Source organism: Halorubrum sp. Hd13 (assembly GCF_002252755.1).
Classification (GTDB): Archaea; Halobacteriota; Halobacteria; order Halobacteriales; family Haloferacaceae; genus Halorubrum.
In genome coordinates this window covers 1-57671 of record NZ_NHOY01000069.1, presented here as the reverse complement: position 1 = coordinate 57671, position 57671 = coordinate 1, and the positions used below count along the sequence as shown (strand labels likewise).

The following is a 57671-nucleotide window of genomic DNA, read 5'->3' as shown; positions in this document are numbered from 1 at the left end:
CCTGTATTCAGCATCATCTCAACGACCCACCATCGACTGAATATTTCGACGGAGCCGAAGCGATTACTCGCTATTCCACGATCTCGTCGATCAGTTCGCGCGCGCTCCGCCGGACCGCCTCGTCGCTCTCGATCGACGGCTCCCAGCCGAGGTCGACGAGCCGTTCGATGGAGAGGCGCATCTTCGGCACGTCCCCGGTCCAGCCGCGGTCCCCGCCGGTGTACGCGTAGTCGGGGTCGACGCCGAGCTCGTCGGCGACGATGTCGGCGATGTCGGTGACCGAGGTGGTCGTCCGGGTGCCGAGGTTGTAGACGTTTAGGTCCTCGTCGGCGCGCTCGACGACGTACTGGATGGCGTCGACGCACTCCGAGACGTGCATGTACGACTTCTCCTGCCGGCCGTCGCCGAGGATCTCCAGACTCGTAGGGTCGTCGTCGAGCTTCTGGATGAAGTCGGGGATCACGTTGCCGCGCTGGTGCGGGCCGACGATGTTCGCGAAGCGGAACACCCACGACTGCACCCCGTACGAGTGGGCGTGCGTGGAGATCAGCGCCTCGTCGGCGAGCTTCGAGGAGCCGTAGATGGAGATCGGTTCGAGGGGACCGTGATCTTCGGGCGTCGGGCGGGGCGCCTCGCCGTACACCGTCGAGGAGGAGGTGAACGCGAGCCGGTCGACGTCGACCTCGTGCATGCGTTCGAGGACGTTGTACGTCATCGCCGTGTTGTCCTCGAACAGCTCCCGATCGTCGTCGTAGTTCGTGTCGGTGTACGCGGCGAAGTGGAAGACGGTATCGAGGTCGCCGGTGACCGCCTCGGCGACGTCACCCGGCTCGGTCAGATCGGCCTCGACGAAGTCGGCGCCGTCGGGGACCCGGTCGCGGTCGCCCTTCGAGAGGTCGTCGGCGACGCGGACGGTCGCGCCGCGGTCGAGGAGCCGGGCCGCGAGGTGGCTTCCGACGAGCCCCGCGCCGCCCGTGACCAGCACGGTCGAGTCATCGAGCATACACGCGAGTCGACGCGGGCCGGTAAGTACGCGTCGGTCGATCCGCGTCGCTCCCGCGATCCCGCTCTCCGTCCGCGCTCAGAGCCCCTCTCTGCCGCCCTCCTGCGCGAGGATGACGACCATCGAGAGCCCGGAGATGACGAGCAGGATGAGCGTTGGGACGACCGCGTACTGGTACAGGGCGTCCTCCTGCGCGCGCCAGATCTGCGTGACGATCGTCTCGAACCCGGAGGGACGGAGAATGAGCGTCACGGGCAGCTCCTTCATCGTCGTGAGGAAGACGAGGGCGGCGCCGGCGACGATCCCGGACCGCGTGAGCGGGAACGTCACGCGGCGGAACGCCCCCATCGAGGACTCGCCGAGGGTCCGGCCGGCCTCGACGAGCGTGGGGTCGACCCCGAGGATCGCGGTCCGCGTCGAGCCGACCACCTGCGGCAGGAAGCGGACGACGTACGCGAACACGAGCAGCGGGAGGGTCTGGTAGATCCACGGGACGTACCCGGAGCCGAAGTAGACCAGCGCGAGCGCTAACACGATCCCGGGCACGGCGAACCCCACGTACGTGGCCCGCTCGAACAGCGTCGCGAGCGGCGAGTCGTGGTTCGCGGCGAAGTACGCGACGGGGATCGCCGCCAGCGCGGCGGCGACCGCGGCGGCGGCGGCGACCGAGACGCTGTTGACGACCTGGATCGGCTCGAACGCCATCGAGGGGCGCCGGCCGGCCTCCGAGCGCACGAGCCACAACAGGAGGATCCAGAGCGGGACGAGGAGCGCGACCCCGGCCACCGACGCGGGCAACAGCGTCGCCGGCCACCGCCACCGGCCGAGGCTCACCGGTCGGTCGGTGGTGCCCGCGTCGTCGCCGTGGGCGTCCCGGTCCGACCGGACCAGCCACTCCAACGCGAGCACGACGAGCACGACCCCGAGCAGTTGGAGGGAGAGCAGCGCGGCGTAGTCCCGGCCGAACGCGTTGTACTCGACGTATATCTGCCGGGTGAACACCGGCAGCCGCATGATAGAGGGCGTGCCGAAGTCGGAGACCGCGTACAGCGCCGCCAGCAGCGACCCGGCGGCGATCGCCGGCCGGATCACGGGGAGCGTCACCCGGCGGAACGCCCCGATCCGACCGTGGTTCAGCGTGCGGGCCGCCTCGATCAGCGTCGTGTCGAACGAGAGGAGAGCCGCTCGCGTCGTCAGGTAGACGTACGGGTACGTGTACAGGGTGATGACGAGGATCGTCCCCGAGAGCCCGTATATCTCCGGGACGCGCTCGACCCCCAGCGGCGCGAGCACGTCGTGGAACTCGCCTCGGGGGCCGAACGCGGAGACGAACGCGAACGCGCCGACGTAGCTCGGCACGACGAGCGGGAGCGCGGCGGCGACCGACCAGAACCGACGGAAGGGGAGGTCGGTGCGAGCGGTGAGATACGCCAGCGGGACCCCCAACAGGATCGAGAACGCCGTGACGCCGCCCATTAGCAGCAGGCTGTTGAGCAGCACCTCGGCGGTCCCGGCGCTGAACAGGAGGTCCATCGCCCGCGCTCGCTCGACGGTGACGGCCTCGATCACCAGCCACGCGAGCGGGAACATCATCGTCGCGGCGATCGCCGCGGACAGGAGGGTCAGTCCCGGCGGGAGGCGGCCGTCGCCGTCGGTCAGGAAATCGCGGATCCGGCGTGTCAGGCTCATGGTCCGGGAGACGGGGTGCGTTATCGGAGGGACGTGGCACCGACCGTTAGCAGTTCCGGTTCGGTCGTCGATCGGGTCCGACGGATATAATAGTTTAGGGAGGCCTAAACCGAATATGGAACTGACGCGTCGCGACGCGGTGGCCGCGCTGGCCGCCGTCGGCGCGACCGGGGGGGTCGCCCTCGCGGCCCGGCGGACGAGCGACGGTCCCGGAGCCGGGGGGGACGCGGCCGACGGCGGCGAGGGGGGCGACAGCCTCCCCGACGAGGCCGTCGTCCGGGCGTCGATGACCGCGGTCGCGACGGTCCTCTATCCGAGCGAGATCGACGGCGTCGAGGCGTTCGTCGGTGGCTTCCTCGACGGGCGCCTCGACGGGTCGACCCACGCGGAGGGGGTTCGAGCCGCGGTCGGCGAACTCGACGCGGCCGCCCGCTCGTGGCACGGCGCGCCGGTCGCGGATCTCACCGAGCGCGACCGCGACAGGCTCCTCCGAGAGGTCGGCGCCGACACGGCGGCGGAGGACCCGGACGGGACGCTCGCGGAGCGGGTGCGCTACTACGTCGTCAACGAACTGCTCTTGGGGCTGTACGCCTCGCCGACGGGCGGGGAGTTGGTCGGACTGGAGAACCCGCAGGGACACCCCGGCGGGACCGAGAGCTACCGGCGGGGACCGCGATGAGCGCGGGCGACGCCCGAGGGGGAGGGACCGATCGCGAGGCGGTCCGCGACATCGACCGATCCCCCGTCGCGAACGCGGACGTCTGCGTCGTCGGCGCCGGTCCCGCGGGCGCGCTCGTCGCCGACCGGCTGGCCGCGGACCGCGAGATCGTGGTCCTCGACGCGGGGCCCCGATTCGACCCCGCCGACCGACTCGCGCGGCAGGAGCGGGCGATCCGCCCGAGTTACGACCGGCCCGACGTGTGGGGCGGCGGCGGCGAGCGCGACGCCTACAGCAACGCCGGCGAGCGGTTCTACCCGTTGAACCACGCCCGCGTCAAGGGGGTCGGCGGGTCGACGCTCCACTGGCAGGGGATGGTGATGCGGCTCCACGAGGACGACTTCGCCTCCGAGACGGCGCGCGGCGTCGGCGCGGACTGGCCGATCGACTACGCCGACCTCCGGCCGTACTACGCCGAGGCCGAGCGCGAGCTGGGCGTCGCCGGCGCCTCGGACAACCCCTACGCGCCGCCGCGCGAGGAGCCGCACCCGATGCCGGCGTTCGAGCCCTCCTACAGCGACTCGCTGTTCGCGGAGGCGTGCGAGGAGCTGGGGATCGACATGCACTCGGTGCCGAACGCGCGCAACTCGGAGCCGTACGACGACCGCTCCGCCTGCGTCGGCTACGGCACCTGCCAGCCCGTCTGCCCGGCGGGCGCGAAGTACGACGCGACCGTCCACGCCGAGCGCGCGGAGGAGCGGGGCGCGACCGTGATCGACCGCGCGCCCGTCCAGCGGCTGGAGCACGACGCCGACCGCGTCACGGCCGCGGTGTACGCGACGCCAGACGGCGAGGAGCACAGGCAGGCGGCCGACGCGTTCGTCGTCGCCTGCGGCGGCGTGGAGACGCCGCGGCTCCTCCTCCTCTCGGAGTCCGACGACTACCCCGACGGCCTGGCGAACTCCAGCGGGACGGTCGGGAAGTTCTTCATGGACCACCTGTTCGCGGGCGTCGGCGGCACCCTCGACGAGCCGACGCGCCAGAACCACGTCGGGTTCTACACCAGCGCCTGCGACCAGTTCTACGACGAGGCCGACGCGCAGACCGCCCCGTTCAAGCTGGAGTTCTTCAACTACGCCGGGCCCTCGCCCGTCGAGATGGCGCTGACCGGCGACGACTGGGGGGACGCCCTCTTAGAGCGGCTCCGCGACGGCTACGGCACTCACGTGGCGATGGGCGGACTCGTCGAGCAGCTCCCCCGGTCGGACAGCTACGTGACGCTCGATTCCGACCGCACCGACGGTCACGGCAACCCGGTCCCGGAGATCCACTGGCGCGTCGGCGACCGGGCGCTCCGGACCGTCGAGCGCGCCAACGAGATCCAGCGGTCGGTCCTCGAGGAGCTGGGCGCGGAGATCGAGTGGGTCGCCGGCCCCGACGCGACCGGCCCCGCCTACCATCACATGGGCACGACCCGCATGAGCGACGACCCCGAGGCGGGCGTCGTCGACGCCGACTGCCGAACCCACGACCTGGACAACTGCTGGATCGCGTCCAGCTCGGTGTTCCCCACGGGCGGCGCGATGAACCCCACGCTCACGATCGCCGCGCTGGCGCTGCGCGTCGCCGACGACGTCGAGCGCCGGTTCTGACTCTGTTTTAGGCAAACCTAAAAGCTCAAGTGGGTGGGGCGACCCGTACGAGGTAATGAGCGGATCACTCAGCGCGAACGGGTCGGCCGCCGAGGTCGACGAGACGGGGGACGATGCGGCGACAGACGGCGATGCGACCCCCGACGGCGACGCGGCGACCGCCGACGGCGACGCGACCTCCAACGGCGACACGGCGACCGCCGCCGACGACGCCGAGCACTACACCTTCGACGACGTCAGCGTCGTGATGGGGACGTACAACGAAGAGGAGGCGATCGCGACGGTCCTCGACGACATCGACGAGGTCACCGGCGGACGCGCCGAGGTCGTCTGCGTCGACGGCTCCTCGGACCGGACCCCGGAGATCGCCCGCGAGCACGGCGCGACGGTGATCGAGCAGGAGCCGCAGGGATACGGCGTCGCCGTCCGCGAGGCGATCCTCGCGCCCGACCGTCCGGTCGTCGTCACGACCGACTGCGACGACACCTACCCGATGGAGGCGCTCCCGGAGTTCCTCGAGGCGATCAACGACGGCGCCGACGTCGTCAGCGGCGACCGGCTCTACCACGGCGCGAAGGCGATGCCGGCGTTCAATCGCCTCGGCAACCACGCGTTCGCGCTCCTCGCGTCGGTCCTGATGGGCGAGCGCGTCCGCGACACCACCACCGGGATGCGCGCGTACCGCCGCGACGTCGTCGAGGGCATCGAGTGGACCGAGAACACCGGCCTCTCCGCCGAGCTCCTCATCCGCCCGCTGATGCGCGGCCGCGACGTGCGCGAGCGCCCGATCGACTACGCCGAGCGCCTCGGCGAGACGAAGCTCGACCCGATCGAGGGCGGCGCCGCCATCGCCAAGTCGATCGTGACGGTGTGCGTCGAAGAGCGGCTGCGGCGGCTCTGAGGCCGCGCAGAGCGTCGCGGACGCCGGACGGCGGTCCGGACGGACGCTGTGGGCACAGCGGACCGCCGCCGGCGGCGTTTTCGAAACCGCGAGCGACGGCCACGAATTATAAGCGGTCAGCTCACGTTGCCTCGCTCGCTTCGGCGTCCGTCTCGAAGGCAACCCACTCGGCGTGGGCGTCCGGGTCGTCGGGCAGATACGTCTCCTCCGATCCGCACGCGACCGCGAGCCGGCAGACGGAGCGCTCCGGGGGCCAGATCGCCTCGACCGTCCCCTCGTCCGTCGCCCGGACCGTCGCCTCCTGCCGGTAGGTGAACGTCGAGCCCGCGGGGTCGACGAGCGTCACCGTCACGATCACCTCGTCGCCCGCGGGGTCGATCGGGGCGGTCGCGTTCGGCGCGCCGGCCAACCGCGCGCCGGCGGGCGTCAGCGACCAGTCGACCGTCAGCGAGCCGTCGGGATCGCGCACGCCGTACTCGGCGTCCCCGTCGCCGCGCGCGGTCTCCAGTCGAACGACCGCGCGCTGGACGCGGTCGGGCACGCCGACGGTCGTCTCCGCGCCGACCCGCGACCCCTCCCGGACGTCGAGCGGTTCGAGCTTCGGGGTGACGTGCCGGGTCGGGTCCGGCGTCCACTCGCCCCGGTACGCGTAGCGGTGGAACTCGCGGTCGGGGTACGCGTCGATCACCGCGAAGTCCTCGACCGGGTCGCGGTCGAGCGCGTACACGACCGGCCCGTCCAGCCCGGGCTCGTTCCGGAGCGCCTGAAACGGGTGGCCGAGCCACTCGCCGTACGGCGTGGGGACGAACACGAGGTCGTCGTCGAACTCGGCCGTCTCGATCGGCGCGTAGGCCGTCTCGTACTTCTCGGCGTGCGACGCGTGCCGGTCGAGCGGCGCCTCGGCCGCGGCCGCCGCGCCGAGCGCCCCGCCGAGGACCGCGATGACGGCGAGCGCGGCGACGACCGCCCGCGCGGTTCCCGGCGTGACGCGGGACGCGAGCCGCGCGCGGAGCCGGGAGAGCCCCCGCCCGCCGGCGACGACGGCGACGCCGGCGAAGAGCGACAGCGGGACGAGGAGGTCGAAGTGGTAGAACGGCCCGAAGCCGGCGACCAGCCCGTCCGTCGGATCCGAGAGCGTCGCGAGGAGGTTGTTCGTCCCCCAGAAGAAGAGGTTGCCGACGACGACGGAGCCGGCGACGCCGGCGACCAAGACTCCGGCGGTGCGCTCGAATCGAGCGTCGCCACCGGACCCGAGCGCGCCCCGCCCCGACAGCCACCCGCGCGCCGCCAGTCCGCCGCCGGCGAGCGCGAGCAGCGTCCCGAGCGGCCCGGCGACGACCCACCGCGTGGCGAGGTACCACAGCGCATATCCGTTCGATCGAAGCGCCAGTTCGGGCGTGTACTCCTCGCTGTGGCCGAGGATCCGGCGCTCGCCGAATCCGGGGCCGTCCATCGGCGCGAACGCCTCGTAGGGGAAGGTCAGCGGGGAGCCGGTCATCCGGAGGTTGTACGCGAGGGTGACCCCGACGAACAGCGTCCCGAACAGGGCGGTGAGGCCGTGGCGACGGACCGTGCCGGGGAGCCGGAGCGACGGACTCCCGACGTCCCGGACCGCGACGACCTCTCGGGTCGCGACGACCGCCCTGACCGCGGCGACGGTCCGGACGAGCGCGTGCAGGATGAACGGCGCCGCGAACAGCACCGCCGTGTACGGCCGGGCGAAGAAGGCGAGCCCGATCGCGACGCCCGCGAGCCCCGCGAGCGGGAGCGACCGGTCGCGGACGCTCCGGAGATACGCGACCGCGAACAGGAGGTTCAGGAACGTCGTCGGCGCGTACGGGAGGAACACCGAGGAGGTGACGAGCGCCAGCGGCGAGGCGACGAAGCAGACGGCGGCGGCAAGACCCACCCGCCGCTCGAATATCGTCGACCCGAGCAGGTACACGAGCGCCGCGTTACCGGCGGCGACCGCCGCGAGCGTCACCCGCGGCTCGCCGAACAGCGCCATCGAGACGGCGTACATCGCGGCGGGGACGGGGTTGTACTTCGGGTAGAGCCGCCCGCCGTCCTCGATGAAGAACCACGGCTGGACGGCGTCGGCCAGCGCGCCGGCGTGGATCTCGAGCTGGCCGGAGAGCAGCAGCGCGGCCTGCGTGAGGTACACCGCCTCGTCGTGGTTGACGGAGTGGTAGCGGAACAGCGTCGCGGCGACGAGGAAGGTGACCGCCCCCGTCGCGGCGGTGAGGAGGGCGGCCGCCAGCGTCAGGCGGTCCGCCTCGGCCAGCCGGACGCGGGCGCCGCTCGCGAGGCGGCGGGCGAGCCGGCGGGGACGGCGGAGGGCCGGAGGAGAGGCCACGGGCGGCGGCGCGGACCTACACCTCGACGCCGGCCTCGCGCATGAGGTCGATCGTCGGTTCGAGGTCGGACAGCTGCGTCAGGTCGATGTCGGGGACGTCGAGCTCGTCGATCGAGGGGAGGTCCCCGATCGGCTCCACGTCGGGGATGAGGGGGTACTCGAACGTCGTCCGGGCGAAGTAGTCCTGCGCCTCGGCCGACAGCAGGTGGCGGACGAAGTTCTGGGCGAGGGTCGCGTCGCTCGCCGTGTCGATGACCGCGGCGCCGGCGACGTTGAACACCGCGCCGGCGTCGCCGCTCGTGAACGCGGTGCCGATCGACGCGTCGGGGTTGCCGTCGAGGACGCGCTGAATGTAGTAGTGGTTCGTGAACGCCGCGTCGATCTCGCCGTCGGCGATCGCCTGACAGGCGGCGAACTCGTCGGGGTAGCTGCTGATGCCTGACTCGACGACAGACTCCAGCCAGTCGAGCGTCGCCTCCTCGCCCTCGATGAGCCGCATCGCGGTGACGAAGGCCTGACAGGAGCCGTACGAGGGCGCCCAGCCGAGGGTGCCGGCGAACTCCTCCGGGTAGGCCATGACGTCGTCGGGGAGGTCCCCCTCGGAGAACTCCTCGGTGTTGTACGGAACGGTGCGGGCGCGACCGGACGTGCCGATCCACTGCTCGGTGCGGAACTCCGATCGGATCATATCGGTGATCTCCGAGGGAAGCGCCTGCGTGCGTCCCTCGTCGGCCAGCGCGCCGAGCGACCCGGCGTTCACCGAGTAGAACACGTCGGCCGGCGACCCGTCGCCCTCGTTGGCGATCTGGTTGACGAGGTCGGTGGAGCCGCCGTACCTGACGGTCAGGTCGAAGCCGTCGTACTGGTCGTCGATGTACTCGACGAGCTCGCCGACGAGGAACTCCCCGCGGCCGGAGTAGACCGTGAGCTCGCCCTCCAGGTCGGGCATCTCGGCGATGGGGGTGCCGCCGGGGGCCCCGCGCCCCGCGCGGCCGGAGCCGATCTGTCCGATCGACCCCTCGGCGTCGCCGTCGCCGTCACCGTCGCCGTCGTCGCCGCCCATGCAACCCGCGATCCCGGCCGCGCCGAGGGCGCCCGTCGCCGCGAGGAACCGCCGGCGGTCCACGTCGTCTGAGAAGTGCTGAGTCATGTGTTTTAGGCTAACCTAAATCGACTTAGTGGTGTCGGTTCAGTCGTCCGCGACCGCCGGCGCCCGGCGGATCGCGTCGAGGCAGTCGAGCCAATCGCGCATGTGTTCGCCGACGTGGGTGAAGAACGCACCGTTCCGGTACTCCTCGAACTCGCCGTCGGCCAGTCGGTCGGCCATCGCGGCGTACACGGCGGCGTAGTCGCCGGCGTCCGCCCCCGCGTCGTCGATGAGCTCCCAGAGGTGCTCGTTCAGCTCCAGCCCGGCGACCTCGTTGTGGAGGTCGTCGAACGTCGAGCGGGCGGCTTTGTTGTGCTCGCAGAGGGGCCGGCCGTTGTAGATCCGCTTGCCGAGCACGTCGCAGGCGCGCTTGAGGAACACGCCGCTCCAGATGTCGTCGAAGCGGCCCACGTCCCACTCGTTGTCGTCCATCGGGAGCTGGTAGAACGCGGGGATCACCTCGCGGCGGAACGCAAGGTTCATCGAGCAGACGGTGAGGTAGTTGCCGCGCGCGGCGACGAAGTCCCCGCCGAAGTCGTCGGCGGTCGTCCGGGTCTGCGCCTGGCCCTCCAAGTCGCCGTCCATCAGGATCCGGACCGCGTCGAGGTCGGGGACGTTCGTCCACAGTCCCTGCGAGGCGACGACCTCGCCCGCCTCGATCTCGGCCGTGCCCGTTTCGACCGTCTCGTCCATCGCCGAGTACGGGTAGCCGCGGGGGTAGAGCCCGTGCTCGTCGGCGTTCTGATAGAGGACGTTCACCCAGCTCTCGTCGGAGCCGACGGACTCGATCGAACCCTCGAACGCGAGGTTCTCCATGTGGCGCCCGAAGTAGTCCTCGTCGTCGTGCGGGAGCGTGTCGTCGTCGATGAACAGGCCGTACTCGAAGGCGTCGTCGGCCCACATGTAGAGCAGTCCGAAGCTCGTCTCGGCGTGGCTGGCGGCCGGGACGACGTGGCCGTACTCCGCGACGCCGTTGGCCTCGTACCACTCCTCGCGGCGGCTGCCGTCGAACACTTCGCCGGAGACGTCGAGGTCGTCCAGCATCGCGCGCATCTCGTCGACGTCACAGAAGTCCTCTGTGACGAGCACGAAGTGGAGCCGGGAGACGTCGAACCCGTGCTCTCGGGCGTTCGCGACGTACTCGCGGAGGCACTCGTACTCTCGGATCGTAGGGACGATCACGCAGATGTCCCCGCTCGCGGCGGCTGAGCGGCGTTTTTCCATACACCGAGGTTTTTAGGCTAACCTAAAAATCTGGCGGTCCGGCGCTCGGCGACTCTCCCTCGTCGGCCGCTTCCGGTCCGTCAGCGGGGATTCCCCCGTCGGCCTTCGCCGGGGGAGCCGGCTCGTCGCCCGTCGTCGGCCCGGCCGTCGGCGAGAGGCCGAGCGCGAGCGCCGCGACTCCGCCGCCGGCGAGCGTGACGGCGTTCTTCAGCGCGTGGTCGAGGATCGCCGCCGCGAGCGCCGTCTCGACGGGCAGCCCGGTCGCGCTCACGACGAGGCCGGTGAACGCCGCCTCGTACAGCCCGATCCCGCCCTGCGAGAGCGGGAGCACCTTCGCGAGGTTGCCGACGCTGACCGCGAGCGTCCCGACGACGAGCAGCGTCGGCGCCGGGACGGGCCCGCCGAGTCCGCCCACGAGCGCGGCGAGCACGAGCACCGCCGTGAGGACGTCGAGCGCCCAGATCCCGAGGCTCCAGAGGAACACCGCGCCGAGGCGCCGGGGATCGGCGGCGACGACGCGGACGGACGCGCCGAACCGGACGGCGGCGTCGACGGCCCCCGCGAGTCGCGATCCGGATACGCGGTCGCGGAGCGCGCGGCCGAACCGCCGGTCGCTCCGGGCGACCGCGACGGTCGCGACCGAGAGCACCGCGGCGACGACCGCGATACCGGCCGCGGCCGCGAGCGCGGTCGACGGCGCGACGGCGCCGACGGACGCTCCCGACCCGGGCGACCGACCGGTCAGAAACAGGAGCGCGAGCGCGACGCCGCCCAGGGCGCCGATCGCCACGAGGTCGAACGCGCGCTCGACGGCCAGCGAGGCGACGCCGGTCGGGTACGGCACGTCCCGGCGCTCCTTGAGCAGGTACGCGCGGACGCCGTCCCCGGCCCGCGCCGGAACGGCGAGGTTCGCGGTCTGGCTGGCGAACACGGTCGCCGTGAGGAAGCCGGTCCGGCAGCGCCGGCCCATCGCCGCGAGCACGTCGCCGTACCGCCGCCCCCTGAGCGGCCACGAGAGCAGGTAGACGCCGAGCGCGGCGGCGAGGAGCGTCGTGTCCGCCGCCGTCACCGCGCCGACCACCGCGTCCGCGTCGAGGCTCCGAGCGATGATCGCCGCGCTGAGCCCGACGACGAAGAGCGTCCCGACGAGGGTGAGTCGCTTCCGCGAGAGCTCGGCGCGGAGCCGCGCCCGGAGGCCGGCCTCGGTCACGGCCGCGACCCCCGGCGTCGGGCCGTTCGGAACCGACCGGCTCTCTCACCGGTCCGCGGGCGTTCGAGGCGCCGTTCGACGGTCATGCGTTGATTTAGGTTGCCCTAAAACATATAACGCTGACGGTTCGGCGACCGTGTGCGACCGCCGCCACGGGACGGACCGGACCGCGTTCCCGCGAACTGCCGACTGCCGAAAAGCGCTTTTGTGCGTCTATCAAAATATCACACATGTCCGACTCCGTCCGAATGTGGCTCGTCGAGCGGACGTACTCCGACGACGAGCAGAACATGGTGATCCTCACTTACGCCACGCCCGACGGCAAACGCTACTTCCGGAAGGAGCGCGCCCTCACCTCCTTCACCGACGTCCGGGACACCACCGCCGCGGTCGACGCCGACCCGGAGAACGTCGGGAGCGTCGACGACCCCGCCGAACGCGAACGGTACGCGGCCGAGGCCGACCGCATGGCGGCGGCTCACGCTCCGGACGACGTGATCTGACCGACGCGATCCGACCGACGCGGCCGCGCTTAAGTCGGTCCGGCGTGAAGTCCCGTCGATGCGGGCCACCTTGGAAACCCTCGCGGCCGCCGCGCTCGTCGGAGTCGTGCAGGGCGCACTGCGCCTCGTCGGCCTCGCCGGGCTCCTCGCGCTGTCGACCCCGCTCTCGCTGGCGCCCTGGACGGTCGTCACCAGCGTATACGCGCACGGGTCGGTCGGCCACCTGCTGGCGAACGGCCTCGCGCTGCTCCTCGTCGGCCCCCTCGTCGAGCGCCGGACGACGCGACTGCGGTTCCACGCGTTCGTGGTGACGACCGGGGCGGTCGCCGGGATCGCGCAGGTGATGCTCGGCGGGCTGATCGGTCCGCCGACCGCCGTGTTGGGGCTGAGCGGCGCCGTCTTCGCGCTCGGCGGCTACCTTCTCGCCGGCAACGTCGTGACCGCGACGCTGTTCGACCGACTGCGGCTCCCGCCGCGCGCGCAGTTCGCGCTGTTCGGGCTCGCCGCCGTCGCGCTCACCGTGACGACCGCGGCGCCCGGCGTCGCGCTGATCGCTCACGCCGTCGGCGCGTTCTGCGGCCTCCTCTCGGGACGAGCCGGACTGCTGGACGTTCGGTGACGCGAGTGGAGAGGAGACCGCGGCGCCGTCGCTGGCGGCGGTAGAAAATGCGGAGAGAGCGAAATACGCCCTAGCGCTTAGTCTTCGAGAACGATCTCGATGCTGACGTCGTTCGGCACTTGGACGCGCATGAGCTGGCGGAGCGCGCGTTCGTCGGCGTCGATGTCGATCAGACGCTTGTGGACGCGCATCTCCCAGTGCTCCCACGTCGCCGTCCCCTCACCGTCCGGGGACTTTCGCGACGGGATCTCGAGCGTCTTCGTCGGCAGCGGGATCGGGCCCGACAGGGCGACCCCCGTCGAGTCCGCGATCTCGCGGACGTCGTCGCAGATGTCGTCGAGGTCCTCGGGGCTCGTGCCGGCGAGGCGGACGCGTGCCTGCTGCATCGATTATCGCTCGTTGACTTCGAGCACCTTGCCGGCCGCGATGGTCTGACCCATGTCGCGGATGGCGAAGCTGCCGAGTTCCGGGATCTCGCCGGACGGCTCGATGCTGAGCGGCTTTTGCGGGCGCACGGTGACGACCGCGGCGTCGCCGGACTTGATGAAGTCCGGGTTCTCCTCGGCGACCTCACCGGACGACGGGTCGATCTTCTGGTCGATCGACTCGATCGTACAGGCGACCTGCGCCGTGTGGGCGTGGAAGACGGGCGTGTACCCGGCCGTGATGACCGACGGGTGCTGCATGACGACGACCTGCGCCTTGAACGTCTCGGCGACGCTCGGCGGGTCGTCGGCGGGGCCACAGACGTCGCCGCGACGGATGTCGTCCTTGCCGATGCCGCGGACGTTGAACCCGACGTTGTCGCCGGGCTCGGCCTTGGGCACCTCTTCGTGGTGCATCTCGACCGTCTTCACCTCGCCGCCCACGTCGGACGGCTGGAAGGAGACGTTGTCGCCGGTGTTGAGGATCCCGGTCTCGACGCGTCCCACGGGGACGGTCCCGATACCAGAGATGGTGTACACGTCCTGGATGGGGAGTCGGAGCGGCGCGTCCGTCGGCGGCTCGGACTCCGGCAGGTCGTTGAGCGACTCCAGCAGGGTGGGGCCGTCGTACCAGGGAGTGTTCTCGGAGTCCTCGGAGACGTTGTCGCCCTCGAACGCGGAGATCGGCACGAATGTCGTGTCGTCGGTCGCGAAGCGGACCTGGTTGAGCAGGTTCTTGACCTCCTCGATGACCTCGTTGTAGGTGGACTCCTGGTAGTCGACCAGGTCCATCTTGTTGACGCCGATGATGAGCTCGTTGATGCCCAGCGTGCGGGCCAGGAACACGTGCTCTCGGGTCTGGGGCGCGACGCCGTCGTCGGCCGCGACGACGAGCACCGCGTTGTCGGCCTGCGAGGCGCCCGTGATCATGTTCTTCACGAAGTCACGGTGGCCCGGGCAGTCGACGATGGTGAAGTAGTAGTTGTCCGTGTCGAACTCCTGGTGGGCGATGTCGATCGTGACGCCGCGCTCGCGCTCCTCGGCGAGGTTGTCCATCACGTAGGCGAACTCGAAGCCGCCCTTGCCCTTCTCTTCGGCTTCCTCGCGGTGCTGCTCGATTACGTGCTCGGGGACGCTCCCCGTCTCGAAGAGGAGGCGACCCACGAGCGTACTCTTGCCGTGGTCGACGTGGCCGATAATGGCCAGGTTCTGGTGCGGTTTGTCACTCATGGGGTAATCACGCGCTAAGGCGCTCTGTGAGTAAGTTTCGGTTGATTCCACTAAAACGGTTTCGATACGGTTCACAGGCCATCGCGACGCAGTCAGGCGATTCTCGACAACGCGGGGCACGTCAGCGGGACACACGGTAGGGGTCCCGGTCACGCGGTTCGACTGCGAGAGGGTCGGTCGTCCCCCGAAACGGGGTGAAAATCGCTACTCCAGTCGCCCGACATCCCCGAGCACCGCGCTGGCGGTCTCCGGGCCGCCGGCGCCGCGTCCCGAGATGTTGAGCCGACCCGCGTGCGAGGTCTCGATCTGGACGATGTTCTGGGTGCCCGAGACCGCGAGCGTCCCGTTCTCGGGGACGAGCCGCGGGGCGACCCGGACCGTCTCGCCGGTCGCCTCGCCGATGAGCCGGACCGTCCGGCCGTCCTCGGCGGCGAGCCGGAGCGCCGAGCCGGGGACGTCGCGGATCCCGGAGACGTCGGCGTCCTCGAGCGTGAACTCGCGAGCGTCGGCCGGGTCGTCGGCCGCGCCGAACGAGAGCACGTTCGCGAGGATGACGCACTTCAGCGCCGCGTCGGTCCCGTCGACGTCGAAGGAGGGGTCCGCCTCGGCGACGCCGAGGTCCTGCGCCTCCGCGAGCACGTGCTCGTAGTCGAGCCCCTCCGCGGCCATCCGCGTGAGGATGAAGTTGGCCGTCCCGTTGAGCACGCCGCGCACCGCCGTGACGTGGCCGGGCTCGATGTCCTCGACGGTCGAGACCGCCGGAATCGCGCCGCCGACTGTGGCCTCGAACCGGATCTCGCCCGCGCTGTCGGCGACGGCCGCCCGCAGGTCGCCGAAGCGCTCCGCGACCGGGCCCTTGTTCGCGAGCACGGCGTGGCGGTCGCGCTCCAAGGCGCGAGTCACGTGCGAGAAGCCGGGCTCAGCGTCGCCCAGCGTCGTCGGCGTCGCCTCGACGAGGACGTCGTAGTCGGCCGCCAGCGCGTCCGCGGGGTCGGCGTCGCCGACGATCCCCCGCTCCGCCTTCCGGGCCACCACGGCGTCGGGGTCGACGCCGGCGTCCCGGCCGCCCGTCCCGTCCGCGACGACCGCCGTCGAGGAGTCCGCGACGGCGACGACCTCGTGGCCGTACTCGCTCGCGAGGTCGACGACGGAGCGCCCGACCGCGCCCGCGCCGATGACGGCGAGTCTCACGCCTCCACCCCCGTGAGCGGCTCGACCAGGCGCAGCTCCTTCTCCTCGGCCAGCTCCCGGACCGCCGCGAGCGCGGCCTCCGTCTCGCCGGCGCGGGCCTCCAGGCGGAGCCGAGCGCTCGACGCCTCCTCGGTCCCCTGCGGCGCCGCGAGCGACACGTCGGCGACCGACGCCGACGCGCAGGCCTCGATCCGGGAGAGCGTGTCGGAGAGGTCGGTGTCGATGAGGTGGCCGAACAGGAGCAGCGTCACCTCCTCGGCGTACCGCTCCGTCCCCGCCTGCATCACGTTCACGCCCTCGCTCCGGAGCGCCTCGACGATCCCCTCGAAGCGCTCTTGCGTCGCCTCGAAGTCGACCTCGACCGGGATTCGGCCCCGGGGCGTCTTGTTCCCCCGCTCGTGGTAGATCGAGAGGAGGTTCCCGCCGTTGTCGGCGATCGGCCGGAGGGCGGCGAGCAGCTGTCCGGGCTCGTCGACGAGTTCGAGCCGCACCGTGTGCGTCGACGGCGTCGCCGAGGCGTGCCCCCCGTCGGGGCTGGCGTCGTCGTCCGCCGCCTCCTCGGGAGCGCCGTCGCGGTCGTCGCTCACGCCGCCACCTCCGTGCGGCGCGCCGAGGCGGGTGGAGCAATTACTCCTGCGATCGCGATCCGGCACGGTCCTGTCGGCGACGCGGAGCGGTCGCTTGGTGGCTCCGTCGCGATGCGCCGAGCGGGAGTCGTGCCCGTCTGCATACCCGAAAGGAGTCGGGGGATCGGGTATAAGCCTTCGGCGATGGCAGGCGTTGCCTCGCCCGCCTCCGTGTGAACGAACCGCACGGGGGCGGCGGGGACGGTTCGACGGGGAGAGACGTGTTCGGTCGAGATCCGCGGGTACGGTGGGCGTTTCAGTCTCGAAACAGGCAAAAGACATTTTCGGACGGCAGCGGTATCGTCCGCGCTGATGCCCTCCACCGACAGAGGATCGGGTCCGACCGCCACCGACAGGCGGCCGGTTCTGAAGTACGTCGCGCTCGCGATGGCGGGATTGATCGGGGCGGATCTGGCGATGGAAACGACCGGATCGCCGGACGAATCGCCCTCGTGGGGCCCTCCCGTCGAGGGCGGGCACGGAGACTGGGCGATCATCGACGAGGACACCGATCGATTCGCCGGCGAGGGCGTCGACGCGACCCTCGTACTGACGGTGCAGGGACCGAACGACGGCTCCGACCGGTTCCACGACGGCGGGCTCCGCATCGTCAGCTACGAGGCGACCGTGGACGACGACAGTCGGGACTGGAACTACGCCCTCGGACGACCGCGCCTCTCGCTCCGTCTCAGACTGAACGGGGACGGTTCGGGAACGGTCTTCTTCTCGAACGCCAACGCCTACGGGGACACGACGGACGGGGACGTGTCCGGACGCACCGAGATCCGCCACGCGTTCGAGCCGGGGAGCGGCCGAGGAGCCGTGAATCCGATCCTGAACTACTCGGGGCCCGCCGACGGCGACGGGACCGGAGCGACCGCGACGATGGAGTCGAACGTTACCGTTCCGGTACGGAAAACGTGGCTACGGGGGATCGGCGGTCGGATCGAGGTCGGGACCCTCCGGTGCGAGATAACCGAGACGGTCACCTTCGTCGGGTGACTGCGGCCGCGAGAATCCGATCCGGATTCGGCGAGACGGCTCTCTCGGTCGCGAGGAAACGCCGCAAAATCGAAGAAGACCCCCAAACCGAAGAAGACCCCTTAACCGAAGAAAACCGCGACCGCGGGCCGACCGACGCTTAGAAGTAGTCGATCGACTGCGGCAGTTCCAGCTTCATCCCCTTGCGCTCGCGGATCTCCATTATCTTCTCGCGCTGGAGGTTGTCGACGAGGACGCGGAAGCCCGCGTTCTCGGTGTTCCACGAGGCGCGGCCCTCGGTGGCCGAGCGGATGTCGGAGGAGAAGCCGATCATCTCCTCGACGGGCGCGATGCCCTCGACGACCATGAGGTCGCCCTCCTGGTACATGTCGTCGACGCGGCCGCGGCGGCCCTGGATCTCGCCGGACGCGGCGCCCATGTGCTCCGAGGGCACGTCGATCCGGACGTCCTGGATCGGCTCCAGCAGGCGGACCTCGCCGTCGATCAGCGCGCGGTGGACCGCGTCGCGGACGGCGGGGATGACCTGCGCGGGCCCGCGGTGGATGGTGTCCTCGTGGAGCTTCGCGTCGTGCAGGCGGAACAGCGACCCCTGGACCGGCTCGGCGGCGAGCGGGCCGTCGTCGAGCGCCTCCTGGAGGCCCTCTAAGACGAGCTCCATCGTCTCGTTGAGGTGCTGAATCCCCTTCGTGTCGTCGATGAGGATGTTCGTCCGGTGGATGTCCTCGACGTTCTGGGAGGTGTCCTTGTCCATGCCGGCCTCCTGCAGCGCCTCGCGGCGCTCCAGTTCGGGCATGTCCATCGAGACCTCGCCGAGCTGGATGGCGTCGACGATGTCTTGATCCATCGGCTGGACGGTGATGTAGAACTTGTTGTGGCGGTTCGGCGAGACCCCCTCGACCTCGCGGGACGCCTCCTGGGGCTGCTCGCGGAAGACGACGATCGGTTCGCCGGTGATGACCGGGATCCCCTGGTTGTCGCGGATCCGCTGGGTGATCACTTCGAGGTGGAGCTCGCCCTGCCCGCTGATGAGGTGCTCGCCCGTGTCCTCGTTGATCTCGATCTGGATCGTCGGGTCCTCCTTCGCGACCTGCTGGAGCGTCTCGATGAGCTTCGGCAGGTCGTCCATGTTCTGCGCCTCGACGGACTTCGTGATGACCGGCTCGGAGATGTGCTCGATCGACTCGAACGGGGTCATCTCGACGGAGGAGACCGTGGAGCCGGCGATGGCGTCTCGCAGCCCGGTGACGGACGCGATGTTACCGGCCGGGACGTGCTCCACCTCCTCGCGCTCCGACCCCATGAAGAGGCCGACGCTCTGGATGCGGTTCTTGCCCGCGGTGCCGGAGACGTACAGCTCCTGGCCCTTCTCCAGCGTGCCGGAGAAGACGCGGCCCGTCGCGATCTCGCCCGCGTGCGGGTCCATCGAGATGTCGGTGACCATGAAGACGACCTCGCCGTCCTCGTCGACCATCCGCATCGTGTCGGCCAGCTCAGAGTCGGCGTCACCGCGCCAGATGCGCGGGACACGACGGGGCTGTGCGTCGACCGGGTTCGGGAAGTGCTCACAGACCATGTCGAGCACGACGTTCGACAGCGGCGTGCGCTCGTGGAGCTCGTCGCGTTTGTCGGCCTTCTCAAGGTCCATGATGTCGCCGAAGTCCATACCGGTCCGCTGCATCGACGGCATCGAGACGCCCCACTTGTACAGCGCGGAGCCGAAGCCGACGGTGCCGCCCTCGACGGAGACGGTCCAGTCCTCGGGGATGTCGTCCATGTTCTCGGCCATCCCGCGAATGAGCTCGTTGACGTCGGCGATGACGGACATCAGCCGCTCCTGCATCTCCTGGGGCCCCTCTTGGAGCTCGGAGATGAGGCGGTCGACCTTGTTGATGAACAGCGCCGGCTTCACGCCCTCGCGAAGCGCCTGCCGGAGCACCGTCTCGGTCTGGGGCATCGCGCCCTCGACGGCGTCGACGACGACCAGTGCGCCGTCGACCGCGCGCATCGCGCGGGTGACGTCGCCCCCGAAGTCGACGTGGCCGGGCGTGTCGATGAGGTTGACGAGGTGGTTCGTGTCCTCGTACTCGTGCGTCATCGAGACGTTCGCCGCGTCGATGGTGATACCGCGCTCCTGCTCGTCCTCCTTCGTGTCCATCGCGAGCTGTTCGCCCGCGGTGTCCTGGGAGATCATGCCGGCGCCGGCCAGCAGATTGTCGGAGAGGGTCGTCTTGCCGTGGTCGACGTGGGCGGCGATGGCGATGTTCCGGATGTTCTCCGGGCTGTCCATCAGCCGCTCGCACTCTTGAACGATCTTCTTGCGTCGGCCCATTATACCGTTCGTTACCGACAGCAGGGTCAAAAGGGTAGTGTTTCTCCGCGGCCGTTTCGGCGGTAGTCACCCCCGATCGCACCCGATCGCCGGCGATTTCGTGTCGATCGCTCGCATGGTTCGGGCGTGACGGAAGCCGACGACCGCCGTGCGGCCGCGACCGCCTCCACGCGGATTTAAGTGCCCGGTGAGGAACCGGGGCGTATGAACGAGACGCTCTCGCGGCTCGCCGACACCGGCGTCGTCGCGGTGCTGCGCGGAGTCGAGGCCGACCAGCTCATCGGGATCACGGAGGCGCTCCGCGAGGGCGGGGTCACCGCCGTCGAGATCACCGCGGACACGCCCGGCGTCGCCGAGAAGCTCCGCGAAGTGACGGGGTCGTTCGGCGACGAGGTGGTCGTCGGTACCGGTACCGTCCTAGACAGCGAGACCGCCCGGACCACGCTGATGGCCGGCGCGGAGTTCGTCGTCTCGCCGAGCCTCCACGAGGACGTGATCGAGACCTGCAACCGCTACGGCGCCGTGACGGCGCCCGGCGTGATGACCCCGACGGAGGCGATCCGCGGCTACGAGGCCGGCGCCGACTTCGTGAAGGTGTTCCCCGCGAAGACCGTCGGCCCGTCCCACCTCGGAGCGATGAAGGGCCCGCTCGGCCAGATCCCGATGATGCCGACCGGCGGCGTCAGCCCGGACAACGCCGGCGACTACGTCGAGGCCGGCGCGTTCGCGGTCGGCGCCGGCGGCGCCCTCGTCGACTACGACGCGGCCGAGCGCGGCGACTACGACGAGATCACCGAGACCGCCCGAGAGTTCACGCAAGTCGTCGAGGAGGCGCGGAGCGACGGCTGAGGAGCGGACCGGTTCCTCGGTCCAGTTCAGTGACATGCCATACCATGCCTGCCGAACAAGTGTGCGGAGACGCAAATACAGATGACTTCCACCCCGCCCGCTCGGCGAGAGGCACACTCACTTGGAAGTCACCCGAGAACCCTGCCGATGTCATCCCCCGGTCCGCCGCCGGGAGCCCCCCTTCCCGGCGGGACCGGACGCGTGCCGTTGCGTCCCGCGCTGCGGCGGCACGCGTGCCGCGGCCGCGACCGTCACATGAAGTCCGCGATACCGGACTGCTTGTTCGTGTCGTCTTCGAAGATCGATTCGAGCGACTCCTCTAACACCTTCAGTCGCTGTTTCGTGTAGGGCCGGCAGCCGAACCGGTCGGCGACCTCGATGGCGGTGTCGACGTACTTGTTCACCGACCCCTGGTGGACGGTGAGGTTCACGCGCCCGCCGCACTCGCGGCAGTCGCCCGAGAGGGGCATCCGACGGTACTTCTCGCCGCAGTCGAGACACCGCGTCTCCTGCCGCGAGAACGCGCGGAGGTTCCCGATGATGTCCGGCAGGAAGTGGTACTCGATGACCCGCTCGGCCACGTCGGTCTCGTCGACCGCGCGGATCTTCCGAGCGAGCGCCAGCTGCGCGTCCATCTTCTCCATCATGTCGCCGAGCGTCTTGTACGCCGACAGGTCCGGCCCCATCGCGATGTCCGTCGTGTCGTGAGTGTGGTCGAACCCGTGGTACTCCTCGTCGGTCCCGAGCGTGTCCTCGCCGAGCTGGATCCGGTCTTCCAGCTCCTCCGGGTCGGTCAGCTCCAGCGTCGCCTCGTAGAACTCGCGCGGGTACTCGCGCACGATGTCCATGTTGTGCGCCTCGTCGTCGATCTCGGAGGGGTCGATCCGCGAGGACATGACCAAGGGTGCATCCATGCGGCCGCCGCGTTGGTCGGGCAGAAACTCTTTCGAGAAGTTGAGAAGTCCGTCCATGAGCAGCATCACACAATCCTCGTCACCATCGCATTGATCGACCGACAGATCGTTCGCAACGAGCGAATGTGTCTCTTCGACGGTGAGACAGTACACGTTCTCAACGTCGCTTTCGACGATCTCTACTTCGTCGACGTTCTCGACGAGGTACTCTCCGGATCCGCCGTCAGACACCTTCGGTGCGTACGGCTCGACAGACGAGACGTTCTCCATCAGCCGGTCGTTCTTTCGAGAGAGGTGGAAGCCGGCAATTTCGGAAAATCGGATGGCATCATGTGACGAGACTGCAATGACGTATGTCTGTGAAGTCAGCCGCTTATCGCTCTCGTCGTAGAACTCGGGGAACTTCTCGTGGAGTCGGACGCGCTCCGGTCGATCGACCGTGGCGTGGATATCAAGCCGCCTGAGGAGCGCGATCAGGTCCTCCCGAAGCTCCTCGCTCACAGTCGTGGCCGTGATTCGGAGGGATCCCTTATCGACCCCACCGTCACCGCTGAAGTACCCGCTCAGGTACGCACCGACGATCGCTTCGGGTGCGTCAAGGATCGGATTCGGAACGCGCTTCGTCTCTGCGTATACGCCGGCATCGAGTACCGAGTCGAAGAAGGCACGCAGAAGACGGCCCGAAACTGTGACTTTCGCATGGTTCTCTTCGTACGGGTCTACGCCGAACTCATCACGCAGAGCGTCGAGGAAGAACTCCCTCGCTTCCGCTTCGGTGCCACAGATGGTCGTCTGGTGGATCGCTCCCTTCGGAGTTTCCTGTTCGCGGGCGAAGCCCTCGGCTGCGTAGTAGCCGAGTACCGTCGCGACGCGCTCGTTGAGATCGACAACCCGATCGATCTCGGTGCGATCGCGTTTCATGCCGAGCGTCACGTCTTCGGGAACGAACGCGAGGAGATCGTCGAGCGAGGAGAAACACCGCTGGAGATACGACGCAGGGAAGCTCTCTCGGTACAAGTAGTTGCTCAGCGTCTTCTTGTTCGTGCCGAACACCTCCGTCATACTCTTGAGCGGATAGAACTGTCCCTCCCAGTCGTCCGCGAACGCGTCCTCGAAGAGCTCGTACAGTCGGTCTTTGTCCAAGCCCTTGATCATGAGACGGTCGGTCGGGACCGCCTCGGATCGAATGAACTCGGCGAGTAGATCGAACCGCTGTGGGTCCCGACTGGTGTCGTCGCGCCCGATCGAATCGGGAATGACCAGTTTGTCGGTCGTGTCGAGGTCTCGTGCTTCCGTACCGACGATTTCGTCCTGCTCTCCGTCGTATACGTGGACCCCGTGATCCGGAGTGACGGTTATCGAGCGGCCGGATACCGTGCGGATCCGTACCAGATGATCCGGGGCTTCGTGTTTGCTGACCGCCTCTACTGGACGAGAGACTCGCTCTCCATCAGCAGTTACCGCGGGCACGGACAGATTTCCGTCGACCCCCTCCAACTCGCCAATCGCTGTCCCGAAGTCGTCGAAATCGACATCGGACTGATCGAGGTACGTCTCGACGAAGTCGTCGATGCTATCGTATCGCAACTGACCCGTCTCGTCCTCAAACCATATCTTCGTCTCCGGATGGAAGCAGTTCCGCCGTTTCGCGGCGTGGAAGTACGGATGAGCGTATCCGACGGCGGCCGACGTGAATCCTACCACCCTTCCGACAGTTGCCGCACTCGTGTGGGGCGCCATCCCGAAGACGAGCTCGCCGACGAGGTCGTCGCGCTCGTTCACCTCGTAGAAGCGGGGGAGGCCGTAGAACTGCTCGAGGAGGTCGTCGACGAAGTCGGCGGTCCGGAGCATGTGCTCCGCGGCGCCGTCCGAGAGGACGATGTCCTGCACCCGGAGCTCCACGAGCTGGTCGTCGTGGCGCAGGGGCTCGCCGTCGATGTCGGTCTCGTAGCCGATCTCCCGGAGGTGGTCGGCGGTGACGTCCAGCTCCTCGGGCCGGACCGACGTGACCGGGAGGTCCGTCATGTCGTACCTGACGGTGCCGTCCTTGAACGACGTGACGCCGTTCTTCGCGCGGAGGATTCCCTTCTCCATCGGCTCCGGCGTCTTGTTCCGCGAGGTGAGCCCCTGGACTCCTTTGAGGATCTCGAAGGAGGCCTCGCGCTCGCCGACGGTCTCCAGCGCGGAGCGATATGCGTCGTTTACGTCGACCTCTTGATACGTCGCCGCCCGCACCTCCCACTCGCAGCGCGGGCACTCGACGCGGCCGGCCTCGTCGGGCTCGCAGACGGTCCCGCAGTCGTTGCACTCGTAGTGGGGCTCGGTGTGGACCTCGCAGTCCGGACACCGGGCCTTGTAGGTGTGCTCGCCGCAGTCGGGGCAGACCCGGTCCGACACCTGGAGCTCCAGCCGGCCGCGGTGGCCCGAGTCGTCCATCACGCTCGCGGCCTCGGCGACGTCGCGCTGGGGGCCGCCGGCCTCGTTGATCGGGAACAGCGTGTGGACCGCCGGGGAGAGGTCGCGGCTCTCCGACTTCTCGGGGCGACCCATCCGGTTGCCGATCCGAGTGGGCGCGCGCTCCCGTATCTCGAACGGCGCGACCTCGTTGACGGCTTTCACCGCGTTCTCGCCGCCGTCCCACTCGCGGGCCGCCGCCGAGAGGTCCCCGTCGTCCCACGTCTTCCGGAGGCCGTCGTCGACTCCGAGCGACCGCGCGAGCGGGCGCCACGTCGGGATTCGGAGGGCGTCGGGCGTCGCGGCGTGCTCGACCAGCAGCGCCTCCAACGCCGTCCGCGTCGCCTCCGTGCACTCGATCGCGAGGACGCCCTCGACCACGTCGCCGTCGGCGACCGCCTCGGCGAGGGCCTCGAACGCCGCGACCGACACGTCGTGCCAGAGGTAGGTGTACTCCGGGTGGAGCGGGCAGTCGTACTCGCGCGCCCACGCGAGCGCCTCGTCGGCGTCGGGGCGTTCGAGGTCGACGTGGGGGTCGTCCGCCATCGCCTGTACGTCGGCGCCGGCGTCGGCGAACTCCTTCACCCACCACTCGTACACGTAGGAGGCGGGCGCGAGCGGGTGGTTGTTCTCGACGAACTCCCCGTAGTTGACGAGGTACTCGCCGAGGTCGAGCACCTTCTCGACGCCGTTGCGGACCTCCTTCGCCTCCTCCGGGTCGTCGATGCGTCGGACCTCGCCGTTGGCGAGCCGGACCGTCGGCCCCTCGATGGAGTCGACGGGGACGACCCCGTGGGCCTTGCCCGGGCGCTCCGTCTTGATCTGCGTCCCGGCCGCGAGGAAGTCGTCGACGAGGTGCATCGTCGCCGGGTGGACCCCGCCGGTCGCGAACCCGTGGTTTCTCGCGCGACCGTACCGGAGCCGGAACCCGCCCGCCTCGCTCGGGTGGGTGAACACCGGGCGGCCCGCGATCAGGTCCCGGAGGAACTTCTGGGAGGGTTTCGCCCGGGGCGGACCGTCGGGTTCGTCTCCCGCCGTTTCGACGCCTCCCTCGTCGCTCTCGGCGTCGCTGTCGTCGCCCTCCCCTCCCGATTCGCCGTCCGGGGCCTCCGAACCGTCGTCCGCCGATGCGTCGGCGTCGCTCTCGCCGGAGCCGTCTTTCCCGATCGTCCCGTCGATCAGGTCCTGGAGCCACGGCCAGTCGACCTCGTCGAGGTCGCGGGTGTACCGCTGTATCTTCGGGGCCTTCAGGGCGATCCCCTCGGCGGCGACGAGGCACATCCCGCCGCGCGCCGAGTTCGTGTCGACCCGTTCGAGGTCGCGGAAGCCGGAGACCTCCTCGTCGCTCGTCGCCTCCCCGTCGAGCATGATGGGGATGTGCTCCGCGATGAACTTCGACTCCTTGTCCTTCGGCGTGTACTGGAGCCCGGTCTCCTTGTCGTAGAGGGCGATCTCCTCGGCGTAGCGCTCGACCTCCACGTCGCGCGGCTTGTACTCGTCGATGCCCAGCAGCGACCGGGCGTAGTCGGCGACGAGGACGGAAAGCGCCTGCGCGGTCCCGCCCGCCGACCGGATCGGCCCGGCGTAGTAGACGTTGACGAACTCGGTGCCGTCGTCGTTCTCCAGCAGTTCGACGCGGTCGATCCCCTCGATCGGCGCGGCGACGACGCCCTCGGTGAGGAGAGCGACCGCGGTCCGGACCGCGCCCTCGACTTTCCCGGCGCGGGAGTCGTAGTCGCCGACCGTCCCCTCGACGAAGTCGGTGACGAGTTCCAGCGCCGCCTCCTCGCGGGACATCTCACCTTCCAGCTCGCGGACGCGCTCCGCGACGCCGTCGATGCCGAGGATGTTCTCGACCCGGTCGGCCATGTCGCGAGCGACGGGGATCTCTACCTCGGGCTCCGGGTCGTACCCCTGTCCCTTCGCCGTCTCCGCGAGCGCCAGCGCCTCGTCGAGCCTGTCTTCGATCCGGGCGAAGTACCGCTCGTCGTCGGGCCTCATCGCCGCGAGATCCGCCTCACAGCCATAAGTCGAGGTCGGTGACCGCGTCGTGGGACCGCTCCAGCGGCTCGTCGAACGCCCGCAGGTGACACTCGCCCGCCCAGACCGTCCCGGAGTCGAGGTGCCCGGCGAGCGCCTGTCCGCTCGGCCGCGACAGCACGGCGTGGGTGTGCGCGAACACCTCGCCGTCGAGCAGCGAGACGTTCCCGACGCAGGCGGCGACCTCCAGCGGCTCGTCGAAGGTCACGGACTGGTACTCGGTGTCCTCCTGGTCGTAGAACCAGACGTCCGCGTCCTGCACGGCGCCGAGCGCCGTGAACCAGCCCGCCTCGACGTCTTCCGCGCGGGCGAGGTCCTCGATCTCCTCTCGCCAGTCGGCGCCGGTCTCGAATCGAGCCACGTACTCCGCCGTCGTCTCGACTTCCCGGTGGTGCATAGGAACCGTCCACGATGGCCGGGGGCAAAAAGGCTTCAGTCGCGGTGCGCCTGACCGGTCCTGAGAAAGTTGATATAGCGATATCCGATTTATTCATAAGCGATGGCGCTACGGCGAGCAATGGAGAGGCGAGCCGCTCCGGCGTCGAAATCGCGAGAAGAGGGAGAGTCGAGAGGTACCGGGACCGGCTTCAGAACGGGGCCTGCGGGCCTTCGTCGTCGCCGCCGTCGTCGGTCGTCTCACCGGGGAACGACGGGGACATGCCGTCGCTGCTGGTGCCGCCGAGGTCGCCGTCGGCGCCGGAGTCCATGCCGGTGTCGGCGTGGACCGTCTCGATCTCCGGGATCTCCTTGACCATCCGGGACTTGATCGCCTGGATCGTCATCGGCGAGATACCGCAGCCGGAGCAGGCGCCCCCGAGCTGGATCGTGACCTCGCCGTTCTCGCGGTCGAGGTGGCTGATCGCGGCGCTCCCGCCGTGCATCTGAATCTGCGGGAAGTTGCGCCGCAGGAAGTTCGTGATCCGCTCGCGAAGCTCGTTTTCCGCGTCGGCTGTGTCCGTGCTCATGCCAGTGATTTGGCGGTCGGCGGGCTTATGCCTTTGGTTCGACCGGACTCGAACCGCGAGAACCGACGTCTCGAACGACGAGCCGGCCGCGATCGCTACTCCGGCCGGTCGACCTGAAACGTCCGGTGGAGCTCCGTTTCGATCCGCTCGACGTACTCGTCTAGCGTCTCCTCGAACGTCTCGTCGTCGACGAGGACGCCCTCCATCCGATCGCGCGGGTTCTCGGGGAGTTCGACGTAGAACTCGCCGTCCTCGTAGAACGGCTCGGACTCGTTGAGGATCGTCTGGTCGATCCCGTGGATCAGCTGGGAGTCGCGGCGCTCGTTCATGTGGTTGAACGCGTTCTTGTACGCGCGCTGGAGCTCCTGGAAGTAGTGGGCGTACTTGTCCTCGAACTTCTCGGGATCGAACTCGTCGGCCATACCTGATCGAACGGTACGGCGAGGAAAAAGCCGGTCGATCGCGGTCGGGAACCGACGAACGCCAAGGAGAGACGGCTCAGGTGCCGGAAACGGGTCGGTTCCTGAGAGCGGCGAATCGAGGGTCGACCACGTGGTAAATTCCATGATGCTATATCAAAATAGCACAGAGAGGGATGCCGTTCAATCGGGGTCGGACGTGCCGCGCTGGAAACGGCGTTCGGCCGAGGACGACGGTGCCGCGCTGAAAACGGCGTCCGCGACGGCGACTACCGCAGCCGGCCGAGCAGCCGGTAGTCGCGGTCGGGCTCGTACCGCCGAAACAGCAGGCTGTTCGTCAGCACGCTCACGCTGGAGAGCGCCATCGCCCCCGCGGCCAGCGCGGGCTGAAGCAGGCCGAGCGAGGCCAGCGGAATCATCAGCGTGTTGTAGCCGAGCGCCCACACGAGGTTTTGTTTGATCTTCTGGAGGGTCGCGTCCGAGACGCGGATCGCCTTCACCACGTCGAGGGGGTCGTCGCGCATCAGCGTCACGTCCGCGGCCTCGATCGCCACGTCGGTACCGCTCCCGATGGCGGTGCCGACGTGCGCGACCGCGAGCGCCGGCGCGTCGTTGACGCCGTCGCCGACCATCATCGCCTGCCGGCCCTCGTCTTGGATCGCCTCGACGGCGTCGGACTTGTCCTCGGGCAGGACGCCCGCCCGGACGTTCTCGGGGTCGATACCCACCCGTTCGGCGACGGCGCGGGCGGTGCGCTCGTTGTCGCCGGTGATCATCATCACGTCGATGCCGCGGTCGCGGAGGGCCGCCACGGCGTCGGCGGCGCTCGGCTTGACCGTGTCGGCGTCGGCGACGACGCCGATCAGGTCGCCGCCGCTCGTGCCAGCGGGCACGCGAGCGACGAGCATCGCCGTCTTCCCCTCGCCTTCGAGGCGCTCCATCGTCTCGGCGGCGGACGAGGCGTCGACCCCCTCGTCGGCCAGTAGCTTGCGGTTTCCGACGAGGACCGCCTCGCCCTCGACGGTCGCGCGCACCCCGTGACCGGGGACGTTCTCGAAGTCGTCCGGCTCGGGGACCTCCAGGCCGCGCTCGCGGGCGCCCTCGACGATGGCGCGGGCGAGCGGGTGCTCGCTGCCGCGCTCGGCGATCGCGGCGGTCCGGAGCACCTCGCGTTCCGCGTCGCGGTCGCCGTCGGAGTCCCCGAGGTCGTCGTCGGGGTCGACGTGCCGCGCCGCGCCGCCGTCGGGGACGGGCTCCCCGTCGCGGTCGAACGCGACCACGTCGGTCAGCTCCATCGCGCCCTCGGTGAGCGTCCCGGTCTTGTCGAAGACGACGGTGTCGACGTCCTTGGCGCGTTCGAGCACGTCGCCGCCCTTGAACAGGACGCCGTGGCCGGCGCCGATGGTGGTGCCGACCATCGTCGCTGCGGGCGTCGCCAGCCCGAGCGCGCAGGGACAGGCGATGAGCACCGCGGAGGCGAACACGACGATCGCGAACTCGGAGATCGAGACGGCGCCGCCCGCGACCGCCGGGCCGCCCGCGACGAGCCCCCACAGCGGGAGCGCGTTCACGAACCCGGCAAGCGTCTCGGGGAAGAGGAACCAGACGATCCCCCACAGCAGGGCGTTGACGATGACCGCCGGGACGAAGTACGCGGAGATCCGGTCGGCGAGGTTCTGGATCTCGGGCTGGCGCGACTGCGCCTCTTTGACGGTCCGGACGATCCCCTGCAAGGCGGTGTCGGCGCCGACCTTGGTCGCCTCGACCACGAGCACGCCGTTCTCGTTGATCGTCGAGCCGATCACCTCGTCGCCCTCGCCCTTCTCGACCGGGACGGACTCGCCGGTCACCATCGACTCGTCGACCGCGCTCTGCCCGTCGACGACGACGCCGTCGGTCGGGACCTTCTCGCCCGGGCGGACCTTCATCCGGTCGCCGACCGCGACCTCGTCGACGGGGACCTCCCGCTCGGTCCCGTCCTCGTCGACGGCTTCGCCGTCTGCATGCGGCGTCTCCGACGCCGCTCTGTCGACGAGGGTGGCCCGATCGGCCTCCATCTCCAGGAGCTTCCGGAGCGCCTCGCCGGCCTGCCCCTTCGAGCGGGCCTCGAGGTAGTTACCGAGCGTGATGAACACGAGGATGAGCGCCGCCGTGTCGAAGTAGAGGCTCCCGGCGACGAGCCCGGCGAGGACCGCGACCGAGTAGGCGTACGCGGTCGTGGAGCCGAGCGCGATCAGCACGTCCATGTTGGCGCGCCCGTTGGTCACGAGCGCCTTATAGGAGTTCTCGTAGAACGGGCGGCCGAGGACGACCTGGACGGGCGTCGCGAGCAGGAACTGGACCCACCCGATCGAGACCCCGAAGACGGTCTCCGGGAACAGCGCCCCGTCGAGCAGGAGGTGGTCCGCCATGAACAGCAGCAGCGGCGCCGCGAGCGCCGCCCCGAAGAGGGTCAGGCGGAGCTGTCTGCTGATCTCCTCCTCGCGGGCCGCGTCGCGGGCGTCCTGCCCGGCGTCGCCGCTCGATTCACCGTCCGTCGCGTCGGTCCCGCTCGCGTCGCCCTCCCCTTCGCGGACCGGCGAGTACCCCGCCGACTCGATCGCGTCGTAGAGGTCGGAGCGCGAGGCGTCCGCGGGGTTGTACCTGATCTGCGCCTCGTCGGTCGCGTAGTTCACCGTCGCCTCGATCACGCCGGGCGTCGATTCGAGGGCCTCCGCGTTGGCCTCCGCGCAGTTCGCACAGGACATGTCCGCGATCGCCACGGTGACGGTCTCGCTGACCGCGCCGTAGCCGGCCGACTCGATCGCCGCGTAGATCTCGCCGAGCGACGCCTCCTCGGGGTCGTACTCGACGGCGCTCTCGTCGGTGGCGTAGTTGGCGTTCGCCGAGACCACCCCGTCGAGGTCCGCGAGGGCGTCCTCGATCGTCGCCGAGCAGTTGGCGCAGGACATGCCCGTGACGTTCAGGTGGGCTGTTCTCGCTGGCATGTCTACTACTACGTGTCCCTCCCTTAGGCGGTTTTCTGCTTCGATATCGGGGGTTTAGCCGGGTCGAAAGATTCGAATCCAAAGCGACCATCGTGTCCGAGAAATCGGAGAGACGAGAAACCGAAGCGATCGACGATGTTTATTTAAATGGAGTACGATGGCGCGCGCCTCCGAGCGCCCGCAGGGCGCGAGTAGCGAGGGACCGAAGGTCCCTCTGACAGCCGGCGGCTACGCCGCCGGCGAGAGCGCGTGCGAGGGAGTCAGTCGCCGGAGCGAAGCGACGGCGACTGACGAGGCTGGGGAGGCGTGAGGCGCGGTTGCGGTGCGGGTTGGGAATCAAAGGGGCAGCCGTGAGGGAGACGCAGGCGACGTAAGGACCGCAAGAGCGAGTGAAACGAGTGACTGAGGACCGCAGCGAGCGTGCGTCTCCCTCACGGCTGGGGCTTTGGAGGCGTTCACCGCCGCTCCACCATCAGCAATCACTTATAAACGAGCGACTGGGACGTCGCAGGCGTTCACCGACGATCCGCGGTCACCCGCTCATGCACCCTATCACGCCCCTTCCTCCAGCCGCTGGTATCGCTCTCGGAACCGCGACAGGCAGGACGGGCAACAGAAGTGATAGACGTCGCCGTCTATTCGGGCCGTCTCGCCCTCGCTATCGACGGTGTTGGAACACTCCGCGCAGGTCAGCGCGAACTCCACGCCCTCGATCGACGGCGTCCACTCGAACTCGTCGACCAGCGTGACCGCGTACTCCTCGACGGCGACCCCCTCGAGCAGCCCCTGCACCCACTCCCGGACGTTCCGCCCCTCGACCCGACCGTACACGCGCAGATCGCCCTCGGCCGTGACGAACACGTGCTCGACGGCGTCGGCCTCGCGGACGCGGTCCCGCGCCGCGCCGAGCGCCTCGGGGCGGTTCGGCGGCAGCTCCACGTCGATCAGCACGGGGACGCCGGCCCGCAGTTTCGTGCGGTCGACGTCGACCGTGAACCCCTCGATGACGCCGGTCTCCTGCAGCCGCGTGACGCGGTCCGAGACCGCCGGCCCCGAGAGCCCCACGCGGTCGCCGATCTCGCTGTACGGGCGCCGGGCGTCCTCGGCCAGCAGCGAGAGGATCTCCAAGTCCGTCTCGTCGAGGTCTCTCATGTCGCGAGAGACGGCCTCGCGATACAAGACAGTTACCCGGATTCGCTTCGGATTCCGAAGTCAGAATGAACAGATATCCCCGGTCGCGAAGCGACAAGCGAAAAACGTCTCCCACACGTACGAGCGGGTACCATGAGCCGAACGCTCACCGTCGAAGGGATGTCGTGTGACCACTGCGAGCAGAGCGTCGAGGAAGCGCTGGAGGGCGTCGCCGGCGTCGAAGGAGCGACCGCCGACCGCGAGAGCGCGTCCGCGACCGTCGAGGGCGACGCGGATCCGGACGCGCTCGTGGCCGCGGTGAGCGAGGCGGGCTACGACGCGTCTCCCTGAAACGGAACCGCGCGATCGGCGTCCGCTCGGACGCCTCGCTCCTACCGGTTCAGCGTGTGGATCGCCTGTCCGCGGGCGTTCTCCGCGGCCTCCATCACCGCCTCCGCGAGCGTGGGGTGCGTGTGGACCGTCGCCGCCACGTCCTCCAGCGTCGCGCCCATCTCGATGGCGAGCGCGACCTCGGCGACCAGCTCGGAGGCCTCCGGCCCGACGATCTGCCCGCCGAGCACGAAGCCGGTCTCCCCGTCGGCGACGAGCCGGACGAACCCCTCGGTGTGACCCGTCGTCATCGCGCGGCCGGAGGCGTTGAACGGCATCTCGCCGACGACCGGGTCGAACCCCTCCGCCTCGGCCTCGCTCTCGGTCAGTCCCACCGTCCCGATCTCGGGGTCGGTGAAGACGGCCGCGGGGATCGCCTGCTGGTCGAGCGCGGCCGGCTCGCCGGCGATCACCTCGGCGGCGACGATCCCCTCCTTCGAGGCCGCGTGCGCGAGCATCGGCTCGCCCGCCACGTCGCCGACGGCGTGGACGTGGTCGACCGCGCTCCGCGTCCGGTCGTCCGTCTCGATGAACCCGCGGTCGTCCGTCTCGATCCCGGCGTTCTCCGGGTCGAGCCCGTCGGTGACGGGTCGGCGGCCGACCGCGACGAGGATCTTGTCGACGCCGTACCTCGACTCCTCGCCCTCGTCCGTCTCCGTGTGGAGGAGGTAGCCGCCGTCGGCGGCCTCCGACCACTCGCTCGCGCCCTCGCCGAAGCCGAACTCGACGCCGAGCTCCTCGGCGCGCTTGCGGACGATCCGCTTCACGTCGTCCTCGTACGGGTCGAGGATGTCGTCCAGCATCTCGACGACCGTCACGTCGGCGCCGAGCTTCGCGTACGCGGTCGCCAGCTCCATCCCGATGTAGCCGCCGCCGACGATCCCGAGTCGGTCCGGGACCGTGTCGGCGTCGAGCGCGTCGGCGGAGGTCCAAACGTGGTCCTCGGCGAAGTCGAAGCCGGGGATCTGGATCGGGCGGGAGCCCGTGGCGACGACCGCGTGCTCGAACTCGATCGACTCGGAGCCCTGCCCCTCGCCGCCGTGCGCGACGCGGGCCGTGTGCTCGTCGACGAAGGAGGCGGTCCCGGGCACGAGGTTGACGCCGTTCGCCTTACAGAGCTTCTCGACGCCGCTCGTCAGCTGATCGACCACGCCGTCCTTCCACTCGACCATCTTCCCCATGTCGACGGCGGGGTCCGCGTGGACGCCCATGAACTCCGCGTTGCCCGCCTCGTGAGCGAGCCCGCTCCCCGTGATCAGCGCCTTCGAGGGGATACAGCCGCGGTTCAGACAGGCGCCGCCGTACGCGTCGCGCTCGACGAGCGTCGTGTCGAGCCCCTCCTGTGCGGCGCGGATGGCGGCGACGTAGCCGCCCGGTCCGCCGCCGATCACCAGTACCTCCGTTCCGGTTGCGATGTCTCCGACGACCATTATTGAGTCAACAGCAGCAGCGGTTGTTCAAGGTGTTCCATTACGGTGTTCGCGAACTCGGCCGCCACCGCGCCGTCGACGACGCGGTGGTCGATCGACAGCGACAGCGGTAACGTCGGCGCCGGGACGACCTCGCCGTCGCGGACGACGGGGCGCTCCTCGATGGCGCCGAGCCCGAGGATCGCGGTCTCTGGGTAGTTGATGATCGGCGTGGCGAACTCGCCGCCGATGGCGCCGAAGTTGGTGACGCTGAACGTGCTCCCCTTCATCTCGGCGGGCTTGAGCTTGCGATCGCGGGCGCGGGAGGCGAGGTCGCGAACCTCCGCGGCCAGTTCGAAGATCCCCTTCTCGTCGACGTCGTCGACGACGGGGACCATCAGCCCGGCGTCGGTCGCGACCGCGATCCCGAGGTTGTACTCCTTTTTCAAAACGATCTCTCCGTCGTCCTCGCGCAGTTCGCTGTTGAGATAGGGGTGCTCTTTCAGCCCCGCGACGATCGCCTTCATCACGAACGGCATGTAGGTGAGCTTCACCTCCTCGGCGTCCGCCTTCGGCTTCAGCTCCTCGCGCGCCGCCACGAGGGCGTCGACCTCGGCGGTGTCGTGGTGGGTGACGTGCGGCGCGGTGAACTTCGACCGCTCCATCTGCTCCCCGATGGTGCGGCGCACGCCCCGGTAGGGAACGGTCTCGTCGCCGGCGGACGCGCCCGTCTCGGTCGCGGCGGCGGCCCGGTCGGCGGCGGTATCGCTCGCGGCGGGCTCCGCGCCCGCGTCGACGTCGACCGGTTCGGGCGTGGGTTCCGGTTCGGCCGTCTCCGACTCCGGGGCGTCCGCGTACGCCTGCACGTCCTCGCCCGTGACGAACGCCTCGCCGTCACGGGTCTCGTCGGTCGGCACATCGTCGATGTCGACGTCGAGGTCGCGGGCGAGCTTCCGGGTCGCCGGCGTCGCGAGCGTCGTGTCGCGACCGGCCGGCTCGGGCGCCGACCCGGCATCGGCGGTCACCGAGGGCTCGGCGGTGCCCCCCTCGCCGCGCTTGCGCACGGCGGACTTCCGGTCGCCGGAGTCGACATCTGTCGGGGTCGGCGCGGGCCGCGGTTCGGGCGCGTCGCCGCCGCCGCTCGCGGCGTCTTCGTCGGCTGCCTCGGCGTGCGCTCTCACGTTGGCCTCGGTGACGCGGCCGCCGGGACCGCTCCCGTCGACGGCCGCGACGTCGACGCCCAGCTCGCGGGCGAGCCGACGGGCCGACGGCGGCGCGAACGTCCGGCCGGACGAGGTCGCCGGCGCCGACTCGTCTGCCGGCGCCGACTCGTCTGCCGGCGCCGACTCGTCTGCCGGCGCCGACTCGTCTGCCGCTTCCGGTTCGCTCGCGTCGGGGCTCGTCTCGTCGACGGCCCCCTCGTCGGCGGAGCCGGAGTCGTCCGCGTCCGCCTCCGCGCCGTCAACGCGGAACGAGATGATCACGTCGCCGACCGGGACCATCTCCCCCTCCTCGACGAACAGCTCCTCGACGGTCCCGTCGTAGCTCGACGGGACCTCGACGAGCGCCTTGTCGGTCTCGACCTCCGCGACCGGCTGGTCCTCCTCGACGCGGTCGCCGGGGGCGACGAGCCACGACACCAACTCGCCCTCCGCGACGCCCTCGCCGACGTCCGGCAGTCTGAACTCCTCGACCGTCATGCGTCGACCTCCGGGACTGTCATGTGGTGGATCTCCGCGGGAGCCATCTTAAAACTCGACCGCCTCCAGAATGCCGTCCTCGATCCGCGCCGCGGTCGGGAGGTAGTAGTCCTCCAGCGCGTACAGCGGGTAGGGCACGTCGAATCCGGTGACGCGCTTCACGGGCGCCTCCTGGTACAACAGCGCCTCCTCCTGGATGATCGCCGTGATCTCGCCGGCGAGCCCGCCCGTCTTCGGCGCCTCGTGGACGACGGCCGCGCGACCGGTGCGCTCGAACGCGTCGACGATCGCCTCGCGGTCCAGCGGAGAGACGGTGCGGAGGTCGACGACCTCGCACTCGATCCCCTCCTCGGCGAGGCTCTCGGCGGCCTCCAGCGTCGGACGCGTCATGGCGCCGTAGGTGAACACCGCCACGTCGTCGCCCTCGCGGCGGGTCGCGGCCTCGCCGAGGGGCACCGTGTACGGCTCCTCGGGCACCTCGTCGCGGAAGGCGCGGTAGATGAGCTTCGGTTCGAGGAAGACGACCGGGTCGGGATCGCGGATCGACGCCGCGAGCAGCCCCTTCGCGTCGTACGGCGTCGAGGGGATGGCGACCTTGAGGCCGGCCTCGTGGGCGTAGAACGCCTCCTTCGACTCCGAGTGGTGCTCCGGCGCGCGGATCCCCCCGCCGTAGGGGGCGCGCAGGGTCATCGGGAGGGTGAACCGGCCCCGGCTCCGGGCGCGGAACCGCGCCATGTGGGAGACGATCTGGTCGAAGCCGGGGTACATGAACCCCGAGAACTGGATCTCCGGGACCGGGCGGAGCCCCATCGCGGCCATGCCGACCGCGCAGCCGACGATGCCCGACTCCGCCAGCGGGGTGTCGACGACGCGGTCGCCGCCGAACTCGTCGTAGAGGCCCTCGGTCGCCCGGAAGACGCCGCCGTTCTTCCCGACGTCCTGCCCGAGCACGAGGACGTCGTCGTCCTCGCGCATCTCGCTGTACAACCCGTCACGTACCGCCTGTACGACGGTGAGGTTCTGTGTGTCGCTCATTTACTCCTCCAGGAACGCTTCGTCGCCGCGCGTCTCCCGCAACGCCGCGAACTCCTCGTACTGCCGCTCCAGCTCGGGCGGGAGCTCCGCGTACGCGTGCTCGAACAGCTCGCTCGGGTCCGGCCGCGCGGCCGCCTCCGCCGCGTCGATCGCGTCGGCGACGCGCTCCTCGATCGCGGCCTCGATCTCCGCGACCCGCTCGTCGTCGAGGATCCCCTCCGAGCGGAGGTACGCCTCCAGCCGCGGGATCGGGTCCTTCGCCTTCCAGCGCTCGACCTCGTCGTCGTCGCGGTAGACGGTGGGGTCGTCGGCGGTCGTGTGCGCGCCGAACCGGTACTGCACCGCCTCGATCAGCGTCGGGCGCGGCCGGTCCGTCTCCGGGTCGCGCGCCTTCTCCAGTGCGGCCGTCGTGACGCCGTACACCGCCAGCGGGTCCATCCCGTCGACCTGCACGCCGTCGATCCCGTACGCCTCCGCCTTCTGCGCCAGCGTCGCGCTCCGGGTCTGCCGCTCGCGGGGCACGGAGATCGCCCACTGGTTGTTGTTACAGAAGAAGACGGTCGGCGTGTCGAACACGCCGGCGAAGTTGACGCCCTCGTGGAAGTCGCCCTCGCTGGTCGCGCCGTCGCCGAAGTAACAGAGGAAGGCCTCGTCGCTCCCGCGGAGCTTCGCGGCCCACGCCGCGCCCGTGGCGTGGGGCACCTGCGACGCGATGGGGACGGCGACCGGGAAGACGTTGACGTCCGCCGGCGCCTTGTTGCCGGACTCGTGGCCCATCCAGTAGAGGAGGGTCTGTTTCAGCGGGAGCCCGTGGACCAGGGCCGCGCCGTGCTCGCGGTACGAGGGAACGATCCAGTCGTCTTCGGCGAGCGCCGTCGCGGAACCGATCTGAGCCCCCTCTTGTCCCGACAGCGGCGGGTACGTCCCCATCCGCCCCTGTCGCTGGAGGCTCACCGCCCGGCCGTCGAAGTGACGCGCGAGCCGCATGTGCCGGTACATCTCGACGAGTTCCCCGTCGTCGAGATCGGGGACGTCGCCGACGACCTCGCCGTCCTCGTCGATCACGCGGACCGGGTCGTCGTACGCCCTGTCGAATACGCTCACCGTGGAACCCACCTGTTCATGTCAGAACGGTTCGCCGCCCGGGTAATATCGTTTTCGTACATAGTTTATTATAATCAGAAATCGGTGGGCGCGCTGAGAAACTGTCCATCAGATTCCCAGAGAACCGGACGTTTTTGAACAAATCTCGTCAGGGGCGGCAATATTTTCGTCGACTCGGCGGTTTCCACGAACAGTAACGGACAAACGGGAAGGTTTTCCGAGAGATCGACGCCGCGGCTCGGCGGGATCGATCGGAGCGGAACCGGCGGCCGGAGGCGACGCCGCGGCTCGGCGGGATCGGTCGGGGCGAAGACGGCGGCCGTCGGGGCGGCAGATCACCCGAGCCGGAAGGAGGGTTCGTCGCGCTCGCCGCGGTCGTCGCGCTCGCCGTCGAGGTCCTCTAGGTGGATCACGTCCTCCCCGTCGTCGTCGAGCTGCTCGCGGAGGTGATTGACGTACCGCTTGTACTCGTCCAGCTGTTCGCGGAGGTGGTCGGCCTCCAGCTCCAGCCGCTCGTGCTCGCGGATGAAGCTCTTCGGGACCTCGACGCGCGGGGGGAACGACTCGCCGGGCTCGCCCGCGCTCTTGAGCTCCGCCTCCGGGACGGCGCGGACCTGTCCGTCGTGGGCAACGAGCGTGTCCACGTAGTCCCGGAACACCGCCGACAGCGAGATGTCCCGCTCCTCGGCGATGTCTCGGAGCGCCTCGAACGCGTCCTCGTTGACGCGGAACGAGATCGTCTTGTTCTTGTTGCCCATTGCCGGAACGGTGGTCGCGCTATCTACTTAAGCGTTTGTCAGACGGTGCCACGAAAAGGGGGAAATAGCGGGCGTTACGGACCTAAAGCGCCCGATCGGTCCGTCTGGGCGGTCGGCCGCCGCCGGTCAGGGCTCCGGCGTTCCGGCCGGATCCGTCGCGTCGCCGGCGGTGTCGCCGTCGGCGCGGTCCTCGTCCGCGGCGTCGCCGGCGAGTTCGTCGCCCTCGTCGAGGTCCTCCAGCGCCGACAGCGCGGCGGCCTTGTACGTCTGGGGGTCGAGGTCGTACTCCTCGCGGGCCATCCGCGCGTACTCGTTCCCGTCGTCGTCGAACGCGGCGACGCGCTCGATCGTCCGCGTGGCCGTCTCGGCGACCCAGCGGTCGCGGGTGGCGGCGTCGACCTCGGTGATCGACTCGGGGCGGACGGAGACCCGGACGGTGCCGTCGTCGGTCTCGTACGTCCGGGGTTTCCCCACGACTGCGACGTAGGCGGGCGGCTCCAGGTCGCGGAGCTTGGAGGCGGCCTCGGGCTGGTACTGGCCGGCGTACACGAAGAACGTGCCCGTCGGATCGACGATGCGGCCGCGCCAGTACTCGCTGTCCTCGCCGACGTCCTCCTTCTCGGTGAGGGTGCCGACGAAGAACACGCGGTTCGAGGACTCGCCCGTCGGGAGGAGCGCGTAGACGGGGGCGCGCTCGTCGTCGGACTCGGTGAACGTGTAGCCGGCGTCGTTGAACTCGCTCGCGAACACGCGCCGGGCGACCTCTCGGGTGGGTGCGGATTGACTCATGTTAGATCGACCTCGCTTCGATCAGCGCGCTCTCGACGTCCACGGCACCGGGGTCCTCCATCTCGTCGACCAGGACGTACCGGCCGAAGGTGGGGCCGGTGACGCGGTAGTACCGTCCGAGCACGTCGTCGGCCATCTCCTCGGCGACGACAGTCGTGTCGAGCGCGTCCATCGCCATGTCCTTGGCCTCCTCGAGTCCCATGCCGGTGAGCTTCTCGGTGGCCTCGCGGTCGAAGATGACCTCGGTGACGGTCTCGCCGTCGTCGAGGACGCCCTTGATCCGGAGGTCGAACTCGCCCTCGACCTGGCCGTGCTCGGAGCACCGGCCGTTCTGGAGGACGCGCGTGCAGTCGTCCTCGGGACAGCGCTTGATCAGCCCGGAGCCGGACTGGATGTCGACCAAGGCGCCCTCGACGGTGTCGGCGTTGTCGCCGACCTCGATCTCCTCGTCGATCTCGGTGATTTGAGTCGTCCGGTTGAGCTTCACCGAGTAGCTGCCCTCGTACTCGTCGGTGACGACGTTCGAGAGCTCGTACGCCTGCCCCTCCGTCAGCTCGGGCAGGTCGGAGGTCTCGAAGGCGACGAACTTGATCGTGCCCGACTCGTCGCCGAGGAGCCCGACCTGCGAGATCGAGTCGCTGCGGGGCTCCCAGAGGTCGACGAGCGTCACGCGCAGGTCGACCCACTGCTCGTCCTCGTCGATCTCGTCGACCAAGACGGACTCGCTGCCGCCGCGGCCGAGCTCGTCGCGCTCCATCCCGGCGTCTTCGAGGTAGCTGTTGGTGACGCTCCGGCGCGCCTCGTCGAGGGGGACGCGGTACTCGTTGACGAGGTTCTCCAGCCGCTCCTCGACCTCGTCGGCGTCCACGTCTAAGTGGTCCGAGAACTGTTCCGCTATCGCTTCCGCTTCCTGTCGCAGTTCGCTCATGGGGTGTCTCCGCCTCCGGTCTTGTTTCAATGGGAGGCGTACGGCGATTGGTTCCTCACGGTATTAAAAATCCCGCAACCACGGTGAAAGTGGTCGTCTCCGACGCGCTGACGGGCCGCTTCCGGCGGTTTCGCGGTTTCGACGGCCGGCCGCGTCAGACGCCCGTACGCCACGCGCGGGCTTCGTTTCGAGTGGAACGATACCGCGTGAAGCGTCCGCACGTATCAGGGTCGAATGAAAATAAACGATGGCGGTGGCGCGCCGGTGAGCGCCCGTGAGGGCGCGAACCGAGCGCGAGGGAGTCAGTCGCCGTCGCTTCGCTCCGGCGACTGACGAGGCTGGGGAGGCGCGAGGCTGCGGTGCGGTTGCGGTGCGGGGCGGGACTCAAAGGGGCAGCCGTGAGGTGCGCGGAGGCGTTCACGAGAGCTCCGCTCTCGTGAGCCAATCAGAACGCGGAGCGTTCTGATGACGACGCAAGCACCGCAGGAACGAGCGGAGCGAGTGACGAGGAGCGCAGCGAGCGTGCGTGCACCTCACGGCTGGGGCTTCGGACGTGTTCGCTCTAGATCTACAGTCGATTATTTATAAGCGGGAGACTGGGACTTCTAAGGAGTCCACCGCGACGGCGACGATTTACGAACCCCTCACGACGGGTCCGCCGCCCGCGGACCGATCAACCTCGCATTCGCCAACGGACCTATATCCGACGCGCCGGTACGGTCCCTATGGACGACCGACTCGAACGCGTCATCCGCCAGCAGCTCCGCAAGGCGGGCAAGCAGTTCGAGGAGGCGCGGCGGGCGTACACCGAGGGAAAGGACGACCCCGACGACGACACCGCGGGGGCGGAGCGGTACGACCTCCCGACCGACGAGGACGGACGGGCGCGGATCGTCTGTCGGCGGCACGCCGAGCGGCGGGCGGTCGCCGTCGACGCCGAGGGGCGCCCCTCGTGTTTCGACGCGGGCCACCCCGACTGCGAGGGCTGCGCGGAGGACGTGCGCGACGGCTTCGTCGAGACCTGGTGAGGCCGGTCGCGGCCGGTGCGAGGGAGGGCGAACCGCGCCGGCCCCCACCCGAAGGCGTTTTTATGCGGACGCCCTCGAAGCGGCCATGAAGCGAGCGACGGTGGTCGTCGGACTCCTCGTCGTCGTCGCGGTCGGGTTGGCGCTCTCCGGCGCCTTCGCCGGACCGCCCGCGGGGGAACCGTCGGCGACGGTCCCGGAGGAGTCGCTCATCGCGGTCGACGGCGACTACCGGCTGTGGCCGTACACGAGCCGGAGCGCGTCGGTCGAGGGGCGGACGCTCGCGATCAACGTCGTGGTGCACGCCGACGCGGAGACGACGCGCGCGGCGATCGAGGGGGGAACCGAGGCCGACTGGGAGGAGACCGAGGGGATCGAGTCGGAGACGACCGCCGACGCCGAGCGGGTGCGGGCGTTCGTCGAGCGCGACTGGGCCGACGCCCGCAGCTCGACGCGGTACGGCTACGTCGAGGGACCCGCCGGCGGGGTCTGGCTGACGGAGACGTTCGAGCTCCACGACGGGGCGTACCTCGGCGTTCGCGACCACGTTCGGGCGTACGAGTCCCCGGACGGTGAGTACACCGCGATACAGGCCCACGAGGAGTACTACGACTGGTTCCGGCTCCGCCACACGGTCCCCGGGATCGACGACCCGGCGGTCCGGCTGGAAGACGAGTTCATCCACGGGCGGGTCGACGCCGAGGTGCGCCGGGAGCACCGCGGGATCGAGGGCGGGTGGAGCGACGGCTGGCTGTCGGTGATCGAGCTGGCGTCACTCGTGACCGTCGCGGGCGCACTGCTCGGGCGCCGGACCCGGGCGGCGGCCGTCGACCTCGCGCGGCGGGCCCGACGGGAGGCGACGAAACACGCCGACGCCGCGGTGCTCGGGGCCGCTCTCGGCGCCGTCGTCGTCGGCGTGCGGGCCGCCGGCGTCGGGCTGGAACTCGCGTATCCGAGCGTTCCCCCGAAGGCGATCGCCGGCCCGCTGTACCTCGTCCTCGCGGGCGGGGTGCCGGCGCTCGTAGTCGCGCGGTCGCGCGAGTGCGACCCGGCGGCGGTCGCGCTCGCCGTCGCCGCCGGGCTCGGGACCGGGTTCGTGCTCGACTTCGCCGCGCTCGGCGTCGCGGTGCCGCCCGCCCTCGTCGTCCACCGGATCGCGCTGCTTGCGGCGGTCGGGGTGGTCGCCGTCGGGCGCGCGGCGGACGATCGACCCGTCCTCGTCGCGGGCCTCCTCGCGTGGGCGGTCGGACTGGCGCTCCCGCTCGCGGACGTGATCTGAAGCGATCGAGGTCTGAAGCGATCGAGGCCGAAATCGGGGCTGACTCCCCGAATCGGCCGGTCGGTGCGGTACGAGGCCACCACAGAAGAGATATAGGCGGGCGACGAAAGAGTGAGGGACGAATGAACCGCCACGTCAGCCGGCGGGAGGCGCTCGCGGGGATCGGTCTGGGGGCTCTGAGCGCCGGCTGTCTCGGTCGAACCCGCAACATCGCGGGGCGCAACAGGCCCTCCCAGCTCACGCTGCAGATCGACACGGCGCCGGCCGACAGGGACCCGAACGCGATCCGGATCGCCAGGCACCTCGCCGAGAACCTGAACGCCGTGGGGGTCGACGCCCGGATCAACACCCTGAGCCGGACCGACCTCTGGCGGAAGGTACTCATCAACCAGGGCTTCGACGTCTACGTCGGGCAGTTCCTGGAGTCGGAGCCGTTCGACCCGGACGCGATGTACGCGTTCACCCATTCGCGGTTCGTCGCCGAGGCCGGCCGCCAGAACCCGTTCGGATTTACCGACATCAACGGCGTCGACGACCAGCTCGAACGCCAGCGACGGGTCGAAGGGCGGGAGCGACGCGACGCGGTGGCCGAGCTCCAGCGCTCGCTCTGCGAGCTGCAGCCGTTCACCGTCGTCGCGTTTCCGGACCCGCTCAGCGCGGTCCGCGAGGATCGGTTCGAGGGGTGGACGAACCGACAGCCGCTGTCGCCCGGCGCGCTCCTGCGACTGGACCGCGCGGAGACGACGGACGGAACGGCTGACGACGGCGACGCCGGGACCGCCGAGAACGCCACCGCGGAGGAGGAGACCGCGGACGAGGAGACCGCCGACGGCGACGCCGTCCTTCGGCTCGTCACGACCGACGATCAGATCACGGAGAACTGGAACCCGATCGCGGCCGAGTACCGACGCGACGGGACCTTCACGTCGCTGCTGTACGACCAACTCGCGCTCGTCGACCGCGGGGAGGTCATCCCCTGGCTCGCGTCGGGCTGGGAACGGGTCGACGAGGAGACGGTCGTCGTCGACCTCCGAGACGCCCGGTGGCACGACGGCGAGCCGGTGACCGCGGGCGACGTGGCGTTCACCTACGAGTTCCTCCGCGACACCTCGATGGGGTCCCTCGATACGGAGGTTCCGACGCCGCGGTTCCGCGGCCGGAGCTCGGTCGTCCGGTCGGCGACGGTCGTCGGCGACGGGCGGGTCGAGCTCGCGATCGACGACGTGAACGACGCGGTCGCGGTCCGGGCGCTCCAGGTCCCGATCCTGCCGGAACACGTCTGGTCGGAGCGGACCGACGTCGCGACGATCGCCGGCTTCGAGTTCGACGTGGAGACGACCGAGGCGGTGGTGTCGAACAACGGGGACCCGGTCGGGAGCGGGCCGATACGGTTCGCCGAGGCGACGGCGGAGGAATCGGTCGTCTTCGATCGGAACCCGGACCACTTCCTCGCCCGCGCGGACTCGACGCGGGACGAGGCCGATCCCGCGGCGGGAGTCCCGGAGCGGTTCCGCGGGAAGCCGGCGTTCGAGCGCCTGCGGATCGAGGTGTCGCCGTCGGACATCGCCGCGGTGGCGGCGGTCGGCGACGGGCTCGCGGACGCGACCGTTTCGAACCTCGGCCCGGACGCGGTGCCTCGGATCGGGCGGGACGCCGACACGCGGCTCGTGACCGGGCTCTCCGGCGGGTTCTACCACGTGGGATACAACGCGCGGCGGGCACCCCTGTCGAACCCGCGCTTCCGGGCCGTGATCGCGTCGCTGATCGACAAGGAGACGCTGATCGACGAGGCGTTCGACGGGTACGCCCGACCGGCGGCGTCGCCGCTCGCGGCCTCCTCCGAGTGGGTGCCGACCGATCTCTCGTGGGACGACAGGGAGACGGATCCCGTGTACCCGTTCGTCGGGGAGTCGGGGTCTATCGACACCGACGAGGCGAAGGAGCTGTTCCGCGACGCGGGGTACCGGTTCGACGAGGGAGGACGCCTGCTGTCCAGGGGGGAATGACCTGGCTCGCGTCGGTCCTCGGCTCGCTCGCGCTGTGGGTGGGCGGCGGGATACTCGTCGCCGCGGCGGTAATAATCGGGCCGAGTCGAATCCGTGGGCTTCGGGACGACGTCGCGTCGCGCCTGTCGGACGCGCGGCGGGAGTTCGCCGCGCTCTGCGCGGTGCTGCTCGCGAGCGCGGTCGGCCGGAGCTCGCTCCAGACGGTCTCGGAGCTGTTCGGGCTGCGACTGACGGGACTGATCTACGCGGTCGAGGGGGACTTCGTCGAGTGGATACAGCAGACGTACGCCACGCCCGAGCTGACGATGTACTTCTCGTCGGTGTACGTGTACGGATACGCGTTCCTGCTCTCGTTCCCCTTCCTCGCGTACATCGCGCTTCCGCGGACGAAGACGCTGCGGCGGCTGCTCGTCGCGTACGCCCTCAACTACGCGATCGGGCTCGCGCTCTACACGGTCGTGTTCGCGCACGGCCCGCGGAATCTGGACGTCGGGACGTCGCTGCTTTTCACGTACAACCCCGAGTTCACGGCGCTGACGAGCGAGGTGAACGAGGCCGCGAACGTCTTTCCCTCGCTTCACACGTCGCTGTCGGTGACCGTCGCGGCGTTCGCCGTCATGACGCGCGATGAGTACCCGCTGTGGACGCCGGTCGCCGTGTGGATCTCGACGTCGGTGGTGATCGCGACGATGTACCTCGGGATACACTGGCTCACCGACGTGATCGGCGGGATCGCGCTCGCGCTCGGCTCCGTCTACCTCTCGTGCCGGATCGTCGGCGAGGAGGAGGAGGCCGACGGCGAGATCAGCGGCGACACCGCCGCCGTCGACGCGTAGCTCAGGCGCCCTCGACGAGCCGTTCGAGCTGTTCCGGCGGCACCGCGCCGCGGGCCGCGTGCCCGTCGAAGGCGAACGTCGGCACGCCGGTGATCCCCCGCTGCCGCGCCGCGTCGAACAGCTCGGTCACGCGCTCGCGGAGGTCGTCGTCGCCGAGCGCGACGTCGACGACCTCGGCGTCGAGCCCCTCGACGTCCGCCGCGATGTCGGCGAGCACCTCGCGGTCGCCGATGTCGCGCCCCGCCTGCCACAGCGCCGCGAACACCGCGTCGTCGAAGGCGGGCCACGCCTCGGGGGCGGTCTCTTTCACGTGCACGGAGACGAGCTGGGCGGGCAGCGAGTCGACGTCGGTCGCGATCTCCTGAGCCATGTCGACGCCGTACTGCTCCTGGAGCCGCCGGACGTTCTCGCGGGCCTGCGCGTAGTACTCGTCGCCCTTCCCGTCGTCGACCTCGTGGTCGACGGTGCCGTCGGGGTTCCGCTTGCCGGCACGGAGGTCGAACGGGTGCCAGTCGACCGCGAGCGGCTCCTCGCGCGTCTCCCGGTACTCGGCGAGCGACCGCCGCCCGAGGTAGCAGAACGGGCAGACGTAGTCGGAGTAGACGGTGATCGACTCGGTCGGGTCGTCGGCCGGATCGCCGCCGGCCGCGTCGTCGGAGTGAGCGTTCGACATACCCCCGGTTCGACGGCGAACGGCAAAGGGCGTTCGGCGGCGGCGATCGCCACGACTTAATATTACCAAGTGGTACAACCAGTATATGGCACGCGATCGCGACCCCGTCTCCCCGCCGGTCGCGCTGACGATCGCCGGCAGCGACGCCGGCGGCGGGGCGGGGATCCAGGCGGACCTGAAAGCGATGACGGCCCACGGCGTCTTCGGGACCGCGGTCGTGACGGCCACGACGGCGCAGAACACCCGGGGCGTCGAGGACGTCCACGCCGTTCCGGCCGACCACGTGGCGAGCCAGTACGACGCCGTGATCGAGGACTTCGACGTCGGCGCGGTGAAGACGGGGATGCTGGCCACGGCGCCGATCGTCGAGACCGCGGCCGGGCTGCTCGCCCGCTGTTCGGCCCCGGTCGTCGTCGACCCGGTGATGGTCGCGGCGACCGGCGACCGGCTGCTCTCGCCGGCCGCCGAGGAGGCCTACGAGGGGGTTATCGAGCGCGCGACGCTCGTCACCCCGAACGCCGACGAGGCGGCGGTCCTCGTCGACGAGCCGGTCGAGACGCCGGCGGACGCCGAGGCGGCCGGGCGGGAGCTCGTCGCCCGCGGGGCCGGCGCCGCGCTCGTGAAGGGCGGACACCTGAGCGGTGACGGCGATCGGGTCGTCGACACGCTCGTGATCGGCGGCCGAGGGGAGGGTGACGAGGCGGGCGACGGCGACGAGGCGGGCGACGACGACGAGGCGGGGACCGACCCGACCGTCGTCCGCATCGAGAACCCCCGCGTGGCGACCGACGCGACGCACGGCTCCGGCTGCGCGCTGTCGAGCGCGATCGCGGCCCGGCTGGCGCGCGGCGAACCCCTGCGCGGGGCCGTCGCGGACGCGGTCGACGAGATGGGAACGGCGATCCGCCGCGGCTACGACGTGGGCGACGGGCCGGGCGCGGTGAACCCGACGGCGTTCGACGACGGTCGGTGAGTCGAACGCGCCGTCGACGGTCGACCGGAGGCGCTCAGATGAAGTTGAGCGGGAGCATCAGCACGACGCCGAGCGCGATCCCGCCCGCGAGCACGGGCTTCCCGCCGCGGGGGAGCGCCGCGCCGGTCTCGAGCGCCTCCGGGATGAACTCGGTGGCGACGAGGTAGATCATCGCGCCGGCGGCGAAGCCGAAGCCGTACGGGAGGAACTCGCGGGCGTACCGGACGAACGCGAAGGCGAGGACCGCGCCGATCGGTTGCGGGAGGCTGGAGAACACCGACCACCAGACCATCTTCCACTTCGAGACGCCCATCGCCCGCAGCGGAATCGAGATCGCGGTCCCCTCGGGGACGTTGTGGATCGAGATCGCGACCGTCATGAACACGGCGAGCAGCGGCACGGCGAAGCCGAACAGCGAGGCCCCGCCCGCCAGCCCGAGGTCCGCGAACGAGACGCCGACGGCGACCCCCTCGGGGAAGCTGTGGACGGTCAGCACGCCGAGGATCAACACGAGCTTCTTGAAGTCCGCCTCCTCGTACTCTCGCGGGTCGATGTCGGCGTCCAACAGCACGTCGTGCGCGACGACGACCAGGACGACGCCCGCGGCCAGGCCGATCCCGATCTCGACCGGCGTCCCCTCGGCGAGCCCCTCCCGGACGAGCCCGAACAGCGACGCGGAGAGCATGATCCCCGAGGAGAACCCCCACAGCGCCACGTTCCCTCGGTCGCTGATCGAGTCGAAAAAGAAGAACGGCAGCGCGCCGATCCCGGTCGCGAGGGCCGTGATCAGCCCGGCGACGAAGACGAACGCGAACGCGTCGAGAGCGACCATGCGTTTGCGGAGAACTTCGTCAGTCCGGTACATAACCCCGCCGACGAAACCCGGAGTCCGGGAGCGTTCATCCGATACCGCGAACGAGACCGGCGAGCAGCAGGATCAGGAACAGCGCGAGGAACAACAGCAGCACCCCGAGCTTCGTCCCGGGCGGAGGCCGGCGAGCGCACGCCCCACCGCCGCGTTTCGGTTCGGACCCCCGCAGCCCGATCAGCGAACTCACGCTCACACCCCGGTCGGAGCGAACGCTGCGGCGTCAGAACCGGTCGTTTCAGACCCCTTCTCCGCAGGATCCGGAACGTTCCGCTTGAACGTCGGTTCGTCTCCCGTCGGCGCGGGCTCATCGTCCGTCTTCGGCTCGTCGTCCGTCTTCGGCTCGTCGTCCGGCGCGAGCTCATCGTCCGTCTTCGGCTCGTCGTCCGGCGCGAGCTCATCGTCCGGACCCGATTCGGTCTCGGGCAGCGCAGTTTCGTTGCCCGAATCCGAAACGTTCCCCGAGTTCGAGGAGGTCTCGTTGCCCGGCGGCACCGAGACGGTCTCGTGAGCCGACGCGTTCGCGTTCACCGAGTTCTCCGTCGAGTTGTCCACGGGCACGGTCGTGGTCGACCCGTTCTCCACCGAGAGCGCCGACGTCCCGAGATCGCCGTCCGGCGACGCTTCGATCGGGGCGAACTCCCCGACCGTTTCGAACGTCGTCGTCACGGTCGCGTTCGACGTGAGCACGGCGAGCGTGAGGCCGCCGCCGAAGGCGACTCCCCACACCAGCACCGCGACGGCGACGAGGCCGACGAGGCCGCGGTTCACGGCCATCAGTCCACCTCCCCGGCGCGGTCCGGCTGTGACGGTGGGGTCGTCGACGGCGACTGACGCGCCCCGGACCCGTCCGTCACTGCCACCGATCCCGACGGATCGACCGGGTCAGTCGTTCCGTCGTCGCCCTCCGCTCCGCGCTCGGCCCCCTCCGCTCCGCGCTCGGCCCCCTCCGCTCCGCTCTCGGCGCTCGCCACGTAGTCGTCATCCGCCCCGTCGTCCGCGGTATCGCCGCTCTCCGCGCGGTCGCTCGCCGTGTCGTCGTCCGCCGCCTCAGCGCTCGGTCGGTTCCGGTCGAGGACGCCGCTTGCCGGCACCCACGTCGCGAGCGCGCCGAGCAGCAGCGTCGCCGCCGCGACCGCGACCGCGATGGCCGCGGCGGTGCGGAGCTGGACCGCGACGTAGGTCGCGTACGGCGCGAACACCAGCAACACCGCCGCCGCCCCGCCGACCGCGTCGACGGAGACTCCCGTGGAACCGGTCGCGGCGGTCTCTGCGGGCGTCACGTCGGTTTCGGCGGTCTCGACGCCTGCCGCGTCGGTCCCGGCGGACGCCGCGGTGACGGGCGCCGCGGTCGCGTCCGCGTCGACGACTCCGTCGGCCGTCGCGTCAGGCGAGTCCGGCGCGTCCGACCCCCCGTCCGCCTCCTCGCGGCCGCGAACGATCGACCAGACCTCGGTGACCGCGAGCAGGCCGAACGGGAGCAGCACCAGCGCGACGAATCCGGCCTGCGTGCCCGCGAACTGGATCACGTACCCGATGTACGGGATCGTCAGCGCGACCACGCCGACGAGGTTCCCGGCGGGGACGAGCCCCGGGTCCGGCCCCTCGTTCGCGTCGCCCATCGTCTCGAAGGCGAGGGTCCCGCCCTCGCCGACGACGTCGATCACGCGGTGCGTCACCGGCACCTCGCTCGTGCCGCGCATGAACGTGATCACGTCGCCGTCGACGACCGTCGTCGGGTCGCGATCGGCGACGATCACCACGTCGCCCGGCGCGATGGCGGGCGTCATGCTCGCCGTGAGCACGACGAAGCTCTCGTCGGCGCCGACGATCTCGGGCGCGGCGTACACCGCGAACGGCGCGACGAGCGCGATCAGTAGGACGATCCCGAGTACGTTCGCCGCGCGTTTCGTCCGTGGTGATGTGAGTAGTTGTGTCATCAGTTCGCCTCCGTGCCGCATATCGGTCTCTCGTCAGTGGTCGTTCCGCCCGCGATCTCGAACTCGTCGTCGGGTCCGAACCGCATCCCGACCGCGAGCAGCTCCGAGCAGCTCACGTGGATCGGGGTCGTCGCTCCGCCCTCGACCCGTATCTCGACCTCCGGACCGAGTCTGTCCGTCTGGCCGCCGCCGTTTCCGTTGCCGTTGTTCCCGCTCCGAGTCACGTCGCTCCCGTCGAGGGTGAACACGTCCCCGTCGGCGACCGTGCCCTCGAAGAGCGTCCCGCCGGTGCCCCCCTTCGTCGAGACGACGGTGACCGACGGCTCGTCGTCGCCGCGGTAGCGGACGTCGAGCGTCGCGAGCGAGGCGTTCTCGTCGTCGCAGACGACGCAGTCGACCGTCTCGTCCTCGTCGGGGTCGTCGCCGTCGCCCGAATCGGAACAGACGAAGACGACGATGTTGCTGATCCCGTGTCGCTTGTCCTTGTCGGGTTTCAGGGGCGCGAACACGATCTTACCCGTCTCCGGAGACGCCGGGTCGATCTCGTAGGACTCGGTCTCTTGCCCGCCCTTGATCTCGACCTTGCACATGTCCGGTCGGGGGTTCCCGTCGGCGTCTTGGAGGGTGAACTCGACGCCGACCGTTTCGGCGTTGCCCCCCTCGTCTTTCGTCTCGACCGCGGTGATAGCGATCTCGTGACCGTCCGCGCCCGCGGGGAGTTCGATCAGCGAGAGCGTGTCCCCGACCGCGACCGGCGAGTCGCCGAATTCCGCCTTCCCGAACTCGTCGTCGCACGCGAGGCACTCGTTCTCCGACTCCTCACAGACCCGGTCGGCGAAGGGGTTCGACCCCGCCGCGTCCGCCTCGGAGACGTGGCGACACTGCTCGGCGTACAGCCGGAACGAGAGTGAAGTGTTTTGTCCAGACAGCGAATCCGGCGCGTCGACGGGGAGCTCCGCGAAGACCTCGACCTCGATCGGACTCTCGGGATCGAGACAGCCGGTGTCGATCCGTTCGCCGTCGACGAGTTCGGCAGCGACCGTGGCGAACGAGCGGAACCCGCCCGTGATCGAACTCCCGTCCACGCGGACGTCGACTTCGAGGGCGTCCGAAAGGTCGTCGTTGACCGTGGGACACTTCGCCGCGAGCCAGACCCTGGCGGGGTTCGTCCGAACTTCGACATTAAACGAGTCGGAGGCCCTCTTGTCCGGGCCGCGTCCAATTCCCGACACGTCGACCGCGAAGGTCCCGTCGGAGATCGCGGTGTCCACGACCAGCTCGACCTCGCCGGCGCCGAAGGCGTTGCCCGGGAACGTCTCGCGGTCCGAGAGGTACGCGCCGGTCCCGAGGCCGCTCGCCATCCCGACGGCGCCGACGCCGCCGATGCTCGCGAGGAGCCGGCGCCGGCTCAGGCGGCTCGGGCGCCGTCCCGCGTCGTTTCCGGGGGTCATAGTGGCCCCTCACTGGTGTCTCCGGTCGTCTCGTTCTGGTCGAAGGGGTTCCCCTCGGAGCCGCACTCGTCGGCGGCGAACCGCACGTCGAAGTCGACGGCACCGCCCTGTCCGGCGTTACCGTCCTCCCCGTCGAACTCCCAGGTGAAGGTCAGACAGCGGCGCTCCTCGGTCGTGAGACAACCGTTCCCGAGCAGCGTGGGATCGAGTTCGATCCCCGTCGCCACCGGGTCGGCGTTGAGTTCCGCGAGCGTGCCGGCGGCGATCAGCTCGCCGTAGCCGGCGAAGTCGCTCTCGGCGCCCGCGCACGCGCCGACCCCGAGGAGGCCGGTGTCGTACCGGACCTCCAGCCGGATGCGGTCGGCGAGCGCGCGGTCGACCGCGCTCACGTCGGGGCCGTCGAGGGCCGGGCCGATCTTCAGCCACACCCGGACGCCGTCGGGCGCTACGCCCGCGGGGTCCTCCAAGCGGAGGCCCACGCTCGCGGTCCCGGTGTCGTGGGGCAGGGCGTTGTCGACGTCGACGAGACGGATTCCGGCCGCCTCGACGTCGTCTTCGGCGTCCGTCGGGCTCGAATCGACGACCATCCCGTTCTCGGTCCGCCGCCAGCCGACGAGCAGGTCCCACGGCTGGTCGGTCTGCGCGTAGGTGTAGTCCGTATACTCACCCCAGCTGTCTGTTCCCGTTCGCCGTCCGGAGGCGGCCCCGAGGGTCGCGAAGCCGACGGCTCCGACGCCCGCGAGTGCCTCCCGCCGCGTGAGTTTCGATTCCTTTTGTGTCATTATTCGTCGTTGCGGCTCCGAACGGCCGTGTCGTCGATGGTTCTCCTACGCTGACCGCGCTGGTATGTATGCGCGCCCTACCCGGGCGGACCGACGGCCGTACCTGCGCGGTACGGGCCTCATACCGGTCTGATCGCATCGAAGCGAACGGCGGTCGTTCGTCCCGGCCGCGATCGGATCAGGCCGACTGGGGTCCCGCCCCGTCGTTGTGGCGCGCCTGCTCGGTGTAGAAGCCGAGGTCGAAGCCGAGCGTGTCGCCCTGGACCTCGTTGCCCACGTCGAACGGCAGTTCCCATTCGAGCGCGACGCAGTGCATCACGCCGTCGCCCGCGAACGGCTCGCGGTTTGCGTCGGCGGGGTCGTCGTCGAACTCGTCGTACGGCGTCGACCGGTTCCCGTCGAGCGGAATCCCGTCGCCGTCCTCGAGCGCGTCGAGCACGTCCGCGAGGGAGCCGTCCATGATGACCTTCTCCTGTCCGGTCTGCGCCGCGAGGTTCCCGAACACCGATGGGATGTTGAGCGGATCGCTGACGTCGTTGAAGAACGTCGGGTCGCCGCCCGACCCGCCGGCCGGACCCGCCATCGCCTGTAGCGTGGCGGCGCTGCCGTCGACGTTGATCGTGTAGACGTCGGTTTCGACTGAAGGCGGCGACGGGGGAATCTCTCCGCCCGGCCCTAAGCGCGCGCTGGTCGCAGCATCTTCCGGAGAGGCGAACGAAGAGCCACCGGAGCCGTTGAACGACTCACCGTCGGAGAGGACGATGTTGCGCTTTTCCGCGCCACTCCGGCCGCTGTCGGTGAGTTCTTCCTGCGCGACATCGACGCCTGCGCCAATGTACGTCCCGGTCGCGATGTTGCTCGCGTTGGAGAACGGGTCCGGATCCCCCTCGTTGACGTTCGGGTCGTTCGTCGGACCGCTCACGACGTTCGCGAGCTTCTGACGGAGCCCGGTGAGCGCCGCGTCAACGTCGTCGAGGTCGACCGTCAGAGGCTCAAGTAGTCCCACGCGCGGGTTCCCGTCGTTATCGCCGTCGAAGTACGCGACGCCGACCTGAACGTCCGAGCCCTGCGACTGGAGGTAGCTGACGAACTGGCGGGTGCCGAGCTCGACGAGGTCGATCTTCGTCGTCTCGGAGTAGGTGGTCCCGCCGACGGTGATGTCGTCGTCGCTGACGACGCCGCCGTACTGGTCGTACAGCATCGAGCCCGAGAAGTCGAGCGTGAGCATGATGTCGACCGGCTCCGCGCCGTCGTACACGTTGTCGCAGTCCTCGTCGTACCAGAGCGTCGCCTGGATGGCGTCGCCGAGGTCGCCGAGGTTATCGGGGTCGACGATTAGTTCGGGCTCGGTTTCGGTGCCGCCGTCGTCGCTGACGTTGCCCGCCTGCATCCAGATGTAACCGGGGTTGTCACAGAGGTGCAGCGAGAAGGTGATCTCGCCGGAGTCGCCGGGCTTCACGTCGGTGAGCTGGACGAGCTTGTCCATCTCCTCACCAGTGACGGGGTCGATGTTGAACTTCGCCTCCGACAGCGGCGGGATGTTCTCGCAGTCCAGAACGGGGATGTTCGCTCCGTTGCTGTCATCGTCGGTCTCGTCCGGGAAGTCGCTGTACCTGATCTGGCCGGCGTCGTTGTCGGCGGCGATCGACTGCTCGCCGTCGCCGTCGTGGTCGGGGTGCGCGCTGACGAAGTGGCGGCCCTCGCCGAAGTCGTACGTCTGCTGCCAGTCGACCAAGAGGTCGAGCTGGCCGGCGGTGAGCGTGTTGCCGTCGAACGACTCGGTGTCGTTGAAGTACGCCGTGGTGCCTAAGCCCGCGCCCGCCGACGCCAGCCCGACCGCGCCGAGGCCGGCGAGGATCGAGCGCCGCGAGAGTCCGATCGTGTCGATGTTGTCTTTATTTTCCATGAGTGTAATTCCCCGTAGGGAAGTCCCACCGGCGGAGTCGAACCGCCGTTCCGGCCGCCCGCGCGGGTCCGGTGTGGGTGATGGGGGAGCGCCCCCCCCCGCCGCGGCGCGTTCGCCTACGCGTCGATCACCTCGACGTACACCGCGGGGTTCTCGTCCGAGGCGCTCGGGTCGTTGTCCAGGCCCTCGAACGCCACGTCCGCGGTCAGTTCCCAGTCGGCGCTGGCGTCAACGTCCTCGATCAGCAGGGAGACGGTCTCTGCGCCGTCGGCTTCGACCGCGTCGGGGCCGCTCGGGGCGCTCCCGTTGACCCGGACGTTCGAGACGCTCGCGAGGTGGCTCGCGTCGTCGCCGCGCGCGACGATGGAGATCACGTCGCCGGCGGCGTTGCTGACGGCGTAGCTGACGTCAGCGGTGGTACCGTTCGCGATTTCGAGGGTCGCTTCGCCGGTGTCGGCGTCGTACGCGACCGTCAGCTCGCCGTCGAAGCTGCTGCCGCCGAAGTCGTAGTCAGCGGTGTCGGCGTTCGTGTTGTCGTCGCCCACGATCAGCTCGAAGGTGTTGGAGCCGCCGTTGCGCGCCTTGGAGGCCCACAGTACGTCGGCGTCATCGTAGTCTAACTTGCCGAAGCCCTCGACCTCGCGGGAGGTGATGCAGGGGTTGTGCGTCCCGTCGTTGTGACGCGACTGCACCGCGTAGAACTCGAAGTCAAACTCGACGGAGTCGCTCTGGATCTCGTTGCCGACCTCGAAGGGAACCTCCCACTCGAAGCAGACGCACTGCTCGGCGATCACCGGCTCGTTGTCGTCGTCGAAGGGCGCAGCCACGCCCTCGAACGCGGGGCGGTCCGCGATAGGCGCGTCCGCGTCTCCGTCGCCCGACAGCGGTACGCCGTTGTCGAGCGCGCTCATCACGTCCGCGAGCGAGCCGGAGACGATCTCCTCGCCATCATCCTCGTCGCCGTCGGTGCAGTACGAGACGGTCACCTGCATCGCGTCGGCGAGTTCGCCCACGTCAGTGCTTTCGTCGCCCGAATCCATCTCGGGCTCATTCTGCCCGTTCTCGTCGTTTGCGGTCACCTCGCCGCACATCCACATGTACGCGGGGTTGTCGACGATCGAGAAACAGAACTCGCCCTCACCGGAGTCGCCGGGTTTCAGGTCGGAGACCTGAATGCTCAGACCCTCGCCCTCCTGCGTGACGATTTCGCCGTCGTCAAGCTGCCCCACGACGTTGCCGTTGATGAAGCTTCCCGGGGGCGTCGAGTACTGCGCGTAACTGCCCTGATCCTCAGAGTAGTCGACGTGGACGAACAGGTCGAGCGAGCCGGCCGTCAGCGTGTTGCCGTTGAATGACTCCGTGTCGTTGAAGTACGCCGTGGTGCCGAGGCCCGCGCCAGCGGAGGCCACGCCCACCGCACCGAGTCCGACCAGCATCTTGCGCCGCGATAGTCCGATTTTGTCGTCGTTCATTGTGTATCATCCCCGAAGGGAACTCCCGGCGGCGGTCGCGAACCGCCGCGTCGGCCGCCCGAAGGCGCCGAACCGGGAACCGGGCGAGCGTCGCCCGGGGGAGCGGGTGTCCCGCTCGGAGTCGCGTGTCTACTGGGACACGTTTCCGGTGCTGGTGCTGTTCGCCTGCGTCCCGTTGAACGTCACCTGCGGGTCGCCGTTGTGCCGGAACTGCTCGGCGTAGAAGCCGAGGTCGAAGGCCACGGAGTCGGTCTGGACCTCGTTGCCGACCTCGGCCGGCAGGCACCACTCGAAGCCGATACATTGGGTGAGGCCGCCCTCGTAGGGCTGTCGACCCTCGACAGACCGGTTACCGTCGAGCGCGATTCCCGCTTCTAGCTCCGCCATCGCGTCCGCGAGCGAACCCTCGAAGATGATCTCCTCGCCGACCGTGATCGTCTCGGCGACCTGACCGAACACCTGCTCGATCGCGTCGTCGTCGGTGGCGAAGAACACGTAGTCCTCCGGCGGTACGCTGGCGAGGTCTTCGAGGTCATCGAAGCTCGCGTTGCCGACGCCGATCGCGTAGATATCGGTTCCGGCGTCTTTTGCGGCCTGGCCGTCGGTGTTGATATCGCCGTCGCCGAACACGACCATCACGCGTTCGTCGGGGGGGCAGTTCTCGAGTTCGGCCTGTCCTTCGTCCACGCCGGCTTGGGCGTTGGTACCGCCACCGTCGTTCAGTCCGTTAATCGCGTCTTCGACGGCGTCGAACTCGTCCGTCAGCGTCTGAACGGTGTCCGCGCTGCTGTCGAACTCGGTGACCCCAACTAAGTTGTCGGGGTTCGCGTCGAGGACTGTCTGTGCGAGCTGTATGGCACCGCTTTTGGTGTTGTCGAGGCGGCTGCCGCCCATCGACCCGGACGTGTCGATCACGAGCTGAACGCACACCGAATCTCCTGCTTCCTCGGCGTCGGCGTCCAGGACGTTGTTACAGTTCTCGTCGTACCACATCGTCACGTCGATGGCGTCGGCGAGTTGACCCTCGCCGTCGGAGTCGTCCGTATCCAGTCCCATCTCCGCGAGCGCCTCCAGCTCGGGCTCCGAGTACCCGTTCTGGGCGTTCTCGGTGAGCTCGCCGTTCATCCACACCCACGAGGGGTTGTCACAGATGTGGAGGCTGATCGTCACCTCGCCGCAGTCGCCGGGCTTCACGTCATCGAGGACGAAGACCGGAATCTCGTCGCCGTTGACCAGTCCCACGTCGGGCAGACAGAAGTCGCGCGTCTGGACTTCGTCCTCCCAAGCGTCAGGCTCGTCGATGCTCGGGGCCTCGCCGATGAGGTAGACCCCCTCTTCCTCCTCGACGACGTCGAAGTCCGGATACCAGCCGTTGATCTCGTCGATGCGCCCGGTCCCGCCCGCGTACGTTGCGCGGTAGTCCAGCTTCAGGTCGAGCTCGCCCGCGGTGAGCGTGTTGCCCTGGAACGTCTCCGTGTCGTTGAAGTACGCCGTGGTACCGAGTCCCGCGCCCGCGGAGGCCACGCCGACGGCCCCGAGGCCGGCGAGCAGCTTGCGCCGCGAGAGTCCGATTGTGTCGTTTGTGTCTTGGCTCATGCTTTCTCCCCCGACTCGCCCCCCGTCCGCGCTGGGCTGACCGAATCGGTTACTCTCCCCTCCGAGGGATACCCACCTAGTTACGCGCAGCCACGTCACCGTCGAACGATCTGTTCGATTCCGTGGAACGGTCGGTTCGCGCGGTCAAACGCCGCGTTCGATCGGCGGTTCGACGTCCCTACTCTGGGCAAAAACGGCGACATGAACCCCGTACTTCGACCGCGGCGGGCGGTACGGGACGCCTGCCGCACCGGACCCGAAGCCGAGGGCGATCGGAGCGAGGGCGCGGGGCTCGCGGGGACGCGGGCTATCGGTTTCGAGGGCCCGAATCCCGGGTCGAGGTACCACGAAACACGATCCGAATGCGGGTAGCGAGCGCATACATATCCCCTCAACGGAAGATGTAGTGCCAACGACCGATCTCCGTGCCGCGCGGAGCGTCGGACCCTCACTCATGAAACTCAGAACCGAAGTCCTTCCGGCGGAGCAGGTGTACGCCATCCTCGCGAACGAGCGCCGTCGGCGCGCCCTCGAACAGCTCGGGAGCGTCGGCGGCGTGGTGACGGTTCACGAGCTGTCGACGCTGGTGGCGGGCCGCGAGACGGGCGAGAGCCCGCCGCCGAAGCGGTGCCGCGAGAGCGTGTACACCTCGCTCGTCCAGACGCACCTGCCGAAGCTGGAGGAGCTGGGTGTGGTCGAGTACGACCGGGAGACGCAGACGATCGAGCTCTCGCGGCACGCGCGGGACGTGTCTCTGTACACGGAGATCGTCGCGAAAGGCGGCGTGACGTGGTCGGAGCTGTACCGCGCGCTCGGCGTCGCGTCGCTGACCGTCGTCCTCGCGGCGCTGCTCGGCGTCCCGCTCGTCTCCGCGGTCGACCCGGTCCTCTGGACGAGCCTCTCGCTCGGCGCGTTCGCCCTCACGGGCGCGTACCAGCTGTGGGTCAACCGCTTCTCCGTGCTCCGGCAGTTCCGGATCGGACGCAACGGCCTGCTGTCGCGGCGCCGGAGCTGAGACGAACGACGAATTCTGCGACCGTACCGATTCTATTTATAAACAAACGAACGCCGCGGTCGGCGCGCGCCGGCGAGCGGCCGCCCTCGGTGGCCGCGAGTCGCACACGCGAGGGAGTCGGTGGTCCGGAGCAACGCGGAGGACCACCGACGAGGCTGGGGAGGTGAGAGGTGCGGTGCTGTGTGGGTGGGGCTCAAAGGGGCAGCCGTGAG

48 protein-coding genes are annotated in these 57671 nt (G+C 69.6%); 14 read left to right on the top strand and 34 right to left on the bottom strand.

The features are described from left to right. Positions 1-70: 70 nt before the first annotated feature. Both DJ81_RS09345 and DJ81_RS09340 read right to left on the bottom strand, forming a co-directional pair. Positions 71-1003, bottom strand: coding sequence for an NAD-dependent epimerase/dehydratase family protein (locus DJ81_RS09345; RefSeq protein WP_094557369.1), 933 nt, complete (start codon positions 1001-1003; stop codon positions 71-73). Positions 1004-1081: 78 nt separating this feature from the next. Further along, positions 1082-2692 (bottom strand): iron ABC transporter permease, encoded by a 1611-nt coding sequence (locus DJ81_RS09340; RefSeq protein ID WP_094525462.1) that lies wholly within the window; start codon positions 2690-2692, stop codon positions 1082-1084. Positions 2693-2807: 115 nt separating this feature from the next. Between DJ81_RS09340 and DJ81_RS09335 the strand changes: the two genes are divergently transcribed. The 3 genes from DJ81_RS09335 to DJ81_RS09325 all read left to right on the top strand — a co-directional run bounded on the left by DJ81_RS09335 (position 2808) and on the right by DJ81_RS09325 (position 5903). Continuing rightward, positions 2808-3371, top strand: coding sequence for a gluconate 2-dehydrogenase subunit 3 family protein (locus tag DJ81_RS09335; RefSeq protein WP_094527648.1), 564 nt, complete (start codon positions 2808-2810; stop codon positions 3369-3371). Next, positions 3368-5002, top strand: coding sequence for a GMC family oxidoreductase (locus tag DJ81_RS09330; protein WP_094527649.1), 1635 nt, complete (start codon positions 3368-3370; stop codon positions 5000-5002). The genes DJ81_RS09335 and DJ81_RS09330 overlap by 4 nt, the downstream gene beginning before the upstream one ends. A gap of 247 nt (positions 5003-5249) precedes the next feature. After that, positions 5250-5903, top strand: coding sequence for a dolichyl-phosphate hexose transferase (locus tag DJ81_RS09325; protein WP_249269112.1), 654 nt, complete (start codon positions 5250-5252; stop codon positions 5901-5903). A gap of 121 nt (positions 5904-6024) precedes the next feature. On the opposite strand, the gene DJ81_RS09320 is transcribed toward DJ81_RS09325, so the two are convergent. From DJ81_RS09320 to DJ81_RS09305, 4 genes are read right to left on the bottom strand one after another with little or no spacing between them, the layout of a single operon-like run. Beyond that, the gene (locus tag DJ81_RS09320; RefSeq protein ID WP_094527650.1) at positions 6025-8259 is read right to left on the bottom strand and encodes a glycosyltransferase family 39 protein; all 2235 of its coding nucleotides are present in this window, start codon (positions 8257-8259) and stop codon (positions 6025-6027) included. A gap of 16 nt (positions 8260-8275) precedes the next feature. Then, positions 8276-9409, bottom strand: coding sequence for an extracellular solute-binding protein (locus DJ81_RS09315; RefSeq protein WP_094527651.1), 1134 nt, complete (start codon positions 9407-9409; stop codon positions 8276-8278). 39 nt (positions 9410-9448) lie between these two features. Next, positions 9449-10630 (bottom strand): alpha-1 4-glucan-protein synthase, encoded by a 1182-nt coding sequence (locus DJ81_RS09310; RefSeq protein WP_094525456.1) that lies wholly within the window; start codon positions 10628-10630, stop codon positions 9449-9451. 22 nt (positions 10631-10652) lie between these two features. Further along, a complete protein-coding gene (locus DJ81_RS09305) occupies positions 10653-11840 on the bottom strand; it encodes a lysylphosphatidylglycerol synthase transmembrane domain-containing protein (RefSeq protein ID WP_094589416.1) in 1188 nt (395 codons plus the stop codon). 230 nt (positions 11841-12070) lie between these two features. On the opposite strand from DJ81_RS09305, the gene DJ81_RS09300 reads away from it, so the two are divergent. Together DJ81_RS09300 and DJ81_RS09295 are read left to right on the top strand one after the other, a co-directional pair. Next, the gene (locus DJ81_RS09300) at positions 12071-12343 is read left to right on the top strand and encodes a hypothetical protein (RefSeq protein WP_094525454.1); all 273 of its coding nucleotides are present in this window, start codon (positions 12071-12073) and stop codon (positions 12341-12343) included. Positions 12344-12401: 58 nt separating this feature from the next. After that, the gene (locus tag DJ81_RS09295; protein ID WP_094589414.1) at positions 12402-12962 is read left to right on the top strand and encodes a rhomboid family intramembrane serine protease; all 561 of its coding nucleotides are present in this window, start codon (positions 12402-12404) and stop codon (positions 12960-12962) included. 77 nt (positions 12963-13039) lie between these two features. Here the strand turns inward: DJ81_RS09295 and rpsJ are convergent, their stop codons facing one another. The 4 genes from rpsJ to DJ81_RS09275 all read right to left on the bottom strand — a co-directional run bounded on the left by rpsJ (position 13040) and on the right by DJ81_RS09275 (position 16395). After that, positions 13040-13348 carry a 30S ribosomal protein S10 gene (rpsJ, locus tag DJ81_RS09290; RefSeq protein ID WP_004048854.1) on the bottom strand — a complete coding sequence of 103 codons (309 nt, stop codon included), beginning with the start codon at positions 13346-13348 and terminating at the stop codon, positions 13040-13042. Positions 13349-13351: 3 nt separating this feature from the next. Then, a complete protein-coding gene (tuf, locus tag DJ81_RS09285; RefSeq protein WP_094525452.1) occupies positions 13352-14617 on the bottom strand; it encodes a translation elongation factor EF-1 subunit alpha in 1266 nt (421 codons plus the stop codon). A 204-nt stretch (positions 14618-14821) separates the two neighbouring features. Then, on the bottom strand, positions 14822-15808 hold the full coding sequence (locus tag DJ81_RS09280) for a homoserine dehydrogenase (RefSeq protein WP_094525451.1): 987 nt from the start codon (positions 15806-15808) through the stop codon (positions 14822-14824). Continuing rightward, complete coding sequence (locus tag DJ81_RS09275; protein ID WP_094525450.1) at positions 15805-16395, bottom strand: ACT domain-containing protein; 591 nt, start codon at positions 16393-16395, stop codon at positions 15805-15807. The genes DJ81_RS09280 and DJ81_RS09275 overlap by 4 nt, the downstream gene beginning before the upstream one ends. Positions 16396-16746: 351 nt before the next feature. On the opposite strand from DJ81_RS09275, the gene DJ81_RS09270 reads away from it, so the two are divergent. Further along, positions 16747-17436: a hypothetical protein gene (locus DJ81_RS09270; RefSeq protein ID WP_094589412.1), complete on the top strand. Its 690-nt coding sequence runs from the start codon at positions 16747-16749 to the stop codon at positions 17434-17436. A 139-nt stretch (positions 17437-17575) separates the two neighbouring features. On the opposite strand, the gene DJ81_RS09265 is transcribed toward DJ81_RS09270, so the two are convergent. Then, a complete protein-coding gene (locus DJ81_RS09265; RefSeq protein ID WP_094525448.1) occupies positions 17576-19765 on the bottom strand; it encodes an elongation factor EF-2 in 2190 nt (729 codons plus the stop codon). A gap of 204 nt (positions 19766-19969) precedes the next feature. Between DJ81_RS09265 and DJ81_RS09260 the strand changes: the two genes are divergently transcribed. Continuing rightward, the gene (locus DJ81_RS09260) at positions 19970-20614 is read left to right on the top strand and encodes a bifunctional 4-hydroxy-2-oxoglutarate aldolase/2-dehydro-3-deoxy-phosphogluconate aldolase (protein WP_094527655.1); all 645 of its coding nucleotides are present in this window, start codon (positions 19970-19972) and stop codon (positions 20612-20614) included. A gap of 251 nt (positions 20615-20865) precedes the next feature. Here the strand turns inward: DJ81_RS09260 and polC are convergent, their stop codons facing one another. The 6 genes from polC to DJ81_RS09230 all read right to left on the bottom strand — a co-directional run bounded on the left by polC (position 20866) and on the right by DJ81_RS09230 (position 31545). Beyond that, complete coding sequence (gene polC / locus DJ81_RS09255) at positions 20866-25983, bottom strand: DNA polymerase II large subunit (protein WP_094589410.1); 5118 nt, start codon at positions 25981-25983, stop codon at positions 20866-20868. Between the two features lie 16 nt (positions 25984-25999). After that, a complete protein-coding gene (locus tag DJ81_RS09250) occupies positions 26000-26419 on the bottom strand; it encodes a PPC domain-containing DNA-binding protein (RefSeq protein WP_094525445.1) in 420 nt (139 codons plus the stop codon). A 190-nt stretch (positions 26420-26609) separates the two neighbouring features. Further along, entirely contained in the window at positions 26610-26987 is a 378-nt protein-coding gene (locus tag DJ81_RS09245; RefSeq protein WP_094525444.1) for a NifU family protein, read from the bottom strand. 95 nt (positions 26988-27082) lie between these two features. Further along, entirely contained in the window at positions 27083-27409 is a 327-nt protein-coding gene (locus DJ81_RS09240) for a DUF5783 family protein (protein ID WP_094525443.1), read from the bottom strand. Positions 27410-27675: 266 nt separating this feature from the next. Beyond that, entirely contained in the window at positions 27676-30393 is a 2718-nt protein-coding gene (locus DJ81_RS09235) for a heavy metal translocating P-type ATPase (protein ID WP_094589408.1), read from the bottom strand. A 552-nt stretch (positions 30394-30945) separates the two neighbouring features. After that, positions 30946-31545: an AsnC family transcriptional regulator gene (locus tag DJ81_RS09230; protein WP_094527658.1), complete on the bottom strand. Its 600-nt coding sequence runs from the start codon at positions 31543-31545 to the stop codon at positions 30946-30948. 132 nt (positions 31546-31677) lie between these two features. Here DJ81_RS09230 and DJ81_RS09225 point away from each other — a divergent pair, with 132 nt between their 5' ends. Next, positions 31678-31875, top strand: coding sequence for a heavy-metal-associated domain-containing protein (locus DJ81_RS09225; protein WP_094525440.1), 198 nt, complete (start codon positions 31678-31680; stop codon positions 31873-31875). Positions 31876-31916: 41 nt separating this feature from the next. On the opposite strand, the gene lpdA is transcribed toward DJ81_RS09225, so the two are convergent. From lpdA to DJ81_RS09190, 7 genes are all read right to left on the bottom strand, one after another. Continuing rightward, a complete protein-coding gene (gene lpdA / locus DJ81_RS09220; RefSeq protein ID WP_094589406.1) occupies positions 31917-33344 on the bottom strand; it encodes a dihydrolipoyl dehydrogenase in 1428 nt (475 codons plus the stop codon). Beyond that, a complete protein-coding gene (locus tag DJ81_RS09215) occupies positions 33344-35023 on the bottom strand; it encodes a 2-oxo acid dehydrogenase subunit E2 (RefSeq protein WP_094589404.1) in 1680 nt (559 codons plus the stop codon). Before DJ81_RS09215 ends, lpdA begins: the two co-directional genes overlap by 1 nt. Positions 35024-35071: 48 nt before the next feature. After that, positions 35072-36058: an alpha-ketoacid dehydrogenase subunit beta gene (locus DJ81_RS09210; protein WP_094525437.1), complete on the bottom strand. Its 987-nt coding sequence runs from the start codon at positions 36056-36058 to the stop codon at positions 35072-35074. Next, on the bottom strand, positions 36059-37162 hold the full coding sequence (pdhA, locus tag DJ81_RS09205) for a pyruvate dehydrogenase (acetyl-transferring) E1 component subunit alpha (RefSeq protein ID WP_094525471.1): 1104 nt from the start codon (positions 37160-37162) through the stop codon (positions 36059-36061). Between the two features lie 335 nt (positions 37163-37497). Continuing rightward, a complete protein-coding gene (locus DJ81_RS09200; protein ID WP_094527661.1) occupies positions 37498-37920 on the bottom strand; it encodes a CopG family transcriptional regulator in 423 nt (140 codons plus the stop codon). Between the two features lie 126 nt (positions 37921-38046). Further along, entirely contained in the window at positions 38047-38709 is a 663-nt protein-coding gene (locus DJ81_RS09195; RefSeq protein WP_094525435.1) for an RPA family protein, read from the bottom strand. Between the two features lies 1 nt (position 38710). Continuing rightward, entirely contained in the window at positions 38711-39637 is a 927-nt protein-coding gene (locus tag DJ81_RS09190) for a replication factor A (RefSeq protein ID WP_094527662.1), read from the bottom strand. Between the two features lie 725 nt (positions 39638-40362). On the opposite strand from DJ81_RS09190, the gene DJ81_RS09185 reads away from it, so the two are divergent. The 4 genes from DJ81_RS09185 to DJ81_RS09170 all read left to right on the top strand — a co-directional run bounded on the left by DJ81_RS09185 (position 40363) and on the right by DJ81_RS09170 (position 44783). After that, entirely contained in the window at positions 40363-40665 is a 303-nt protein-coding gene (locus DJ81_RS09185; protein WP_094525433.1) for a hypothetical protein, read from the top strand. An 85-nt stretch (positions 40666-40750) separates the two neighbouring features. Beyond that, positions 40751-41941 carry a hypothetical protein gene (locus tag DJ81_RS09180; RefSeq protein WP_094525432.1) on the top strand — a complete coding sequence of 397 codons (1191 nt, stop codon included), beginning with the start codon at positions 40751-40753 and terminating at the stop codon, positions 41939-41941. Positions 41942-42063: 122 nt separating this feature from the next. After that, positions 42064-43947, top strand: a complete 1884-nt coding sequence (locus DJ81_RS09175) for an ABC transporter substrate-binding protein (RefSeq protein ID WP_094527664.1) — start codon at positions 42064-42066, stop codon at positions 43945-43947. After that, positions 43944-44783 (top strand): phosphatase PAP2 family protein, encoded by an 840-nt coding sequence (locus DJ81_RS09170; RefSeq protein ID WP_094527665.1) that lies wholly within the window; start codon positions 43944-43946, stop codon positions 44781-44783. The genes DJ81_RS09175 and DJ81_RS09170 overlap by 4 nt, the downstream gene beginning before the upstream one ends. A 1-nt stretch (position 44784) precedes the next feature. Here the strand turns inward: DJ81_RS09170 and DJ81_RS09165 are convergent, their stop codons facing one another. Further along, positions 44785-45456, bottom strand: coding sequence for a DsbA family protein (locus DJ81_RS09165; RefSeq protein ID WP_094589402.1), 672 nt, complete (start codon positions 45454-45456; stop codon positions 44785-44787). Between the two features lie 85 nt (positions 45457-45541). Here DJ81_RS09165 and thiD point away from each other — a divergent pair, with 85 nt between their 5' ends. After that, positions 45542-46429 carry a bifunctional hydroxymethylpyrimidine kinase/phosphomethylpyrimidine kinase gene (gene thiD, locus DJ81_RS09160; protein ID WP_094589400.1) on the top strand — a complete coding sequence of 296 codons (888 nt, stop codon included), beginning with the start codon at positions 45542-45544 and terminating at the stop codon, positions 46427-46429. A gap of 34 nt (positions 46430-46463) precedes the next feature. On the opposite strand, the gene DJ81_RS09155 is transcribed toward thiD, so the two are convergent. The 9 genes from DJ81_RS09155 to DJ81_RS09120 form a co-directional block, all read right to left on the bottom strand. Beyond that, complete coding sequence (locus DJ81_RS09155) at positions 46464-47261, bottom strand: ZIP family metal transporter (protein WP_094525427.1); 798 nt, start codon at positions 47259-47261, stop codon at positions 46464-46466. A gap of 67 nt (positions 47262-47328) precedes the next feature. Beyond that, a complete protein-coding gene (locus DJ81_RS19190) occupies positions 47329-47487 on the bottom strand; it encodes a hypothetical protein (RefSeq protein ID WP_158217299.1) in 159 nt (52 codons plus the stop codon). A 2-nt stretch (positions 47488-47489) separates the two neighbouring features. Then, positions 47490-48074, bottom strand: coding sequence for a hypothetical protein (locus DJ81_RS09150; RefSeq protein ID WP_094527668.1), 585 nt, complete (start codon positions 48072-48074; stop codon positions 47490-47492). After that, positions 48074-49237 (bottom strand): signal peptidase I, encoded by a 1164-nt coding sequence (locus DJ81_RS09145; protein WP_094589398.1) that lies wholly within the window; start codon positions 49235-49237, stop codon positions 48074-48076. The genes DJ81_RS09150 and DJ81_RS09145 overlap by 1 nt, the downstream gene beginning before the upstream one ends. Beyond that, the gene (locus DJ81_RS09140; RefSeq protein ID WP_094589396.1) at positions 49237-50688 is read right to left on the bottom strand and encodes a SipW-dependent-type signal peptide-containing protein; all 1452 of its coding nucleotides are present in this window, start codon (positions 50686-50688) and stop codon (positions 49237-49239) included. Before DJ81_RS09140 ends, DJ81_RS09145 begins: the two co-directional genes overlap by 1 nt. After that, the gene (locus DJ81_RS09135) at positions 50685-51470 is read right to left on the bottom strand and encodes a hypothetical protein (protein ID WP_094527671.1); all 786 of its coding nucleotides are present in this window, start codon (positions 51468-51470) and stop codon (positions 50685-50687) included. Before DJ81_RS09135 ends, DJ81_RS09140 begins: the two co-directional genes overlap by 4 nt. Before the next feature lie 178 nt (positions 51471-51648). After that, on the bottom strand, positions 51649-53376 hold the full coding sequence (locus DJ81_RS09130) for a SipW-dependent-type signal peptide and vWA domain-containing protein (protein ID WP_094589394.1): 1728 nt from the start codon (positions 53374-53376) through the stop codon (positions 51649-51651). Positions 53377-53492: 116 nt separating this feature from the next. Further along, entirely contained in the window at positions 53493-54848 is a 1356-nt protein-coding gene (locus DJ81_RS09125; RefSeq protein WP_094527673.1) for a SipW-dependent-type signal peptide-containing protein, read from the bottom strand. Between the two features lie 129 nt (positions 54849-54977). After that, complete coding sequence (locus tag DJ81_RS09120; RefSeq protein WP_094527674.1) at positions 54978-56444, bottom strand: VWA domain-containing protein; 1467 nt, start codon at positions 56442-56444, stop codon at positions 54978-54980. A 454-nt stretch (positions 56445-56898) separates the two neighbouring features. On the opposite strand from DJ81_RS09120, the gene DJ81_RS09115 reads away from it, so the two are divergent. Then, positions 56899-57459: a hypothetical protein gene (locus DJ81_RS09115; protein ID WP_094589392.1), complete on the top strand. Its 561-nt coding sequence runs from the start codon at positions 56899-56901 to the stop codon at positions 57457-57459. The last annotated feature ends 212 nt before the right edge of the window (positions 57460-57671 follow it).

Excerpts from the sequence above, each read along its gene's own strand:
- DJ81_RS09345 (WP_094557369.1), bottom strand. The coding sequence starts at position 1,003 with ATGCTCGATGACTCGACCGTGCTGGTCACGGGCGGCGCGGGGCTCGTC.
- DJ81_RS09340 (WP_094525462.1), bottom strand. The coding sequence starts at position 2,692 with ATGAGCCTGACACGCCGGATCCGCGATTTCCTGACCGACGGCGACGGC.
- DJ81_RS09335 (WP_094527648.1), top strand. The coding sequence starts at position 2,808 with ATGGAACTGACGCGTCGCGACGCGGTGGCCGCGCTGGCCGCCGTCGGC.
- DJ81_RS09330 (WP_094527649.1), top strand. The coding sequence starts at position 3,368 with ATGAGCGCGGGCGACGCCCGAGGGGGAGGGACCGATCGCGAGGCGGTC.
- DJ81_RS09325 (WP_249269112.1), top strand. The coding sequence starts at position 5,250 with ATGGGGACGTACAACGAAGAGGAGGCGATCGCGACGGTCCTCGACGAC.
- DJ81_RS09315 (WP_094527651.1), bottom strand. The coding sequence starts at position 9,409 with ATGACTCAGCACTTCTCAGACGACGTGGACCGCCGGCGGTTCCTCGCG.
- DJ81_RS09310 (WP_094525456.1), bottom strand. The coding sequence starts at position 10,630 with ATGGAAAAACGCCGCTCAGCCGCCGCGAGCGGGGACATCTGCGTGATC.
- DJ81_RS09300 (WP_094525454.1), top strand. The coding sequence starts at position 12,071 with ATGTCCGACTCCGTCCGAATGTGGCTCGTCGAGCGGACGTACTCCGAC.
- DJ81_RS09295 (WP_094589414.1), top strand. The coding sequence starts at position 12,402 with ATGCGGGCCACCTTGGAAACCCTCGCGGCCGCCGCGCTCGTCGGAGTC.
- rpsJ (WP_004048854.1), bottom strand. The coding sequence starts at position 13,348 with ATGCAGCAGGCACGCGTCCGCCTCGCCGGCACGAGCCCCGAGGACCTC.
- tuf (WP_094525452.1), bottom strand. The coding sequence starts at position 14,617 with ATGAGTGACAAACCGCACCAGAACCTGGCCATTATCGGCCACGTCGAC.
- DJ81_RS09270 (WP_094589412.1), top strand. The coding sequence starts at position 16,747 with ATGCCCTCCACCGACAGAGGATCGGGTCCGACCGCCACCGACAGGCGG.
- DJ81_RS09265 (WP_094525448.1), bottom strand. The coding sequence starts at position 19,765 with ATGGGCCGACGCAAGAAGATCGTTCAAGAGTGCGAGCGGCTGATGGAC.
- DJ81_RS09260 (WP_094527655.1), top strand. The coding sequence starts at position 19,970 with ATGAACGAGACGCTCTCGCGGCTCGCCGACACCGGCGTCGTCGCGGTG.
- polC (WP_094589410.1), bottom strand. The coding sequence starts at position 25,983 with ATGAGGCCCGACGACGAGCGGTACTTCGCCCGGATCGAAGACAGGCTC.
- DJ81_RS09250 (WP_094525445.1), bottom strand. The coding sequence starts at position 26,419 with ATGCACCACCGGGAAGTCGAGACGACGGCGGAGTACGTGGCTCGATTC.
- DJ81_RS09245 (WP_094525444.1), bottom strand. The coding sequence starts at position 26,987 with ATGAGCACGGACACAGCCGACGCGGAAAACGAGCTTCGCGAGCGGATC.
- DJ81_RS09240 (WP_094525443.1), bottom strand. The coding sequence starts at position 27,409 with ATGGCCGACGAGTTCGATCCCGAGAAGTTCGAGGACAAGTACGCCCAC.
- DJ81_RS09235 (WP_094589408.1), bottom strand. The coding sequence starts at position 30,393 with ATGCCAGCGAGAACAGCCCACCTGAACGTCACGGGCATGTCCTGCGCC.
- DJ81_RS09230 (WP_094527658.1), bottom strand. The coding sequence starts at position 31,545 with ATGAGAGACCTCGACGAGACGGACTTGGAGATCCTCTCGCTGCTGGCC.
- DJ81_RS09225 (WP_094525440.1), top strand. The coding sequence starts at position 31,678 with ATGAGCCGAACGCTCACCGTCGAAGGGATGTCGTGTGACCACTGCGAG.
- lpdA (WP_094589406.1), bottom strand. The coding sequence starts at position 33,344 with ATGGTCGTCGGAGACATCGCAACCGGAACGGAGGTACTGGTGATCGGC.
- DJ81_RS09215 (WP_094589404.1), bottom strand. The coding sequence starts at position 35,023 with ATGACGGTCGAGGAGTTCAGACTGCCGGACGTCGGCGAGGGCGTCGCG.
- DJ81_RS09210 (WP_094525437.1), bottom strand. The coding sequence starts at position 36,058 with ATGAGCGACACACAGAACCTCACCGTCGTACAGGCGGTACGTGACGGG.
- DJ81_RS09200 (WP_094527661.1), bottom strand. The coding sequence starts at position 37,920 with ATGGGCAACAAGAACAAGACGATCTCGTTCCGCGTCAACGAGGACGCG.
- DJ81_RS09195 (WP_094525435.1), bottom strand. The coding sequence starts at position 38,709 with ATGAGTCAATCCGCACCCACCCGAGAGGTCGCCCGGCGCGTGTTCGCG.
- DJ81_RS09190 (WP_094527662.1), bottom strand. The coding sequence starts at position 39,637 with ATGAGCGAACTGCGACAGGAAGCGGAAGCGATAGCGGAACAGTTCTCG.
- DJ81_RS09185 (WP_094525433.1), top strand. The coding sequence starts at position 40,363 with ATGGACGACCGACTCGAACGCGTCATCCGCCAGCAGCTCCGCAAGGCG.
- DJ81_RS09180 (WP_094525432.1), top strand. The coding sequence starts at position 40,751 with ATGAAGCGAGCGACGGTGGTCGTCGGACTCCTCGTCGTCGTCGCGGTC.
- DJ81_RS09175 (WP_094527664.1), top strand. The coding sequence starts at position 42,064 with ATGAACCGCCACGTCAGCCGGCGGGAGGCGCTCGCGGGGATCGGTCTG.
- DJ81_RS09170 (WP_094527665.1), top strand. The coding sequence starts at position 43,944 with ATGACCTGGCTCGCGTCGGTCCTCGGCTCGCTCGCGCTGTGGGTGGGC.
- DJ81_RS09165 (WP_094589402.1), bottom strand. The coding sequence starts at position 45,456 with ATGTCGAACGCTCACTCCGACGACGCGGCCGGCGGCGATCCGGCCGAC.
- thiD (WP_094589400.1), top strand. The coding sequence starts at position 45,542 with ATGGCACGCGATCGCGACCCCGTCTCCCCGCCGGTCGCGCTGACGATC.
- DJ81_RS09155 (WP_094525427.1), bottom strand. The coding sequence starts at position 47,261 with ATGGTCGCTCTCGACGCGTTCGCGTTCGTCTTCGTCGCCGGGCTGATC.
- DJ81_RS09150 (WP_094527668.1), bottom strand. The coding sequence starts at position 48,074 with ATGGCCGTGAACCGCGGCCTCGTCGGCCTCGTCGCCGTCGCGGTGCTG.
- DJ81_RS09145 (WP_094589398.1), bottom strand. The coding sequence starts at position 49,237 with ATGACACAACTACTCACATCACCACGGACGAAACGCGCGGCGAACGTA.
- DJ81_RS09140 (WP_094589396.1), bottom strand. The coding sequence starts at position 50,688 with ATGACCCCCGGAAACGACGCGGGACGGCGCCCGAGCCGCCTGAGCCGG.
- DJ81_RS09135 (WP_094527671.1), bottom strand. The coding sequence starts at position 51,470 with ATGACACAAAAGGAATCGAAACTCACGCGGCGGGAGGCACTCGCGGGC.
- DJ81_RS09130 (WP_094589394.1), bottom strand. The coding sequence starts at position 53,376 with ATGGAAAATAAAGACAACATCGACACGATCGGACTCTCGCGGCGCTCG.
- DJ81_RS09125 (WP_094527673.1), bottom strand. The coding sequence starts at position 54,848 with ATGAACGACGACAAAATCGGACTATCGCGGCGCAAGATGCTGGTCGGA.
- DJ81_RS09120 (WP_094527674.1), bottom strand. The coding sequence starts at position 56,444 with ATGAGCCAAGACACAAACGACACAATCGGACTCTCGCGGCGCAAGCTG.
- DJ81_RS09115 (WP_094589392.1), top strand. The coding sequence starts at position 56,899 with ATGAAACTCAGAACCGAAGTCCTTCCGGCGGAGCAGGTGTACGCCATC.